Source organism: Pedobacter sp. 22163, assembly GCF_052045595.1.
In the GTDB taxonomy this organism is placed as follows: domain Bacteria; phylum Bacteroidota; class Bacteroidia; order Sphingobacteriales; family Sphingobacteriaceae; genus Pedobacter.
In genome coordinates this window covers 173,014-230,684 of the sequence record NZ_JBQEPM010000001.1, presented here as the reverse complement: position 1 = coordinate 230,684, position 57,671 = coordinate 173,014, and the positions used below count along the sequence as shown (strand labels likewise).

Sequence of the window (57,671 nt, the reverse complement as noted above, 5' to 3'; positions counted from 1 at the left end):
CGAAACACTTTATTCAAAATTAGGTATCAGCAGGCTTGTATTAGAAGATATTACCAGTTCTTACCAGCGCCCCAAGCTGGATGAATATGATAATGATAAGTACATTTTTGCAGTGAGCAGGCATCTGTTTTTAAATGAAGAGAATGTTTTAAATAATGATCAGGTTTCTTTTATCCTGTCTGAACGAACATTGATTACCTTTCAGGAAACTTATGCCGATTGTTTTGAGCCCGTAAGAAAACGTTTGGAAATAGGGAAGGGAAACATTCGTATAGGTGGCATTAGCTACCTGATGTATGCCATTATGGATGTGATAGTGGATAATTATTTTTCCTTATTAAATTTTTGGGGCGAAGAGCTGGACGCTATTGAAGACCGTTTATATGATCATCCTGACAGGAGAATCATGTACGATACACAGGCGATTAAAAGGTCGCTAATCATGATCCGAAAAGTAGCCTGGCCGGAGCGGGATAAACTGAATGATATTATCCGTACCGATAGTCCATTAATATCAGATCTCACCAAAACCTACATGAAGGATGCCTATGATCATTGTATCCAGATCATTGATTTTATCGAGTCATTAAAAGAGATCGCTTCAGCCAATATTGATATGAATTTATCCATTATCAGCAACCGGATGAACGAAATCATGAAGGTTTTGACCATCATTTCATCCATATTTATTCCATTAACCTTTATTGCAGGTATTTACGGGATGAACTTTAGTAGGGAAGACCCAGCAACCGGAAAGATATTAAAAGATAATATGCCCGAATTATACGCCGAACATGGTTATTTGTACACTTGGATTGTAATGGCTGTGATTGCGATTTTGCAGGTAATTTACTTTTGGCGTAAAGGTTGGTTTAAATAGTATTTTGTATCTATACCAAATATTGGTATATTTAAGCTAAATAAATAAAGTTATGGGACGAAATACATCAATACTGCTAGGCGATCATTTCGATAATTTTATCAGCGAAAAAATCGCCTCCGGGAAATTTAGTTCTGCCAGTGAGGTAATTAGAACAAGTTTAAGGCTGTTAGAGGAAGAAGAGAAGCAAATCGAATTGCTGCGTGAAGCGCTAAAAATAGGAGAGGAAAGTGGGTTCGTAAAAAAATTCGACCCTGCAAAGCATTTACAGGAGTTGCACCGCAAGCATTTATAATGGTTACCTACCGTATTAGTGAACTTGCGCAGATAGATCTGGAAGATATTTGGTTATATACATTTAAGAATTGGTCTAAAGATCAAGCAGATAGATATTACGGTTTATTACTTAGTGAATGTGAATATATATCAAACCATTTTGAACATGGAAAGATAATGGATCATGTATTAAAGGGGTATAGGTGTTCGGCGGTTAAATCGCATCTAATATTCTATAAGCTGGGAGCGGATGGCTTAGTGGAAATAATCAGAATATTACATCAAATGACTAACATTAAAAGTCACTTATTGTAAAAATCAATTTTTAATATTTGTAGCTTTAGGGCGTTTTTGGTTAGGTTATAGATGCAGTCATTCGAAATAGATAAAAGCGACGTACTCAAGGTTAAAAATGCAATTTTAGCTGGTGATGAAACTTTAAAAGTAGTTTTAGAGGAGTATCATGCCTCAGAAATCGCGATTTTGTTTGAGCGTTTAGATAAATCTGAACAGCGGCACATTATCAACCTGCTTCCCGCAGAAATAGCTTCTGAGATTATTTCTGAGATGGATGAAGAATCCCATCCGGAAGATTTACTTTTTGAGCTCCATCCCGATAAACGTACTGAGATTGTTGAAGAACTGGATTACGATGATGCGACCGACATCATTTCCCAACTGGAGGATCATGAGCAGAAAGAGATTTTAGAAGACCTTACCGAAGATCACGCTTCAGAAATCCGCAACCTTTTAACTTACGACGAAAAAACTGCGGGTGGTTTGATGAATACGGAGCTGATCTGTGTAAACATCAACCTTACTAAAAAAGACGCAATCGACGAGATCATCCGGCAGAGTGAAGAAATGGAGGAGTTTTACACCATTTATGTAGTGGATGATGAGGAGATTTTTAAAGGTATTGTTTCGTTAAAAGACATTATTAAAGCAAAACACAACGCCAAAATAACCGAATTGGTTAAAGTAGATGCAGTTTATGTACATCCCGATACAGATCAGGAAGAGGTGGCGAACCTAATTTCACAATATAACTTAACCAGTATTCCAGTTATTGATGATCACCAGAAACTACTAGGTAGGGTAACATTCGATGATGTAATCGATGTAATGGAGGCCGAAAGTACCGAAGATATCTTGAAAATTTCGGGGGTATCAGAAGATGAAGAATTGAGCGGTAACTGGGTAGAAGCGGTAAAATCGCGTTTGCCATGGTTAATTATCAACCTCGGAACTGCTTTTTTAGCTTCATCTGTTGTGCGTTATTTTGATCCAACCATTAAGTTAATTCCTTCCTTAGCGGCCTACATGACCATTATTGCTGGGATGGGTGGAAATGCAGCTACCCAGGCACTTGCCGTAACCGTAAGGCGTATTTCACTTTACGACTTGACTGATAAACAGGCTTATCGTACCGTTTTAAAAGAATTTACCGTAGGTTTAATAAATGGTGCATCCAATGGATTAATCGTATTTATTTTTGCTTACTTTTTTGATGGAAACCCAATGCTTGGGTTGGTTATCTTCCTGGCTATGACGGGCAACCTGGTAATTGCAGGTATCACAGGCGCTGGTATTCCATTAATTTTAAAACGGGTAGGCATCGATCCTGCCATTGCATCATCTATAATTATTACTACTTTTACCGACGTTTTTGGTTTCCTATTAATTTTAGGATTGGCCAGCAAACTTTTACTATAATCAGGATTTACTTGATTTTAGGATTTCAAGATTTAAAGCTTGCAAAACTAAATTGAGCGCCTGTTAATTTAACTTAGACTACAAACTTTAAATCTATAAAATCTGATCCCGATGCAAAAAACAAGACACGATTGGACAAAAGAAGAAATATACGAAATTTATAACAGACCATTTTTAGATCTGGTTTACGAAGCTGCAAGCATCCACAGAGAAAATAAAGATTACAATGAAGTTCAGGTAAGTTCATTAATCTCGATCAAAACCGGAGGTTGTGCCGAAGACTGTTCATATTGCCCACAGGCAGCCCGCTACCATACCGAATTAGAAGTTCAGCCATTGATGCAGGTTAGCCAGGTAGTTAGCGCCGCAGTTAAGGCAAAAGAGGGTGGTGCATCACGTTTATGTATGGGAGCAGCATGGCGCGAAGTACGCGATAACCGCGATTTTGACCGTGTGATTGAAATGGTGAAGGCTGTAAATGATATGGATATGGAAGTTTGCTGTACTTTAGGCATGCTTACCGAAAACCAGGCACAACGTTTGGCTGATGCTGGTTTATATGCATATAACCACAACATCGATACTTCTGAAGATGATTACAAACGTATTATTTCGACCAGAACTTATGATGATCGCTTAAATACTATAAAAAATGTGCGTAAAGCTAAATTAACGGTATGTAGCGGTGGTATTATCGGTTTAGGTGAAACAGTGGAAGACCGTGTTTCAATGTTGCAGACTTTATCAAACATGGAAAAACATCCTGAATCAGTTCCCGTTAATGCTTTAGTACCCGTAAAAGGTACTCCTTTAGAAAATCAGCCACGTGTTCCAATCTGGGATATGGTAAGAATGATTGCTACAGCACGAATCGTAATGCCAAATTCTGTGGTGCGTTTATCAGCTGGTAGAAACGAAATGAGCACGTTAGAACAGGCTTTTTGCTTCATGGCAGGTGCAAGTTCTATTTTCGCAGGCGATAAATTATTAACTACGCCAAATCCTGCATTTGTTGATGATATGGCCATGTTTGAATTGTTGGGACTAAAAACCCGCGACGCCTTTAAAAATGGCAGACCAGCAAATACAAAGATTGAACAGGAAGCTGTTTAATCAAAAAATATAAACTGATATCTTTGTGTCAGTTATTTCCAACAGACACAAAGATAGATTCAACTCATAAGTACTGTAAATGAAAAAGTCCCGACTAAAATCGGGACTTTTTGTTTTAGGGTAACTTCGGTGTTGGATGTGTGTGGTGTCAGATATTTCTATCTGACACTAAGTTGAATTCTATTTTAATAGTTAGATGGTAACATCTGACTTCACTTACACAGCCGTTACCCTTACCTCAATATTTCCTCTGGTTGCTTTAGAATACGGACATGCCCTATGCGCTTTATCAGCCAAGGCCTGTGCTTCCTCATGCGAAATCCCTGGAATGTGTACATCTAAGTCTGCGGAAAGAACAAATGCATTACCATCTTTATTAAAAGAAACCAATACTTTCACATTTGCTTCACTAATATCAACACCTTCTCGCTCCGCTACACCACCTAAGGCTCCCAAATAACATGGCCCCCAGGCAGCAGCAAACAATTCTTCTGGGTTTGTGGCACCTCCTTGTCCGCCAAGTTCTTTTGGTTTTCTTAAATCAAAATCTAAAATTCCGTCACTCGATTTAATGTGCCCGTCTCGTCCTCCAGTAGCTGTAACTTCAGCCGTATATAGCTTTTCCATAATGTTTTCTTAATATGGATACTTAACAATTTTTAGTGGCCTTTGTTTTACTACGAGGTATTTGATAGTTTAAATCTTAAACTAATACAACATGATTACTTGCGTAACAAAATTCGACCTAAATCTTGATTTTCACTGATAGCTTATAAATATCGTAAGCTACCTTCTGGATAAGGTCGAATTGCTCGGGAACCAAATCTTCTCCTTTTTTAATGGCTAAACCGTTATCATTTAGCCTGATTAACGGTACATTCTCAATTGTGCTGGCGCCTTTTTCCAGATTTTCAATAGACGTATCCAATAAATAATTGGTATTGTTGGCAATAGGCTTCAAGGAATCGAAACTTTCGAAGATAAATTGATGTTCCTTATTGTAGAGCGAAAGTGTTGCAACATAAGAAGACAATAAATGGCTGAGCGCTGTAAACTGATGTACTTCTTTAATAAACAACTGTTTGCTTTTTGGTTCAGAAAACATTCTTTGAAACAGGGAAGCCAAGTTTGCCGTACTTACATAAACTTCTTTCCGGGCCAGTTTATATTCCGTTCTATTGTAATTTTTCTCAAAATACAATTTAATCACCTGTCCATAATAAGCCTTATTAGCCCTTAAAATATCGAGCATGGCCTCTTTGAGTTTTTCATGCTCCCAAGTTGGGAATAAGGAATAACTGGCCAATAGCGCAATACCAGAGCCTATAAAAGTATCATAAATCCTTTCGCGTGCCAGCGCTATCGATCCCATACCCAGAAAATCAAATAGGATTAAGATATATGGCGTCATAAAGAGCACGCTCACTACGTAATTTTTCCTTTGGAAACTATAACAGCCAATCATGCAGATTAATAGGATCACAAATAAAGTATTGCGATCGTGGATATAAGTAATCACTCCCATTCCAATGAACGCCCCAATCGTGGTGCCGATTAAACGTTGATAATTACGTTCTTTGGTTAAACTAAATCCCGGTTTCGAAATTACCAGAATGGTGAGGAGAATCCAGTAGCTATGTGAGAAATTGAGAATCTGCGCTACGATAAAACCCAAAAGCATCACCACAGTAACCCGTAACGAATGCCTGAAAGTAGAAGAAGTATAGGTCAAATTCTCTGTAAACAGTTTAAAATCGAATTTTTGCCTGGTGATAAATTTCTCTGTATCTACCTCAGCTTGTCTAATATCTTTGCTGTTTCTGATTTTAAAATAACTGAAAATAGTTTTAACCCTTGATAGTATATTTTCGATGTTCACCTCAATATTTTTCAGGGCAATTATGCCTAAGGTATTGTATTCCTGATTTTGATTGTTCTTTTCCAGGTCGTTGATTTTGATCTTTAACCTTTCAATCTCAATCAATAAACGTTTTGAAACAACAGGTATTCCACCACTTTTTAAGGCAAAAGCAATATCATCGAGGGAGTAAGAGATCCGCTTAATGGCCATTTCATAATCTGATAATATACCTGCTTTATCAAACTGATCGTGCAAATGCTGGTAATTATAATAGGTAGACATTACCTGCTCGAACAGATCGACCATATCTACAAATACCAATAACAAAAATCTGCCTTCAGGAGTGGAATCCCTTACAATTTCGCGGGTTCTAAAAAGTAATTCTCTTACCGCATCCTGTTTTTCATGAACAGAAACCTGAAGCTGCAACAGATCTGAATAGGTTTTATCGTAATTGTTATTTTGATGATAGAACTTGGCTTTTTCGCGTAGAAACTCTGCAACTTCCAGGATAGAATCGCTTAACGATTGCTGCACCAAACGGAAGGGGCGTAAGCGGTACACAAAATAACTTAAGCCAGTATACCAAAGGCTACCTATCAGGATCATAACCGCATGTAGCAATACTTCTTGCCATGGGCGTACATCATCAATACTTAATACCATAATCAGCAAAACCGCGGTACCAACCGATGCAGCTCTAATACCATAGATGTAAAACATCGAAAATACAAAACTGGATACAGCCAATAAAAAGCCGATAAAATAATGGTTCTTGTTGGTTAACCCCGTTATGATAGAGAAGGTAAAGATGAGCGCAGTAGTAATCAGCATTGCATTTCTTCGGTGCACCATTGGCCCCGGACTATCTACCACACTTACACATAAAGCGCCTAATGATAAAGTCATGCCATATTTTAACATGCCAAATTGGGCAAGAATTAAAGAGGGGAGCAGTACACCTATGGTGATGCGGAGACCGTCGGCAAAATACGTACTCAATAAAAAGTCTTGTATATTTCTAATGGGTTGCCTAATCTGCATGATACAAAAATAACATAATAGCGAAGTTTTTTGTTGCGATTAAAATTAAGTTTTTTGCTTTTTTTAAACTTTTAAGCAGAAAATAGATAATGGATTGATTAACAAAATATTACGAATTGTTTATAAGTGTGATTTTTAGAAATGTTAATAAACTAAGCGAAGCTTACAAAAAGCGCTCAAAAACGATATTTTTAGAATATTAAGTTGTTGATAACCAGCAAATTTAAGTGGATAACTTTGTTTGTAAAAACACTCATTTTTCTCTTGACAAATATGTGTTTTCCTACTAAATTAGATCATATCAAATACGAAGTACTTTGAATTCTGATAAAACAATCCAAAAGAGATAAAGAACCGAAAGGGGAATTGTTTCGGAGTGTTTACAGGGAAAACGATTAATTTCTGAAAGGGTTAAACCGAGTAAGGATATATATAACCATCGTAAGATTGGATCATAAGAAAATCGCACAGGCCCAAACAGAGATTATTGAAAACTAGGAAGTTTACGGACGGAAGAGTTGGAAATAAATTTTCACGAATCGCAAAAGTTGCAAAACCTAACGATAACGGAAAAATCAAAGTAACAAGAATTAGATGCTTTAAAATGCGACTACGGTTGTTTTTAAAGTTAAAACGGGGAACTGAATCGAAAGAAGAAGGACCCCGTTTTTATTTTGCCTAAAATTTTGATCTTTCGATCAAAAAAAAGAATAACGAATCTTTCCGCATATTATCCCTAAAATATTAAATTTACCAAATGGCCAAAAAAGGTAAGTCAATCTCCAATCCGTCAAAAAAGATATTCGTTTTAGATACCTCGGTTATTTTATACGATCATGATGCGATAAATAACTTTCATGAGCACGATGTAGCCATTCCCATTCAGGTTTTAGAAGAGCTAGATAATTTTAAAAGCGGTAACGATACGCGGAATTTTGAGGCCAGAAGTTTTATCCGCCTTATTGATGAGACTTCAAAACAAAAACTCATCAGCGATTGGATTTCGTTAAAAAGTCCTGATTCAGGGAAATTTAAGGTAGTTTTAAATGAAAAGCCTTTAACCATAAATGCAGAAGAAGTGTATGGAAAAGGAAAAACAGACCATAAAATTTTAAACGCAGCATTAAGTTTAAAAGAAGAATACCCCGATAAAAAAGTAGTACTGGTATCAAAAGACATCTGCTTGAGGTTAAAAGCAAAAGCTTTGGATTTAAATGCAGAAGATTACGAAACTGGTAAAATTAAAAACGTAGATGAGCTTTACGCCGGAAAGACCGAACTAATAGATTTTCCGATTGAGATTATCGAGGAAGTAAAAAAACAGCCGTTTATTGATGCGGGTGAAGTAGAACTGCCGCCTAAAAATGCCAATCACTTTTATATTTTAAAGAATAAGAGAAAAACAGCAAATGTATTCTATAACAATAGTTTAAAAACAATTTCAGCAGTTTCTACCGATCCTATATTTAAAATCAAACCTAAAAATATTGAACAGGCATTTGCCATTCATGCGCTTTTGGATCCTGAAATTAAGCTGGTGAGCATACAAGGGAATGCTGGAACAGGTAAAACACTATTGGCTTTGGCAAGCGCGCTAGAACAGCGTAAAAACTTTAGACAGATTTATGTTACACGACCGATTGTTTCCCTGAGCAATAAAGACATCGGTTTCTTGCCGGGCGATGCAAAATCGAAAACTGATCCTTTTATGGCGCCCATTTGGGATAATCTGCGGTTTATTAAAGAGCAGTTTATCGGCGATGATAAAATGTCGGAAAAGATCGATGAACTGATTGTAACCGAAAAAATAGCGATTGCGCCATTGGCTTTTATCCGGGGAAGAACCCTCACCAAAATTTTCTTTATTATTGATGAGGCACAAAATCTAACACCCCATGAGGTAAAAACGATAATTTCGAGGGCAGGCGAACATACCAAAATTGTTTTTACCGGCGATATTTATCAAATTGATACCCCTTATCTCGATTCGGAAAGTAATGGGCTTTCATACTTGATTGAAAATGCCAAGAACCATCCGCTTTACGCGCACATTACCTTACATAAAGGCGAGAGGAGCGAGTTGGCTAATTTAGCAAATGAGTTGCTTTAGGCGTTCTAATGATATTTCTTCAAGCTCCTCAAACAGATAAACAATCCGATTAAAGTTAACACCGCGCTCAATATAAAGGGTGCACCTGGAAAATAAACCGGAGCCTTGCCTTCGATAAAATAAGCAAATATATGTGTCATTACCCAAGGGGCAAATATGGCAGCTAAACTTTGCAGACCCGTTAAAACGCCCTGCATTTCGCCTTGTGCATTCGAAGGTACTTGATTTGAAATCAAGCCCTGCATGGCCGGTCCGCAGATTCCGGCTAAACCATAAGGAAGCATAAAAGCAAACATCATCCAGCCCTTGCTTGCAAAAGCAAAAGCTATGAAGCCTATGATGTATAAAATGAGACCAAAGTAAACCGCTTTCTTTTCTCCGATTTTGGGAAGGATCACCCTTATTAAACCACCTTGAACAAGGCCCACAACCAAACCCACAAAACCTAACGAATAGCCTACCCATGCAGCATCCCATTTAAATTTCTCCATGGTATAAAATGTCCAGTTGGATTGAACTGCGTGACTGGCAAAATACAATAAGAATAAAGTAGCCATTAAGCCCAATAGCGCGGGGTATTTGCCAATGCTTAACAAGGACCCGATTGGATTTGCCCTTTTCCAGTCAAAAGCCCTGCGTTTTTCAACTGGTAAAGATTCTGGCAGTATAAAATAACCGTAAAGCCAGTTAATTAAAGATAAACCTGCAGCAATCATAAAAGGAACCCGGGTACCAAAATGGCTGAAAACTCCACCTAAAACCGGACCTAAGATAAATCCAACACCAAATGCCGCACCAACCAGGCCGAAGTTTTGCGCTCTTTTTTCTGGAGGCGAAACATCAGCGATATATGCCTGTGCGGTTGTAAAACTTGCACCTGTTATTCCTGCAATAATTCTTCCCACAAATAACCAAACGATAGAAGGGGCGAAAGCTAAAAAGATGTAATCGATGCCTAAACCAAACAAAGAGCTTAATAATACCGGTCTTCGTCCGTAGCGATCGCTCATTGCTCCGATAATTGGCGAAAATATAAATTGTACTGATGCATATGCAAGGGTGAGCCAGCCGCCATATTCTGCAGCTAAACCAAAGCCGCCACCAGTGAAATCCTGAATAAGTTTTGGTAAAACCGGAATGATCAGCCCAAAACCTGTAAAATCGATCAGGAGGGTAACCATAATAAAACTCATTGCAGATTTCTTTCCGTTTGCCATTATATGTAATTTGAAACGCAAAAGTATCAGAATTAGTTAAGATTGTAAATTTTAGTTCTCTACGAACGTGATAGGTTTCAAAAACCTACCAGGTTTAAAATCATTATAAAAAATAAAAGCCCTTAAACTGGGCTCCAATGAATTAAAAATACAGCGATGCTTCAAAACCTATAACTAAGGTCAAAACTTTTCCACAATGCCTTAATTCGGCTAAATTTTGTTAAATTCGCAAGGTTATAGTAATACCCTTTTTAATATCGTTTTAAGTAGCGAGAATAATAATTTATGGCAGAAGATTTAGAAAATCAGCAGAACGACAAAATCATTCAAATTAATATAGAGGAGCAGATGAAATCGGCCTACATTGATTACTCAATGTCGGTAATCGTATCGAGGGCTTTGCCTGATGTACGTGATGGATTGAAACCGGTACACCGCCGTGTTTTATATGGCATGCTCGATCTTGGTGTAACCAGTAATAAACCACATAAAAAATCTGCCCGTATTGTAGGGGAGGTTTTAGGTAAGTATCACCCACATGGTGATGCATCTGTATATTTCACCATGGTTCGTATGGCTCAGGATTGGAGCTTACGTTATCCAATGGTTGATGGACAAGGAAACTTTGGTCACATTGATGGTGACTCTCCGGCAGCAATGCGTTATACTGAGGCACGTTTTTCTAAAATAGCTGAAGAAATGCTTGCCGATATCAATAAAGATACTGTAGATTTTCAGTTAAACTTTGATGATACCTTACAAGAACCAACTGTTTTACCTGCAAAAATCCCTAACTTATTGGTTAACGGATCTTCTGGTATTGCGGTAGGTATGGCCACCAATATGGCACCTCACAACTTAACCGAGGTAATTGATGGTGTGGTAAGCTATATCGACAATAGAGATATTACGATCGAGGAATTGATGAAGTTTGTAAAAGCTCCGGATTTCCCTACCGGTGGTATTATTTATGGTTATACGGGTGTAAAAGAAGCTTTCGAAACAGGTCGTGGTCGTATTGTAATGCGTGCAAAAGCCGAGATAGAGAGTATTAAAGACCGCGAGGTAATTATTGTAACCGAAATTCCTTACCAGGTTAACAAAGCACAGATGATTGAGCGTACTGCTGAATTGGTTGGCGAGAAAAAACTTGAAGGTATTTCCAACATTAAAGACGAATCTAACAAAGATGGTATCCGCATCGTTTACGAAATTAAACGTGATGCAAATGCTTCTATCGTTTTAAACAACTTATATAAGTATACCGCACTACAAACTTCTTTCAGTGTAAATAACATTGCATTGGTAAAAGGCCGTCCACAAATGTTAAATCTTAAGGATTTGATTGTGCATTTTGTGGATCACCGCCATGATGTGATTGTTCGCCGTACCCGTTACGAATTGGCAGAAGCCGAAAAACGCGCACACATTTTAGAAGGTTATTTAATTGCTTTAGATCATTTAGATGAAGTAATTAAATTAATCCGTGCTTCCGAAACCCCTGAAGATGCCCGTTTAGGCTTGATGGAAAAATTCGGACTGAGCGATATTCAGGCACGTGCAATTTTGGATATGACGCTTCGTCGTTTAACAGGACTAGAGCGTGATAAGATCAAAGAAGAGTATGCAGAGTTAATGAAAACCATCGAGCATTTAAAATCTATCTTAGCAGATGAAGGTTTGCGTATGCAGATCATCAAAGATGAGTTAGCAGAAATCCGTCAGAAATTTGGTGATGAACGTAGAACAACTATAGTTCACTCTGCCGAAGATATGAGCATGGAAGATTTCATCGATGATGAAGAAGTGGTAATCACCATCTCTCACGAAGGTTATGTAAAACGTACTCCGGCAACCGAATTTAGAGCGCAGGGTAGAGGCGGAAAAGGATCTAAAGGCAGTACCTCAAGAAATGAAGATTTTATTGAGCACATGCTAGTGGCTACCAACCATAACTATATGCTGTTCTTTACCGAAGCTGGAAGATGTTTTTGGTTGAGGGTTTATGAAATTCCTGAAGGCTCAAGAACCAGTAAAGGAAGAGCGATCCAGAATATTATCAATATCCCGAAAGAGGAAAAAATTAAAGCCTACATTAAGGTTAAAAACCTGAAAGATCAGGAATATTTAGAGAACAATTTCATCATTATGTGTACTAAAAAAGGTACCATTAAGAAAACTTCTCTTGAAGCCTATTCACGTCCACGTGTAAATGGTATCAATGCCATCAACATTAACGATGGTGATGTATTACTTGAAGCTTGTTTAACTAACGGACAAAGCGAAATTGTGATGGCATTGCGTTCTGGTAGAGCAATCCGTTTCAACGAAAGTACAGTTCGTCCGATGGGTAGAACAGCTACCGGCGTACGTGGTGTTAGGCTTGCGCACGATCAAGATGAAGTTGTTGGCATGATTGCTGTAAACAATCCTGAAGTTACGGTGTTAGTAGTGTCAGAAAAAGGATACGGTAAACGTACAGATATTGAGGATTACCGTGTAACTAACCGTGGTGGTAAAGGGGTAAAAACAATTAATGTTACTGAAAAAACGGGACAATTAGTTTCTATAAAAGACGTTACAGATAGCGAAGATTTGATGATCATTAACCGTTCAGGTATTGTAATCAGAATTCCGGTATCAGCATTAAGGGTAATGGGCCGTGCCACACAAGGGGTTCGTTTGATCTCATTAAAAGGTGATGACGAAATTGCATCTGTTACTAAAATTGATCACGAAGAAGATGAAGAAGAAACAGTAGATTTAGCAGATGTTGTAGTTACAGATGGTGAAGAAGTAGAAGCAGATACTACTCCCGAGGCAGATGATACTGAAGAAGAAGGCGAATCGGATAACGAAACGGAAGAAGAAAATTAACTAAAAATAAGATTAGAATAAAAATTATGAAAAGAGTATTTCTAAGTATAGTTCTAGCAGGTGCGGTAAGCTCTGCATTTGCTCAGAAAAGTGAAATAACCGCGGCAAAAAACGACTGGGGTTTATTCCAGCTAACTTCTTCAAGTGCATCAACGCCGTTGGCGAAAAAGCTTGAAGCGCTAGCTAAAGGCTTGGCCCATACCGATAAAGCAATTGCTGATGAAAAATCTAAAGTAATGCCTGAAGCATGGTCGTACCGAGCTTTATTTGCTTCTTCTGCAGCTATTCTGGATTCAACGAGTACTGCAAATGCCGATGCAAACTTAAAAATTGCTCAGGATGCGGTTGTTGAAGCCAAGAAATTGGATACAAAAGGGAGCGAAAAAGATAATATTAATTTAGCTGAAACCAATATCAGCAATGCGGTTAGAAATGGTGGTGTAATCGCTTATAATAAAAAAGATTACAAAACTGCTTACTCAAAATTCGTGGCAGCAACAGTAATCAATCCAAACGATACCGCCATGTATCTAAACGCGGGTATTGCGGCCAGACTTAGTGAGGATTATCCAAACATGATTAGCCAATTCAAAAAAGTAATTTCTTTAAATTCTCCACAGTCTAAAGATTTATATTCTGAGATTATCACAACCACATTGGCTAAACAAAAAGATACTACAGCTGCTTTAGCCATTATTAAAGAAGCTTCTGCTAAATTCCCTGAAAATACCGACTGGATTAAAACTGAAACCCAGATTTATATTGATAGGGGTGATGCTGCCAAATCTGAGCAAATGTTAGTTGCTTTAGCTACAAAAGAACCAAACAACCCTAACTATCAGGTTTTGTTGGGCAACATTTATTTCAGTCAGGCTTTAAAATTACAGGCCGATAGAAATAAAATCGATCCTAAAAAAGTGAAAGAATTTAACGAAGTAACAGGTAAAATGAATGCGCTGTTAGATAAATCTCTTCCTTTTTACAAAAAAGCACTTGAGGTTGATGCCAAAAATCAAGGCGCATTAGAAACCTTGAAAACGATCTATGCGTTTAGAAATGATACTAAAAATTATGATGATATCAAGAAACGTTTAGACGCATTGCCTAAACAATAATTTATTGATCGATCCAAAAAAAGAGCTCCGAAATTTCGGAGCTCTTTTTTTTATGTTTATTTTTATCGTTTATTACGGTTTTACCACATTCTTTATATTATGCAGAATTGCCTTAAAATATCATTAACCGCTTTAATTTTCGTTTCTTTTAATGCTGTAGCGCAAAAAAGTCAAATTCTTATCGCCAGAAATGCTGTTGGTAAACTACAAGCTTCAATTGCCAATAAGGAAGATGAAAAGAAACAGTTATCGATTATTACAGAAGGCTTAAAATCAATAGAATCAGCTGAGAAAGATAATAAAACTAAAAACTGGAGTGAAACCTGGTCTATTAAATCTTATCTTACTTCTTTCGCTTCATTAATTGATACAGATCCCAATAATGCGAATAAATTTTATGATTCAGCTGTTGAAGCTGTAGCCAAAGCCAAATCTTTAGATCGTTATGATGATAATGGTGGCCTTATTAAAGCCTCTAATCATAATATCCTCATCAAAAAACAGGAAAAAGGTAATGAAGCTTTTTTTAATAACGATTTTAAAGAAGCATTTGCTGATTTGAAAGAAGTATGTGATAATTTTCCTGCAGATACCACATTGGCATTAAATACAGCAATTTGCGCATTAAATATTCAGTCTTACGATGAATCTTTAACCTATTTTAAACGTGCAAAAGAGAACGGAATTAGAAATCCATCGGTTTTTCAGAAAATGGCGCAGATGTATGTAGTGAAGTCAGAAAATGAAACCGCTATTAAAACTTTAGAGGATGGACTTGTGCTTAATCCGTTCAATCGCTTTTTAACAAACGATTATATCAATCTGTTACTTGATACCGAGAATTATAGTAAAGCTCAGGGATTAATCGAAAACAATTTAAAAGTTGAGAAAGGAAATAAGCTGCTTTATTTTCTTTATGGTTATCTGCAGCAGGTTGGAGGAAATAACGCTACCGCAATTTTGGCCTATGATAAAGCTTTGTCTACAGATCAAAATTATTTTGATGCATTGTACCAATTGAGTTTGGCTTACATCAATACAGCCAACGAAACCCTGAGCAAAAATGATGCTGATAAAACTGAAAAATATAAAGGCCTGATCAATCGTGCGCAGTTCGCTTTGCAGCGCGCAAATGAAATTAACCCAAACGATAAAAAAACTGTACAGTTGCTGATCGATATCTACACTAAAAAGGGAGTAACGAACAAAGTACAAGAGCTTAACCGTAAACTTCAAGAGCTATAATTTATTGGGTAATTCGTGAGAATAGTATTGTAATATAAGGATCAACTTAACATAATATTAATTATAAGACAAATATAGAAAAATGATTATCTATGTTTGCTTGCCTTCACTATTTGTTTGGAACGCCATATTTTATATCATATTCAAGTGTAGTTCTTAAGTGCTCAAGTAGTTTAATATCTACTGGCTCAATGGAATTCAGAATACTGTGTTCGCGCATAAATGCTGTTAAAATATCATTAATGTCTTTTACCACAGTTGCATCTTTATATTGAATCTCAACATCGTAGCTTACAAATGAGGTTATTGGTTGACCAGAGTTAGATATGGCACCTTGAAGTTGACAGGTTTTAAATAATGTATATAGATTTGCATCTTGAGTAATAAAATACATCATAATTAAAAATTTGCTCATTCAATTTGGCAGTCTCAATAAATGGAGTATCGAATGTATATGTGATTTTATTTACAAAATCTTGATATTTGGACACATTTAGTTTATTCAGACTTTCTTTACATAACTCCATTGAGCCAAATTTTGGAGAAACTTCAATATTATATTGCTGGCAAAAAAGTATCAATATTTCTACATTTGTTTTTGATTGTGGCTGTGCCTGCTTGTTTTCAAAATAACTAACTATGTCTAAACATAGATTGGCATCCAAATAGAAAAGGATTGAAGAGTTTTGATTTTCAGTCCATTGTCGTTGAATTGTATCTGAAAGTACGGATTCACCATTATGAGTGAGTATGTAAAATGAATGTAGTACAATCATAAGAATCGATTATTTGATGCAATATAATAAAACAATAATACTTAAGAATTTGTCCTAATAACCATGTACGATCAATATAGCTTCGAAGATGCTACCACTTACCAGATTGAATTAGCCAAACAGTTAAAGTTTCAGTCACTTAACAAAATAGAAACCATTGCTGGTGCAGATATTTCATTTAATAAAAACAGTACAACCATGTACGCTGGAATTGTGATCTTAACTTATCCAGGAATGGTTTTAAAATCATTTGCATTGGAAACTTATGAAACCAGTTTTCCTTATAAAGCAGGCTTTTTAGGTTTTAAAGAAGTTCCGGCATTATTGAAAGTTTGGAAATTGATCCCCAATAAACCTGATGTTGTAGTGCTTGATGGAAACGGAATCTTGCATCCACGCCGTATGGGCGTTGCTTCGCATTTTGGAATTCTCGCGAACCAAGCCACAATTGGCTGCGCAAAAAGTCTTTTACACGGAAAAAATCATCAGCCTCAAAATGTCAAATTTAGTACTGCAGAAATTAAAAATAATGCGGGCGAAATGCTTGGTTTTGCATTGATAACAAAGAGCAATTGCGCACCAGTTTATATTTCTGCCGGACATTTAATTTCGCAAGAAGAAAGTTTAAATATAATTAAAAAATGCCTCGGAAATTATCGTATCCCTGAACCAACACGCCTGGCTCACAACCTGGTAAACGATTTCAGACTTGGAAAAATAAAAGCTGGCTTTCATGAGGTCGCGCCATCTTTAACCTTGTTTTAAGAAGAAAATAGTCATCGAAAATAAACCCGAAATTAATTTAAACTGCAATTCTCTAAATTACCGTCCCAATTTTCTTTTTCATTGGTTAAAATTTCCAGAGAATCTATTTTACTGTTTGTTACATCCAAGCAATAAGTCAATTCATTTTTCAGGTTAGGATCTCTTAATTTTGCTTCAGCACTGAGTAAACCGTTTTCAAATTCTTCTTCTTGTTGAAATTCCTTTACATACCCAAAGTTGATGTATAAAGCTGTATCTGTTGATCTGGTACTTTCGACTCTTATGAAGTCTAAATGCTTGGACAAGTAATTGAATTTTTCTAAATGAGACTTTATTATCGTTTTTATTAGCAGACGCTCAAATTCTTTTAATTCGGTCATTTAGATCCAGTTAATTCCTTTTTTTAGTAGCTGTTGAGTGTTGTATTCGTCAGAATTAATTTCTGGCTGAACATTATAGCCCCAGTTAGCCTGAGGTGGTAAGCTCATTAAAATAGATTCTATCCGGCCGTTGGTTTCTAAGCCAAATTTTGTTCCAGAGTCGTAAACCAAATTAAATTCTACATAACGACTACGGCGCTGATATTGCCATTGTTTCTGGGCTTCTGTAAAGTCTTTATCGCGGTTCCTATCAATTAGTTCGGTGTAAATCGGTAAGAATGTTTCGCCAACATTAATAGAAAAATCTAAAATTTGCTCCCATGTTAAATTGGTGTTTTCAGGTTTCAACCGATCGTAAAAAATACCGCCAATACCACGAGTTTCTTCACGGTGTTTAATAAAGAAATAATCATCGGCGTGTGTTTTAAATTTTGGATAAAATTCAGCGCTGAAGTCGTCGCAAGCCTGTTTTAATTTATGGTGAAAAAAACGGGCATCGTTTTCGAATACATAATGTGGTGTTAAATCGATGCCACCTCCAAACCAGCGTGTTTCTTCATTGAGCTCGAAATAACGGATATTCATGTGGATAATTGGAACCAAGGGATGATTTGGGTGAATCACAATGGAAACTCCGGTAGCAAAAAAATCATCTTCACTTACATTAAAGGCTTTTTTTACGGCTTCGGGCAATTTACCATGTACTGCAGAGAAATTTACACCACCTTTTTCGATAATTGCACCATTTTGCATAATCCGGGTGCGTCCGCCTCCCCCACCGTTTCTTTCCCAAAGTTCCTCTTCAAATTTACCTTTGCCATCGGCAATTTCCAATCCCCTGCAAATTTCATCCTGAATTTGCTTATACCGTTCTGCTACTTCTTCTTTAAACATGATGGCTCTTTCTATTTCCATACAAATTTAAAGCTATTAAAGCAGCTATATTGATTTATGTTTAGATAGTACATTTTATTGACATTGTATTTAGTCAGAAGCCGAGAGATTATTACTCTTCTAAATAATCTAAATCTTTGTTGAAACTTTCTTTTAATTGGCTCAAACCAAACATCGCAATCAGGGTTAAGATTCCCATCACTAAATATCCGGCAGTAATTAATCCGTATTTATGGGTTAAAAATTCGAATAAGAATGTAATAGGGATTAATGCACCTCTTACAAAATTAGGTGCAGTTGTAGTTACAGTTGCCCTTATGTTTGTGCCGAATTGTTCTGATGCAATGGTAACAAATGTGGCCCAATAACCTACAGAGAAGCCCATAAACAAGCAGATCCAGATAAAATTGCTACTTGTTAAGCCGAAACTGGTTAAATAAACAACCACACTCGCAACAGAAAGCAAATGGAAGATAAAGACTGTTTTTTTTCTCGACTTTAATACCTGAGAGAGTAGACCTGTAACCACATCGCCTATTGCAATTCCAAAATAGGTAAACATAATGCCGGTGCCAGCTTTTAGTGGTTCTGTTGCACCTAAAGCTTTGCCAAATTCTGGCGCTAAGGTAACCAGGATTCCCACTACAAACCATAATGGAATACCGATTAAGATACAATAGAGATATTTCGAAAAACGTTTCCGGTTGTTAAACAGCATAAAGATATTTCCTTTCGATACTTCTGTCTGGTTAGCGGCGTGTTTAAACATGCCCGATTCGAAAGTGCCGACACGTAATAAAAGTAGCACCAGACCCATTCCGCCACCTACAAAGTACGAAGTTTGCCAGGTAAATTCGGCCGCTACAGTTGCCGCAACAGCTGCACCTAATAAACCTACAGCACCAACAATCATGGTTCCATAACCGCGTTTTTCTTTATCCATGGTTTCAGCAACCAAAGTAATCCCCGCACCAAGTTCTCCAGCCAAACCTATACCGGCAATAAACCTGATGATGGCGTAACTGTTAACAGATGTAACAAAGCCATTGGCAATATTGGCCAGTGAATATAAAAGGATTGAACCAAAAAGAACTTTGATCCTTCCAAGTTTATCGCCCAGCACGCCCCATAAAATTCCCCCTAGAAGTAATCCAAACATTTGAGAATTGATGATCAGGAAGCCGTCAGATTGCATGTCTGCTTGGGAAACGCCAATTTCAGTTAAACTTTGAACACGAACAACAGAGAATAGAACAAGATCGTAAATGTCTACGAAGTAACCCAGAGCAGCTACAATAACTAAGAAAATTACATTACGGTTGTTTGCTTTTGCTTGAAGATCCATTTAATTATTTGGTTTAAATGCTGAAAGTACGCAATAACACAAATATTTAAAATAGATTTTTAAAATAAAAGCCACTCTAAAACAAGAGTGGCTTTTACATTCCTACATTGGAGGATTTTTTTTCGTGGTATCAGGTGGCATTTTGGTGGTGTCAGGCATTTTTTTTGATGTTGTGTCTGGCATCGTCTTAGTTGTATCCATTACTTTTGTAGAATCCGTCGCAGTACTGTCTGAAGAACCAGCCATATTTTTAGACGAATTGCATGCTGATGTGGCTATCATAAGAGAACCCGCAAAAGCAAGACTTAAGATTATTTTTTTCATAGTTTTTATTGTTATCTATCAACCTAACAACCTTGTAATCATTTGGTTTTAATTTTTTTTATTTCATATCGTTTATTTTTTATCGATCGTTCTGATTATTAGTGTATTGCGAAATGAAATAAACGCATTATTTATGATGGATCTTTAACTTATTCAGCAATTGTGGTGATATATTTTCAGCATATTCACTGTAACCATCTACCAATACTCCCTTTAATTTCCTGCATTTGATGAAATGGCTTAAACAACCGAGCACGACTATGCAAATCTGTTAAAGCGTCGGTAATGGTATCATAAACATGCATAATTCTAAATTACCGAAATATTACTAAAACAAGATCTTCAAAACTTTAAAAGGTGATAAAACTTTCTGATATTAGTGAATATGATTATTTCTCAAAACACCCTGAAATGGGTAATGCGTTTTTACCCACCCCTATTTTTTCAACGCATTTGGGTTCAGAAATTTGAAAATGAATTTAGAAGTTGTACGGTTAAGCTGAGCAAGAGCTTTTTGAATAAAAATTATAACGGTTCTATTTTTGGTGGTACAATTTATGCAGCTACAGATCCGTTTTATGCCTTGTTGTTCGATCAGTTGATGCAGCGCCGGGGCTTTAAAGTTCGTGTTTGGTTAAAGAGTGCCTCTATACAATATTTAAAACCTGGTCGTTCTACATTATACTTTACCATAACCGTAACTGATGAGATGTTGAACGAAGCAGAACACGCACTAAAAACCATTGGAAAGTTTGTAAAAGCCTACCCGATGGAAATTACCAATAAGGATGGTGAGCTGTGTGCTACTGTAATGAATGAAGTATATATCCGAAACCTGCATCAGGGTGAAACCGCTAGAGTTGCTTACTAATTTTTTAGATTATGCCGAGTATTAAGAGTTTAATTTTGCAGGGCGAAGGCGTTATGCTCGATTTTAAGAAAACCATTACCAGTACCGAGAAAATTGCCAAGAGCCTGGTTGCTTTTGCCAATAACAAAGGTGGTAAACTATTGATTGGTGTAGCTGATGATGGATCTATCAAGGGGGTAAAATCTGAAGAAGAAGAGAAATATATGATCCTAACTTCTGCGCATCAGTTCTGCAAACCTGCAATTGAGCCTCACTTCGAAGAAATTTATGTTGATGATAAATTGGTATTGGTAGTTGACATTCCTGAAAGCGACACTAAGCCACATTATGCACTCGATGATCAAAAAAAATGGTGGGCTTATATCCGTATAGACGATAAAAGTGTTCTCGCCAGTCGCATTATTCTTGAAGTACTCAAACAAGAGTATAAAAATAATGGTGTGTTGATCTCTTACTCTGAAAACGAGAAAAAACTGCTCGAATACCTGGAAGAGAATGAAAAGATTACGCTGAAAGAGTTTAGTAAACTGTTGCGCAGTTCTTACCGTAAGGCACAAAAAGTCCTGGTTAATTTAATTCTGACCAACGTCATCAAATCGCATACTTCAGAAAAAGAAGAATATTTTACGGTGGTGAGATAAGGTGCTTTTTCTCGATGGTTGTCATCCTGAACTTGTTCCAGAATCTATTTTTAATTATATAAAAACTAACAAGAAAGATGCTGACCACGTAGTAGCTACAAGGCGATTGAAAACACTAAATCTACTTGTAAAATAAATTCAGCATGACGATCGCCTTTTTAAAACCGAACATTAACTTTTCTACACACCTACTTTTTAAGGTTTAAAAACGCGACCTTTGCAACCCTATGTTTTCTAAAATTTACACCAAATATAAGCCCTATTACAAAGAAAATCTTCATCTGGCACTGCCAATTGTAGGTTCTCAGGTTGGTCATACTTTGGTACACATGGCCGATAGTATTATTGTAGGCCATTTTACAGATACCATTCAATTGGCTGCTGTTTCGTTAGTGAACAGTATATTTATGCTTATCCTGGTAATTGGGCTGGGTATTTCCTATGGTTTAACGCCACTTATTGCACAGGAAAACGGTCGTCAGAATTATGATGAATGCGGAAAGCTCTTATCAAATAGTTTAATTATTAATATCTGTGTCGGTATATTTTTATATGTACTGGTCCAATTGGGTATCTTTTTTTTGATCGACCACCTCGAGCAAACACCCGAAGTAGTACGTTATGCAAAACCTTATTTAGATCTTTTATCTGTTTCAATTATACCTTTATTGATTTTTCAGACTTTTAAGCAGTTTGCTGAAGGTTTAGGATTTACCAAACAGGCCATGTTTGTTTCTATATGGGGAAATGCCATCAACATCATTTTAGGAATCATTTTCGTGAAAGGAATGTTCGGTATTAAATCGATGGGTGTTAGTGGTGTGGGGTTAAGTACTTTAATTGACAGAATTTTAATGGCTACCGTAATGTGTTTTTATGTATTGCGTTCTCAGCATTTCAAAAAATACCTGATCAGTTTTAAAGCCACGTTTTTTGATAAAATAAGAGCGATTAAGATTGCTAAAATTGGGATGCCAGTTGCCATGCAATATTCATTCGAAATCAGTGCTTTTAGCGGCGCTGCTGTTCTTATCGGTACAATTGGAGCGGTAGAGCAGGCTGCGCATCAGATCGCGATTAGTTTGGCCGCCATGACCTATATGATTGCCAGTGGTGTAGCTTCTGCAGCCACCATTAAGACAGGAAATAACTTCGGTAAGAAAAATTTCGACGATTTACGTAAATCTGCCATAGCCAGTTACCATGTTATTTTGTTATTTATGTCTGTTACCGCAGTGATTTTCGTTTTGGCTAATAATATGATGCCCTTCATTTATACGGAAGATGCCGCTGTTATTCCCATTGCTGCCCAATTATTGATTATTGCTGGCTTTTTTCAGCTATTTGATGGCACACAGGTGGTTGGCTTAGGTGTTTTACGTGGTGTTGGTGATGTTAATATACCCACATTTATTACCTTTTTAGCCTATTGGGTAGTTGGTATTCCAATTGGTTATGTATTAGGTTTTCATTTCAACTTAGGTGTTAATGGCATTTGGTATGGATTAACCCTGGGTTTATTAACGGCTTCTATCCTATTGTTTATGCGTTTTCAGAATAAAACTAGGTCGCTGAAGGTAGGTCTTTAATTTGATTAATGACAAAGGGATTTTAAGAAATGATAATGTTCGAAGGATCGTCATTCCTAACTTGATTGGGAATCGTAATGCCATAAGCTTTAAGATTCCCGCCTGCGCGGGAAAGACGATCGTTCTTTGTAATCCGTAAGTTGCAGTCTGTCAAAGAGCCTTTACTAATCTTTTCTTTGCAACATTCAGAATGACGTATTCTTTATTTACCCCCAACATTAACCACAACACCAATGGTGAAGATAGAATTACCCGCAGACATGTATTTTCGGTTTTTTAAGCCAATATTACTGCTAGTGGTATATTGTAGCTGAAAAGTTTTGCTGAGCGCCATACGCGTAAAGAAAACCGGTTCAAAGAAGATGTTGTCTTCTTTTGGTTGAACAACGCCGTTTAAAAAGAACCTATCCATTTTAATATGGCTAATCCTTAATGCTGTACCATAGTTAATCGGGAAATCTGTTCCAAATAACCGCAGGTTGTTTTTCTTTTTCGAACTGTAATTAACCTGTAAAAATGTTTTCCTGTAATCTACTTCCTGCAATTCGCTGCTGATGAGGATGTCGTTTTTATAATCGCGGAAGGTAATATCACTCCAGCCCTTCCCTACGCCTGCATAAATTTCAATAATCCGGTTGTTATCCGGACCAAAAGTATCAAAGTATCCTCCTCCAATTTCAATAAGTTTATGCCCGAAATCTTTGCTTTTTCTTTCACTATTCATTCTCGAACCACTAAAAAGCACACCAATATGATCAGAAACGGCATAAGCACCATTAACACTGGCATTGCCTTTTAATGAGATGTGCGCGCCGCCACTAAATTCGCCCTGTTTACTTAACATGGGGGTATTTGGTACGTTTGGCATATAAACGGAAGAACAACTGGCTGCGAAAAGCGCTAAAACTGGAAGTGTAAAACGTAAGTATTTAATCATAGATGCTATATAAACAGATTTTGATGGCAAAAATTGTGCTAAGGTTCCATTTTCATAAAATCCATCACTCTTTTAAACTCATTATGTAAACCGGCTTTTAAATGGATTTTTTCTTTTGTAATGGGATGAGTAAATGCTAACTCAGAAGCATGGAGCAACATGGTGGTCATATCCCATTGCGCTTTAAAGAATTTGTTTTGTTTGTTGCAGCCATGTGTTCTATCGCCAATAATTGGATGTAGGATATGGCTAAAGTGTCTTCTCAGCTGATGCATTCTTCCTGTTTTAGGTGTGGCTTCTACCAATGAATACCGTGAGGTTGGATGTTTACCGAAAGCTACGGCTACCTCTGCCCTTTGCAGTGTTCTAAACGAAGTGAAAGCATCCTGCATCGTTCCGTTCTCTTTGGCTAATGGATAATCAATGTCCATTGTATCAGGTGTAAAACCACGCAAGATAGCCAGGTATTTTTTATCGGTTTCTGCATTCATAAATTGTTGATGCATAGCGATTTCAGATACTTTGTCGAAAGAAAATAATAAGATTCCGCTTGTCTTCCTGTCTAGCCTATGTACCGGACTAACATGTTTGCCTACCTGATCTCTGAGTAACTGAAGTGCGAACTCCGTGGCATCTCTTGCAATGGAAGATTGATGAACCAATAATCCATGGGGTTTGTTAATTGCAATTAGATTTTCGTCCTGATAAATAATCTCCAACATATGGCCGCGAAGATAAGGATATTATGGTTTTGTGGATGCGCTTATCCAAATAAATCAAAGGCCATGCGGTAGGTGTTGCAGTGTGCCTCTACAATATCTCTGATATCGATGGAGTAACCGCCACCCATACTCACCTGTACTGCGAGATTTTTATCTTTACAGGCCTGTAGCACTATTCTGTCGCGTTCTTTACATGCAACTTTGCTTAATGCCAGTTTGCCAAGCTTATCGGTAGCAAGCACATCAACCCCCGATAAATAAAATACAAAATCAGGTTTGGCCCTTTCGAATGCCTTTTTTAAATTGACATTTAAAGCTGACAGATATTCCTCATCCTGCACACCATCAGCTAAAGGAACATCCAGGCTTGAAATTTCTTTTCTGAAAGGGAAATTTTTATCGCCATGCATCGAAAAAGTGAATACCCTCTGCTCATTTCGAAAGATTTCTGCTGTACCATTTCCCTGATGTACATCTAAATCGATAATTAAGATCCGATTAGCTAATTTTTTATTTAACAGATAATTAGCAGCAACAGCCTGATCGTTTAATAAACAAAATCCTTCGCCCCAATTGCTGCCTGCATGATGGGTGCCACCTGCAACATTAAAGGCAATTCCGTTACTCATTGCGGAATGGGCCGCATCGATTGTGCCTTGGGTAATTCGCAGTTCGCGCGCTAATAGCTGCGCGTTTAAGGGGAAACCTATCCTTCTTTGGTCTTTCGCTGAAAGTGTTAAATCTCTAAGCTGTTCCCAATATGTTTTTTCGTGAGTCAGGAGTATAATATCTTCCGAAACGGGTTCTGGACTAAATAAATTCTGTTGTGCTATAGTCCCTTCATGCAAAAGTTGTTCGGGTATCAACTCATATTTCAGCATCGGAAAACGGTGCCCTTCGGGTAAAGGGTGTGCATAGAGTGGATGCCAGGCAATCTTAATCATTAGCCTAAAATTTCCTCCACGTGTTTTTCGATGTTCGTGCAGATCTGATCCACAGGAAGGTCGTTCGCATCTTCTCCAAATGGGTTTTCTATTTCTTCAGCTATCAACTCCAAACTCGCTAATACATAGAGAATAAAGGGAACAATTGGCACCACAAAATAACCTAAACTGAATACCCACCCAAAAGGTAAAGTAATTACGTAAATAAAGATAAACTTCTTGATAAAAGCACTGTAAGAATATGGGATCGGTGTGTTTTTAATGCGTTCGCAAGCACCACAGATATCGGTAAATTGATTAAAATCGCTAGAAAGTACGATAAATTGTTCCTGCGAAATAGCGCCTTTTTCGAGTAGTTCGTATAACCTGTTAATTAAGCTTCCTGCAATCTGGTTTGGTATGTGTTTACCTTCTTCAACCTCTATTAAAAGACTATTTTTGCCAAAATACATTCTTTCGCGCAAATGTTCTTTTAAGGCAAAAGCATATTTGGGAATGCCGTATTCGAAAAAACGGACATCTTCTTCTGTTAATTTAAGTGCTTTTATTTTCAAGGCAAGGTTGCGGCTCACGTTGGTTAAAGATCCCAACAACTTCCTTCCTTCCCACCACCTGTCGTACGCTGTATTTGTTCTGAAAACCAATAACATGGATAATACAAAGCCCAATAAACTGTGCATCATACCGATATTGGTCACATAGCTGCTTTTAGAAAGTTGAAAAAAATTGAGTTCTGCAAATGCCACCAAACCCGAAAAAATAGCTACCGCAAGCATTAACGGCCATAGTTTTCTAAAGGTATCACTTTTGTGGATATGAAAAATGAAGGTACTCCAATCTTTAGGGTTGTAATTGATCATCTTCTTGCTTTTTATTTAATAAGCCTTTGTTCTTTTTTATCGTAAAACGGCTTTACTTACTTTTAAAAGTGCTTGTCCAGCCAAATAAACATCTTCGAAAGTGTTATAAAGTGGGACTGCACTTAAGCGGATCACATCAGGTTCGCGCCAATCGCCAAGTACGTAGTTAGCCATTAATCCATCAAAAATCTGTTTACCATTATGTTGCGCGATAATGGACAATTGCGCTCCCCTGTCTTTAACCGGCTTAGGTGTGATGATTTTATATTGCTCCACACCCAGCGCTTTATTTACTTCATTAATAATAAATTCAAGATATGCAGTTAAAGTAATACTTTTATTTCTTAATGGTTCAATGAAGCCAGCATGTTCGAAAATCTGAAGCGAAGCATGGTATAAAGCCATTGGCATTACCTGTGTACAGCTTACCTGCCAGCCGTCTGCCCCAGCTTCTGGAATAAAGCCTTTTTCCATTTTAAAACGTTTACTTTCTTGATAACCCCACCATCCTGCAAAGCGGTTCAATTCGGTATTGCTGAAGTGTTTTTCGTGAACAAAAATTCCGCTTATTCCCCCCGGACCTGAATTTTGATATTTGTATGAGCACCAGCAGGCAAAATCAACATCCCAATCGTGAAGCTTTACAGGAACGTTACCTGCGGCATGCGCCAGATCCCAGCCTACAATTGCCCCGACTTCATGCCCTGCCTTTGTAATGGTTTCCATATCGTACCATTGTCCCGTGTAATAATTTATCCCACCAAATAAAACCAAAGCGATTTCATCTGCATTTTCTTTGATTTTAGCTGTGATATCTTCGGTACGGAGTATTTCCTCGCCTTCTTTAGGAAAAACCTCTATAATCGCTTCTTTTGGGTCGAAACCGTGAAACCTTACCTGGCTTTCTATTGCGTACTGATCGGATGGGAATGCACCGCCTTCCATAATGATTTTAAAGCGTTTACCTTTGGGCTGATAGAAGCTAACCATTAACAAATGAAGGTTTACGGTTAAGGTATTCATCGGACATACCTCAGACGGTAATGCGCCAACAATCGGAGCCATTAACTTTTTAAGTGCCTTATGGTAGAACATCCAGGGTTCGTTTCCGTCGAACCAGCCCTCTACTGCATAGTTGGCCCAGTTGTTAAGCTGGCCTTTTAAAACTTCACTGGCAACTTTAGGTTGTAGTCCTAACGAATTGCCGCACAGGTAAATAAAATCTTTTCCGTTCTGGCTAGGGAATAAGAACTGAGACCTGAAATCACGTAGTTGGTCGGTTTCGTCTTGTGTTTGTGCAAATAATAAGTTGTTTTCAAAATTCATTGCCCCAATATTACAAAAAAAGCAGGTATTGTTTCCAAACCTGCTTTTCAATTTGTGTAATGAAATTAAAATTTTATGGAATCGTGTTTACCTAAATCTGGTGTGCTGCCGGTTACCGCGGCTTTTAACATACTGAATAACACCACTATTTTGGATGCTGAGGCATCCCAGTATTCTGCTTCTTCTGGTGTTACTTTTATTAAAATTAACCTGGGGTCTTCAATCCCATCTGGAAACCAGGCTTTGATAAATGGAGAGAAATAAGCTTCTTTACGTACTTTATCATCCACCAGTTCAGCGCTACCCTTTACAGTTAGGTAGGTGTTCTTAGATGGATCGCTATAAGCAAGCAATACATTGTTTTCTTTTGAAATTTCTTTCGATTTTAGTGAATACTCGTTGGTGTAAAACCATAAGCTGCCATCTTCTTCAATTTTTGCAGTAGCCATCGGTCTGCTTCCGAATTCATCTCCAGTAGAAAATGTCGTAAACATACAGGTGCGTACGCTTTCAGCCATTTCTTTTAATATTGCTATGTTTTTCTCGTTTTTCATAATTTTCGATATATGAAAGAAAAACAGGTCGTACGTTAAAAGGTTTTTTTAAATTAAACCTTATTTGGTTTGCTGACGTATTTGTTACCTTTTAAAAAGAACCGCCACGGTAATAAAGCATGTTCTTTTGCGTATGCAATACCTACGCGGGGCGCAGCGGCTATTTCTTCATCCTGATAACGGATAGCATGGTCTTCGATCCAGATTTCATCTCCGGTTAGATTTTTGGCATTAAAAGTTTTATCTATTCCAAGTGCTTTTGCAGCAGAGCCTGGGCCGGCAGAAATAGCACCCTTCGTATGCGGCATATTTCTACGTTGCTCAATAATGTCGATGCCAACCAAAGGTTCTATGCCTCTAATTAAAACAGCATGTGGGTCGTTTTCTTTCGAGCTTACGATATTGAAGAGGTTGTGCATACCATAACAAAGGTATACATAGGCAATGCCTCCATTACTATACATCGTTTCTGTTCGGTTGGTTCTGCGGCCGCCGTAAGCATGCGAAGCTTTATCTTTTATGCCAAAATAAGCTTCGGTTTCGACGATGATGCCTGCGGTGATTTCATTATCAATTCTGGTATAGAGTATTTTGCCTAGCAGATCTTTAGCTAGACTAACCACGTCTTCATTTAAATAATATTCTTCTGTTAGTTTCAATTTCTTATCTTAACTATCTGTTTAGTAAAATTGATATAACTTGCTCTAAATAAATTTTATCTGTTTCATCAAATTTATTTAATACTTCGCTATCTACATCTAGGACACCTATTACTTCACCATTAACAATCAACGGTAAAACAATTTCTGATCTAGAAGCAGATGCGCAGGCAATGTGACCAGGGAATTCTTCAACGTCAGGAACGATAATGGTTTCTGCCTGTTGCCATGAGGCGCCACATACTCCTTTCCCTTTTTTAATCCGCGTACAGGCTACCGGTCCTTGAAATGGGCCTAATACCAATTCATCTTGTTTCACCAGGTAAAAGCCTACCCAAAACCAATTAAACTGCTCTTTAAGTGCTGCAGCAACATTTGCGAGGTTTGCAATAAAATCGGTTTCGCCGTAAAGTAAAGCGTCTATCTGGGGGATGATCGATTGATATTGCTCTTCCTTTGAGGTATTTCTGGTGATGGTTAAGTCTTCTGCCATTTTTTATTTCTATGATCAAAGTTAGTTATGATTTGTGAGATGTAAGATAATAGTGAATTTTAATGACGAAAATTTGAATGATAACCTATTCAATCATTAGTTTTGGCTTCATTAATCGTAAGTTTATGATCGTAGCCTTAACCATTACCAAATTCCGTGGCCTTACCGTTCCTTTCGCTTTTATGGGGATGGCTGTTTTACGGTTGCCATTGTGGTTGAATAAGAGGTGCGGGTTCTGGAAGTTAATGGGAAGTGGAAAAGATGCTCAGGTAGATTTAGCTCCTGACTATAAGCATTGGGCTGTGCTTACTACCTGGGATAACCGGAGTGATTGTGATGATTTTTATCGTCGTTCTTTTGTGCTTAAATGGTTTGGTTTCTTTGGGATTGAAAGTTTTACTATCTTATTAAACCCTTTATCTAGTCATGGCTTATGGTCATCTGTTGAGCCATTTAAGGTTGATAAAATCAATAATACCCATTCTGGTAAGATTGCTGTAATTACAAGGGCAGCGATTAAGTTTAATAAGTTGAAAGAGTTTAGACAGAATATTAAAAGAGCAGCTGATGCCATGCGAACTGCCCCAGGATTTATCTTGTCGGCAGGTATTGGCGAAAATCCATTTTTCGATCAGGCTACCTTTTCGATCTGGGCCGATGCGGATAGTATGAAAAACTATGCTTATAGATCTTTTGATCATTCAGATGTGATTAAGCTTACCAGGGAGCGTGAATGGTACAGGGAAGAGTTGTTTGCCCGTTTCTCGATTGTAGATAGCTGGGGCGCGCTTAATGGTGTATCTGTTGAATTGTAAATAAAAATTTAAAATAAATGAGAATAGTAGCAGAACTTCCACATCCGGAATGTAAGATCACCATTTTTTCGATGAATCAAAAATACATTGTAAAATTTGAGCAGGGTACCTTTGAGCAAAGTTATAAACTTGCTGAACTTGATCTGAGTGGAGGTGGTGTTAATGATGTGTTTGAAATTATTGATGAAGAATTTATTCAAACCGTTGTGGCCCGATTTAAGCTAATGCGTTCTGATTTTACAACGGCCTATAACAGGCATCAATACTAGTTGTTTTTTGGTGTAACTAATTGATTTTTAGTGCATTATTTGTTTGTTTAAAATAATATTTTGAATATTTGATTGTTTTTAGAAAGAAAAGCACCTCCAGTGAATAGTGTTTGTTTAAATTAATCTATATAACTAATTGGTATATTGATTTTTATGTATAATAGCAAAATATAATTTTATATGCTTATTTTGCCAAATAAATGGGAGGTTTGGACTTTCTTCATCCTATAATGAACAAATATCTATTGTTTTGTAACCCTGAAGTAAATTCATGGTGACAAACCTCTTCCAGGTTACTTAACTTAAAATAGATTTCTCGGCTGCGCTCGAAATGACGGATCTTGGGATTGATCCCTTCGTAGATGAATCTTTAATAAAAAATGCGCATCAATGAAAATATGAATTCATCTGTGCGCACCTATGGTTAAGGGTGGAAAGATCCTGAAACAAGTTCAGAATGACGCGTCGCAGAATGTTCCGTATGCTCGGCGTTTCTGTGGCTAAAACTTATTAAGAAATTATGGTATCGTGCACCACTACTCTATACCAGTTTTTAGAGAATTTTTCTACAGCATCTAAATGTACTTTATCTTCCTGGTAAGCATTATGGTCTGCAATGTTGGCAAAGGTAATGGTTAACGAATAGGTAAAAGAGTTATCAGTAACAGGGCGTACAGGTGTACCAGCTGCTAAACCATAAGTTAACGTTTTAATGTATTTTATAGGTTTTAAACTTTCGAAGAAGTTAGCGAAATCTGTGATCTCGGTTTTAGTCAGTTGAGGTTTTAACCAGAACATTACGAAGTGTTGGATCTGTCCTTTATCTGCGGTTTGGATTTCTATCATGGTTCTTTTTTTTGTTAAATATATCGATCATTTTATATTAAGCACAAAAAATACAATCGAATTTTATACTGTATATACAATTTTTCTTGAATGTATTTAATGATTAGAAAGATGCTGAAATAAATTCAGCATGACGACCAGGGACAACAGGTAAAACAAAAAAAAGTCCCGATGTAAATCGGGACTTCATATATCTTTAAAAAAAATTTTAGTTTTTAGGTTGCACACGGCCAGATTTTCTGTCTTCACCTCTACCGATTAAATAACCGCCACCAGCTCCAACCAATCCACCGATGATAGCACCTCTACCTTTTTTCTTGTCAATTAAAGCCCCACCAACAGCTCCTGCTGCGCCACCGATAACTGCACCTTTAGCGGCATCGCTCCAGCCTTTTTTCTTAGCTGTTGGTTGTGTGCCACCGTAAGCACTGCTAGAACCTCCACCTGAGCTTGCATAAGATCTAGATGAGCTTGCTCTTCTTGCTGCAGCTAATTCTGCCTGGTGTTTAGCTTCTTTTTCCTGTTCTACTTTGGCCACTTCGGCTTTTTTAAAGCTATCTAATCTTAAACTATCCTTAACTGCTTTAATTGCCAATTGTTTTTCGGCCTGTTGTTGTTTTAATGCTGCTTCTTCTTTTGCCTTATTATTACAAGCAAATAAAACTGATGAACTTAATGCGATTACTACCAATATCTTTTTCATAACTCTTAATTTTTAATATGACGCTTGTTTAGCTACCTAACCTCGCTAAACAGGTTTCAATGTGTTGTGTAATTTAGTTAATTACCCATACTAAAGAAAAAATGATGCCAAAATGTTTTGAAAAGAAAAATTATTCCAATAAATCTATATACCAGAAGCCAGAAAGTGCCGTTGTTGAACAAGGTGAATTCTCATTATCTGTTGTTTTACTTGGAGTATTATAAGTTCTGAATACCTTCTCTCCAGTGGTGAAAGTGACTTTGTCCTTGAAAATTGGTCCTTCAAAAGCAAAGGTATGAAACTCTCCGTTTTCGCCACAGGGATCGATATCTGCCGGAAGTTGCTTGATTAAATCAAGGCTGATTACTTTTCCACAAAAATTTTCGAGATTTTGCTGTGTGCAAACAATGATGGTTTTATAGTTCAGGTTTAGGAATTCTTCAATTAAATGTTTTGTATCTTTTTTCCAAAGTGGGAAAATAGCCTTAAGCCCAATTTCTGCTAATTTGTTTTCGCGATATATGCGCAAATCCTCTAAAAAGATATCACCGAAAATAGAATGGGTAATACCCTCCTCCTTAAATTTAGAAAGATGATGCTTCATAGTACTATCGTAGGTTTCCATATCTGGCATTTCGCCCAAACGGATCTGATACAATGGAATACCGATGCTTTCGGCCTGTTTAATCAGTAAAGCTTCTCTAACGCCATGCATCGAAATACGGTTGTATTTTTCAGTAACAGTAGTAATCAGGTAACGGATTTCGATAGTAGGATCTTGTAGTGCATAATGTAAGGCTAATGTACTGTCTTTACCACCGCTCCAATTAAAAATGCAAAGCTTTTTATCTGGCATTGGCTAATATTTCTTTTAATTCTGTAATGCCTTCTACAGCGTTTTTCTCAATGTTGATCACGTTTTTATAACGTTTTACATCGGGTGTTTTGGGATCGATAATGTATTTGTCGACAAAAGAAGGCACAAAATCGATTAAGCCTGCTGCCGGATAAACGGCCAATGAAGTTCCGATTAGTACAAACAAGTCTGCCTGTTTGCAGAGTTTAGCGGCTACTTCTATCATGGGTACAGCTTCGCCAAACCAAACTACATGCGGCCGAAGTTGAGCGCCCAGTTCGCAAAGCTCGCCCATTTTAATTTCCGAACCAACGATAGGATAGGTTAAATCAGCTTTTCTATCCGATTGAGATTTGGTGATTACGCCATGAAGATGGGTAACTTTGGTAGAACCTGCTCTTTCGTGCAGATCATCAATGTTTTGAGTAATAATTTCAACATCGAAGTCTTTTTCAAGCTCGGCAAGTATCTGGTGAGCCAGATTGGGTTTTGCGGCTAAAACCTGCCTTCTTCTTTCATTATAAAATTCTTGTACCAATTCGGGATTTTTCTCCCAGGCCTCGGGGGTAGCTACATCGTAAACATTATAGCCCTCCCATAATCCATCAGAATCCCTAAATGTTTTTAACCCACTTTCGGCACTGATCCCTGCTCCCGTTAAAACAACTAATTTCATATATGATTACACAGATTTAAGTGATTACAATGATTGGGCGTTACACAGATTTAAATGATTTCACGGATTGACTGTGGTTGATGAATTTTTTAGCTATGTTTTCGTCTGCCTTAAAAATCTCCGGGTGGAACATACAGGCTAAAGCTTCTATACCTTCAACCAGCGTACCTACGCTCGGTTGAGTGAACATATCAAAATCTGCAATATAAACCTGATTGTTTTTTACGGCCTCAAGATCGGTCCAGCCAGGTTTTGACGTTAACAGTTCCATTTCTTCCACGCTTCGTTTCATATCAAAACCACATGGTGCAACAACCAAAACCTCTGGATTGTATTTCAGGATTTTATCCCACTGGGTTACAATAGAGTCGCCACCAGGATTAGACAACATATCAACGCCGCCGGCTGCTGCAATCTGGAAAGGAATCCAATGTCCGCAATTGTAGATCGGTTCGATCCACTCCATCAGCATAATCCTTTTTAACGGTGCATGGTTTGCCCTAAGCTGATCTAAAATATGATCTGTTTTCTTTTGCAGGCCAGCCAGATAGTTTAACGCGACCTCTTCCTTTCCTAAAGCCCTGGCAATGGTAATGGCGCATTCGAAAACATCCTGTAAGTTATTTGGCGATAAGGGTACCAGTATTGGCTGTTTACTAAGCTTCATTACGGCTGTTTCGGTACAAACAGTATCGATGTTGCACACCTCACAAATATCCTGAGTAAAAACTACATCGGGTGCGATGCTTTCCAGCAGTGCATCATCTACCCAATACAAACTTTTGCCTTGTGCTTTTGATGCCGAAAAGATCCGGTCTATTTCGATACTCGAATAGTTTTTGCCTTCTAGTATGCAACGTACAACTTTTGGTTGATCTGCGGCCTCTTTAGGGCATTCGAATGTTACGCCATGCAGGTATTCTTGCAGGCCCATATCGTAAATCATTTTAGTGGCGGCAGGTAAAAAGGAAACAACTTTCATATCTATGTTTTATGCGTTATCCTGTCCCGATTTTACATAGGGATCAGAATCTGATAGTTTTTATTAGGCAAAATAAATCCGATAGTTATCGGATCAGTATGACGAGGAGTCTAAGTTAAAAAAAATCCTCTTTTGAATCTAATCAAAAGAGGATTTCTATGTTGTTTTCACTTATTTGACGTTATACCAAACAATGGATCTTGCTACAATTCTTGTACTTGCAGTTTTAATACCGGGTATTTTGCTTTTAAAATTTCAAAAGCGCCAAAAAGCAAAGCACCATAAATCATTGTTCCTTCTAAGAATCTGATCTCGAACGGAATGGCTTTAATTAAACAATCTATAAAACCATTTAAGTTTTGTGTATATAGTGGGTTTTTATACCATGAACCAATATCACTTACAATCCAATGGATGAATACAATTACAATTGTAGATAAAAATAAGCTGGCAATATTTACCTTTTTTAATAAAAAACGACCTGCTAAAACCATTAATGCGATCGCAAGGTATGTCCAAAGTTCCTGAACTAAAAACATATCTACATACTGCTTATAGATCGTTGTATAAAGTACTAAATCGCTTAAAAACAAACTCAATAACGGAAAAGCAAACGCTTTAAGATGATCTTTAAAATATGCTCCTCCAAATAAGGCTACCGCTCCTATTGACGAAAAATTGGCAAACTTTAATTCATCTGAGTTGAATGTTACCAGCAAACGTAAAGCGGTTATTGCCAATATCATTAACAACAAAATTAAAGTACGTGGATTAAATTTTAAATGAGACATGTTATTTCTGGTTAATATTTAAGCAAAGTTAAATTTTTATTAGCGGATATTAAAACTTACGCCTGTATTAAAATTGAAGCCAGGTGTATTGTAGCCAATAATTTCAGTGTATTTTTTGTTCAGGATATTTTTGGCATCAAAAAATAATTTCACACGTTTTTTAGCCAAAGCATATTCTACGTATGCATTTAACAAGTAGTATGATGGCATCTCTTCATTTAAATAAGATATAAAATTGGTATCGAAACGTTTGCCAAAATAACGGAAGTTGACACTTGCATATAAATTGCTCGTAGCCTGCGCACCTGCATTAATGCCGAAGGTGTGTTTTGGTCTGCGGATTAAAAAATTGGTTGTTCCTGTATTTCCTTCTACAAAAGCATAGTAACCATTGATATTGAAAACACTAAATTTTGCAGCTGGCTCAACCTCAAAACCCTTATATTTTTGGTTACCCTGATTAATGTAACCTGTGCTATAAACAATGGCGTCAGTTAAATCGCGTTTGAAACCTGTAACACGTAAAGTAAAGGCTTCATCATCAATGTTTAAGTTTACACCAGCTTCATAATTTTGAGATTTTTCAGGTTTCAAATCCAGATTGGCGCCGTACTGACCGAACAACATATTCAATGTAGGGACTTTGAAAGCTGTAGATACTGTTCCAAATAATTTTACTTCTTTAATGATGTTAATGCTTGGGGTAATCGAATAAGTATAGTTCTCGCCATATTGATCGTGTTTGTTGTAACGTCCGCCTACTTCGAGGTTAAAAATGCTTAAATCATGTAAAAACAATGATCCGTAAGCGGCGAAGATATTGGTTGTTGGGTTTTTGGTGTCGGTAATCAACTTCATTTTTCTATCGTCGATACCTACCAATAAATCTAATTTATTTCCAAGTTTCTGGTTGTAGAATAGATCAACCACATTAAGCTTTCCGAAGTTTAAAAAATTACTTGGAAAACCTGCATAACTAGACTTTACGTCGTTCGAGTTGCTTTGGTGGCTATAATTTAGCGTTATTTTACCGGTATTGAATTTATATTCAGAGTTAAAGCCTGCACTAAACTGTTTTAAAATAGAATTATTGGCAGGTAAACCATCGGTAAATCCATCTTGATCTATTTTATAATCGCCATAGAAATAACGTAAAAACGGATTAACTGAGAAATTTTTGTCGAGTTTGATCCCGAAATTTGCGTTTAAACCATCAGTTTTAAAACCATCTTTATCAAATATAGCTGCACTTCCTGGTGGTACAGCGGCTTCAGAAATTCCGTCGGTTTTCAAATGGGTATAATTGATGTTGTATGAAAAACCTTCTACGCCACCATTTAAGCCGATAGTTCCTTTGTAAGTTTCGAAGCTTCCGGCACTGGCTACACCGTAAATGGTATTTCCTTTAGGTCCACCCTTTTTAGTGATGATATTGATTACTCCCGCAACGGCATCAGATCCATAAATGGTAGACTGCCCACCTTTTAGGATTTCGATATGATCAATCTGATCGATTGAGAATAGACGTAAATCGAAAGTTCCGCTAATACTTGCGGGATCGTTCTGTACGATACCATCAATAAGAACCAGGGTGTAGCCACCAAGTGCGCCCCTTGTAAATATACTTTTGTCCTTGCCCTGATTACTATATCCCCCACTGATAACGATACCAGCTTGCTCGTTCAATAAATCAGGCAATGACTTGCCGTTGCTGCGTTCTAATACTTCGCGGCTGATAATGGTTACCACTTTACCTGTTTGTGATTGTTTCTGATCGTTTTTTGTTGCAGAAATTACAACATCTTTAAGCTGCAAACTGTCTTGAGTTTGAGCATTAGCCACCTGGCTAATCATTAACTGCGCTAGCCCTAAACTGGCTACAGTTAGCATTCTTTTTTTGTTCATTTGATTGTGGTTTTGCCCACAGCCAACAGATAGAAAAGGAAATGAAAATACGAAAAACGTTAAGTATCTCAATCCTAGCTTCAATCCCCGAAAGCTATGAAATTAAATGCTAAAGGCAGGTCTTCTGACTTACTCCCGTTTTTCTGTCTTCCCGTACCGGATAAGCGGAACAGTGACTTATGGATTGAAAAACGTTATTAGAGCTTACAGCTGCGGGACAGTTACAGATTTACACTGTATTCCCTTTTAATCCCAATTTTACATCAGGAACCAAAAGCAGCGCAAATGTAGTAAAAAGAGCGGAGAGAAAGGAGACCGATTAGAAACAGTTTAGCGTCTTAATGGCATATGGTTAAAACGGAGTTGCTTCGGGTTTGATTCGGACTTAAGACAGGGTTGTGACAATAGTACCCGAACAAAATCCGAGGTAAATGTGTAGCTAATACTTCCTAATACCTAATCAATTTTACAACAGGTTTAGCTTTAAGGCTAGCGAAACCATAAAAAAAGGCCTGCACCACTGGCAGACCTTTAAATTCGAGAGGTAATTACTGAATGATATTTTAATGAAATATGGTTAAATCAGGGAAATAGATTTTACTAAAATCAGTTGTTACCCCATCACCACCGTATTTGATTTTTTTAACCAAAGCACCAGTTGATGCATTATAGATGAGTAGATAATTTACAGTAGAAGCTGCGCCATAACCCTGGATTCCGTTAACTACGATATAATCTTTATTCCGATCGTAACGGATAGCACCGTATACCATAAAAGGATCTTCGGTAATATTGATAAATGGTTGCAATAACGATGTTTTATCACCATCAACGTATTTATAAATTGATTTTCCAGCGTGATAAAAAACTGCATTTTCTTTGGTTGACGCGGTAATACGCGTTGGTGCATCAAGACCGAAAGATCCTAAAGCTACTGTTAAGGCAATACCTGCAGTATCTAAGTTATTGTCGATTGCGATTAAACGGCTACCTGTTGAAGCCCAAACTTTGCCATTTGGTGTTTGTGCGAATCCACGGTTAATGTTCGAGAAACTTTTAACCAATGAATAATTGCTCGACGAGATGATTTTTGCTCCATTACTCTGCAACAAATAAACGTTATCTCCTTTTTTCAATATATCGCCTGTATTTACAGCACCAACAGTTGTTAGTTTATTTTGAACGGTAAGTGTATTCAAGTCTATCTGATATACGCCGTCATTTGCACTCACCAAGCCTCTGCTCCCATCAACCTGGATAATACTTCTCCAGTTGCTGGCTTCTTGTACATATCTGGCCTCTTCTTTTAAAGTTTGCTCGTTTATTTTTACAATGGGCCCGTTTATTTTGCTCATCAAATAAATGCTACCGTTAATTATCGACGCAAATTGTAAGGTGCTGGTTTTGGCTGTATTCGATAATATTTTTCCTGGGTTTTCCTTCTCGTATGCCCTGATCGAAAGGGTATCATCGCCATAACGGTAAAAGCTTACTGCACCTGCGCTCTGTCCGTAAGATCCCTCGCCGATTACGAAGAAACCATTTTCATATTTTCCTGCTACCGGATCCATCTGTATGTCTTCTACATTGTCTTTTTTACAAGAATAAAGACCTGTTATTAAAAGAACTGCAGTTACAAATAATGGCTTAAAGTTGAATTGTTTCATAGGGTGTTATTTATTTTTTAAAAGTTTAAGATCTACCGCTCCACTGAATTCTGTAGAAATCTCACCGATGTAGCGCGAACGGTCGTTATCATTATCTGGACTAAAGGGATTACCGTTACTGTTTTGGCCTGTGTAAACCTTTACAAAGTCGATACTGCTTAAGGTTACTTTTTTACCTGTAGCATCAACAGCCCAATCGATATCGAAGGTGTTGTATCCTCTGCCAAATTGTTCCTGTAGGCTTGCATATTCGCTCGATCCATTGTCGGCGTAACCAAAGCCCAATGGTTTATTGGTAATGATTTCTCCTGGGGTGAGTGTATTTTTGACCAAGGTTCCGGTAAAGGAAATTTCATTCATAGTAGCCCATGAAGGGAAATAATCTTGCGTGTGAAATTGATTTTTCAATACAAGCCCCTCTTTTCCCTGATTGTCCGTCCAGCGGACATCATCCGTTAATTTCAATGGTTTGTAATAGGTGATTTTGTAATTCTTGATGGTAGCCTGATCGTTATATTCACTTCCGGCTAGTTCGTACCACACATCATCAGGCAAACCGTTTTTATTCAGATCTTGCATTACACATACAATGCCTGGCTCTGAAAATTCCATGCCAACACCGATAAGCGGATTGCCGTAAATCCCAAGGTCTGCTCCAGTTGCATTGGTTATACTGTGATCGAAGCCGAATATAATATAACCGCCAAAACCTCCCAGTGAAACTAAGCCATTACCTGCGTTGCCAATTAGGATATCAGTTTTAACAAGGTCGTTGGTAAACTGCCCTGGAGCTTGCTTAAATTCATATATTTTATTGAGGTATGGCGATTGGTTAACCGTAGGTTTATCTCCTTCCCCATCTTTATCAACTGCATTTTCCTTCTTACAGGAAAGAAGTACAGCAGATAAAAGTGCTAAGATTACTATTGATTTTATTTTCATCAGCTTATTTATTTAATGCCCAGATCTACTGCGCCTTTAACTTCGGTTGAAACTTCTCCAAGGAGTGTATTTCCTTTTTCTCTTTGCCCGGTATAAACTTTTACGAAATCGATGGTTTGCAATACGATTTTCTTCCCGGTTTGATCAACGGCCCAATCAAGATCAAAACTGTTGTATCTTTTAGTGGCATAATCATCTGCTATCGACCAACTATCGGTATAACCCCATGCAAATGCACTGTTAATGAAAATGCTGCCGTTTTTACCCCAGGTGGATGGAAGCAAGGTGCCTTTTAATGTTAATTTTTCCTGGTTAGGGGCAAATTCAGGGTAGAAATTGTGTTTGTGAAAATTGTTTACATCGTAGGTTCCGCTGCCGCCTTGATTGTCTGTCCAGCTTACATTGGCAAAACCTTTCGGGTTGATGTAGGTAATTTCGTAGTTTTTAACCGTAAGCGGGTTGTTGTATTCGCTGCCGGCGAGCTCATACCATTCATCATCTGGTTTACCGTTTCCATTCGCATCCTGACTCACCATTACGATCCCTGGCTCAGCAAAAGGAGTTGTACCACCGATCGGATTACCATAAATGGCGAGGTCGGCACCTGTATTGTTTACTACCGAGTGATCGAATCCAAAAATCACATAACCCCCAAAACCGCCAAGGGTAACCATACTGGTTTTACTTACATCGCCAATAATTTTTTGTGCACCTGCTAGGCTTCCTAAACCTTCGTTGATAAACTGGCCAGGTGCAGGTAAATATTCAAAAACAGTAGTGATAAATTTTGTACTGTTTGGGGTGATTTCTACCACAGGAACCGGAACACTTACCGTGTATTTATGCGAAAATGATCCTGCGCTGTTACTTGCAGTATATTCAATTACATAAGTGCCAGCTTTTAATGGAGTAAAGTCGTAGTTATAGGCACTGCTTACTACTGTGCCATCAAGTTTCCATTGGTGAGTAAAGCCTTTTCCATCATTTGTTCCAGCTGCAAAGGCAGTTTTGGTATTCACTTGTCCGGTCATCGTTTCTCCTTTAATAAAGAGGTTAACATCAGGAACGGCTTCATTATCTTTTTTACAGCTATGTGCCAGTGTAGCAACACCAAGCATTAATATGAGGTAACTTTTTTTCATTTATGTGTTTTGTAATAGTGTTTATTCTATGTGCAATTGTTAATGTGCTTTTTATTCGTATTTATAATTGTAATTGAATACAGCATGTTGTGGCAATGCGCCAGTCTCAAAACTGAATTTTACTTTTCCATCTGTTCCAACACAGTATGCTGATCCTGTGGTGCTGCCATAACTGTTAGCATCTACAACGATCACTTCTTTATTGAATGGATTTATAGTTAATCCGTACGGTATATTTATGTTCTGACCACTTGTAATTAAATTTGCACCAATGGCACCAGTTATGGTATTAAACGATTTAATTTCAGGGCTGGAGTAAATGTCTTTAGCTATATAAGCAGTTGAACCATTAATGGTAACTATGCCCAGATCATAACCATACGAACCTGTTTTGGTATCGCTGACACTATTAATTCTATCGAGGGATGGATCGTTATTGATGATATAATCGTTCCAGCACACCACAAATAAATCACCGTTATCTGCAGTTTGTATTCTTACCGGGTTATTGTTTACTGTAATGTCTTTAGTTTTAGTAAAGGTTGCGAGATCAATTACCGATACTTTGTTTTTAGCTCCATTTTGATAAAAAGGGTGTGATGAATTGCACACATATAGTTTTCCATTAGCTATTGCCAATTGTTCAAGTCCTTCTGAAAGCATTATTTCACCATCAATTGCCATTGTTGCGGTATCGATACGGCTCACTTTACCATCATAACGCGATACATAAGCTTTGTTTTTATAAAAGGCAACAAACCTTGGTATATAACCATCAGTTGCTGAATTGAATGAAATCCTTTTTAGCGATTTGCAGGTTTTGATATCAATAATATCCAGAAAAGATTGTTTGGTGCTTTGTATGCCTGCTACAACACAGTACATCTTACTGCCATATTGCTGTAAATCGTTTGCGGTTTCGCCGAGCGATGTGCCATTTACCTGTTTGTAATAATCGGCTATTGTTGCTTTTGTCGCAACATCATAGTAAGAAATGGCACTATTGCCGTTACCCATTAATCCTTCGCAGAGCATATAAATGCCTTTGGTATCTGTAATGATCTGTTTTTTTTCCACTATCTCTGTTCTATCCTTTTTACAGGCTGAAATAGAAACAGCCGTTGCGGCGAGGATAATTAAAATGTGTTTTTTGTAAAATTTGCTCATGGTTTATATTTAATTTGAAAATGCAATGTGTGCAGGGATATCGCCGGTAGTAACCGACCATTTTAATCGCCCTTCGGGGCTGTAGCAATGTAATTTGCCTGGGCTAACATAATCTTTGGCATCGGTTACGTAAACGTCCTTACTAATGGGGTTAACCGCAATTCCGTAAGGAATTTTAATGTCTTTTTCAGTGCCATCATTGATGAATTTGCGATCCATCACGGTTTCATCTTTCGTATTGATCATGTTGTACGTAATCTTGTTCTTGCCTTCGATGTAATTCCATTCGGTGCTGTAGATGTAGGCGTAATCATCATCTATCACGAGGTTGCTGGCCGCAATATTGAATACCTTTTTAATCTGATCGGTTTGGGTATCGATTACAAAAAGCTTAGCGGGAATCGTATAATAATCTCCTCTTGAAGTGACATACAGATCGCCATAACGGTCGGCCTTTATACGGCTGAGATTAATAGCAACTTCAATCCTTTTAATTTCAGTAAAACTGAGAAGATCGATTACCGAAACGGTGTGTTCGTAATCTGGTGGAGTATATCCTCCAGAATTGGCTACATAAAGTTTGGTGCCCATAATGGCCATTTCTTCAGGCTGTCTGCCTACTTCGATGGTACGGCTTACCCTTAGTGCCGCGGTGTCAATTTCGGCAACAATCCCGTTAGGTGCCTTTGGATCGCCAACTTTACCAAAATAGGCACTTACATAGGCTTTTCCGTTATTGAAGGTAATGTATCGGCAATTGGTGATGTTAATCTGGCCGATTTTTTTACCGGTTTTAATGTTCAGTACCTCAACCTTGTTCGATATGTTAATCACCACATAAAGTTTGCTGCCGTATCGGCCAATGTCATTCCCAACATCGCCTAAACCTTTGGTTACCTCGGGATTAACCTGGTTGTACAGGTTACGGGTGTAAATGCCGTTTACCAGATCCATATAATCTAACGAGGCTTTGTTCATGTTCATGTTACCCTCATTCACCAGGTAAAAACCTTTAATGCTCGATGTTGGCTCTGGCTCTACCTTCGTAATTTCGGAGGGCAAAGGCTGCTGATCTTTTCTGCAGGCGCTGATAATCACCATGAAAAAAGCCAATATATATATCGGAAACTTTAAATGCCTCATAATTTATAGGTTAAGGTTAATCTGTAGTTCCTGCCCGGCATTGGGAAGTTTGGAATAATATCATAGTATTGGTTAAGCAGGTTATTTACCTCGCCATTGATGTTTACACTTCCTTTTTTTAATTTAAACTCATAACCAATTGCTGCGTCGTGGGTGTACCATGGCTCCATGTAATTGTAAATGTTGTTCGCTTTTTGGTTGTAACGGAATCCTGTATAAATAAATCCGTAGTTGGCGTGCCATTGATGATAATCTAAGCGGGCTAAAAAAGAACCACTGTTTTCAGGGATATAAGGAATTTGATCTTTATAAGTCTCTTCGAGTTTTGAAGTTACATCCACAGCTTGCTGGTAAGTATAATTGATGCCTATGTTGAGCATGAAATCATTAAGTGGTTCGAATGCTGTTTTTGCATTAAGCTCTAAACCACGTATATCAACCAGACCAATGTTGTACATTATCCAACGGTATAGGTTGGCGCCAGGTTGTGCTACGATTTTATCTTTTACGCGGTTGTAATAAACATCCGATTGGATATCGACAAATTTTATCTTCTGGTTTTTGAAGCTTTTGAAATAGGTTACACCAAAATCATACTGTTTAGTGTACTCGGGATTTAACAGGGTATTGCCGATGGAAGTATAGTATAGATCGTTAAAGGTGGGCATCCTGAATATATCCTTATAAAATGCACGGATTCTGATATCCCGATCCTTTAACACTTTCCATGAGAGCATAACGGTTGGACTAAAAACCTGCTTGTTACCCGATGAGGAATAAAGTTTTACCCGATCGACTACGGTTGTGCTGAGCAGGTTTGCGTGGATATTAAGCTGATCAAAGGTTATGGATGAGCTTAAAACATTTAAAAAAGTATTTCTATTTGGATAAGGAAACCTGTAAATATTGGCATCCAAAGTCTGGAAGGTATAGTCAGATGCATAAGCGGCCTCCCAAACCGAATTGATTTTGTATTCGGCAGCAATCGATAAGTAAGCCTCCTGCTCTTTAAACCGGTTATCTAAAAAACCTGCTGTAGTTACATAATCGGGATCGAGGTAACGTTGATATATATAAGCATATTTACCGTTTACCATAATGGTGAATTTGTTAGAAAAACTTTTCTCTGCGCTCCCCTGAACAAAGAAATCGCGATCCCATATTCTTTGCTTAAAATCGAACCTGTTGGCTACAATTGCACCTGGTAATCCCCTATCTGATAAAAATGAATAGGCCTGCGCGTGCCATTTCCCATTTCTAAACTTACCAAACAATGCGGCTTGCAAACGGAAACGCTCCACATCACCATTATTTCTTATTGCAGTGGTATCGAAAACACCATTGGTGTACCTGAATTTATATCTACCATCGGCATGTATATATTCGGTATTGATACTTGCCTTTAGCTTTTCATTAATCTTATATTGATAAACGAGAGCAGGATTGATCAGACCGAAGGATCCGCTTTTTAAAGCCAGTTCTATTTTTTGATTTTGTTTTTTTTCGAAATCGGGATCTTTGGTTTTGAGATAAATACTGCTTGCAGCCGAATAACCTCTCGCTGGAATCAATAATTCGGGCTTTTGGCCACTATACAAAGAAATTTCCTCGAGATTGTTCAGCGAGAATTTTCCTAAATCTACCTGACCGTTTTGTGCATTACTGATCTGGATTCCATCCAGAAAAACTGCGGTGTGATTGGTACCTAAACTGCGTACATTCACCGTTTTCATCCCACCTATTCCGCCGTAATCTTTCAACTGCACACCTGAAAGATAGCGTATGGCATCGGCAACAGATAAGCTATTGATTCTTTTAAGGTCTTCGGCAGATAGGATTTGTACCGGAGTAGGCGATTTACTTTGTTCAGTTAAGCGGTATTCTCTAATCTGAACTTCTTTCAGTTGCGTTGCTTTTTTGGTGCTGTCAGTTTGTGCCCTTGTATTTAAAGGCAATAGAAATCCTGTCCATAAAATGGAAGAATATAGAAAAAACTGCATTGTGCCCGCATAGGCAGAATGTTTACTTGTCATTTTGATTGTGAGTTTAACCCACAGCCAACAGATGGAAAAGAAATGAAATACGAATACGTAAGTACATCACCCCTTAGCTTCAATCCCCGAAAGCTATGAAATATAATGCTAAGGCAGGTCTTCTGACTTACTCCCGGGTTTCCGGCCTTCCCATCCCGACGAGTCGGAACAGTGGCAGATTGATTGGAAATCCGTTAAGGAGCTTACAGCTGCGGGACAGTTACAGATTTACACTGTATTCCCTTTTAATTCCGGATGTAAAGCCGGAAACCAAAAGCGCTGCAAAAGTAGCAAAATTAAACAACATGTAAAATGGATGATGGAAAATGGTGGTTTTAATAGAAAAAGCTAAATTAGGAATCAAATTTTTACCCATGAGAAGAATATTAATTGTTACATTTTCATTAATAAGCCTAACTGTTATGGCGCAAAAAACCGATACTGTTTTTCTGAAGAAACTGATGGAATCGAGGCCTGAGCTTTTTTCTGCTGTACTTCATCATCCTGATCAAAACCAAACCCAGATTCTCTATACCCAGGTTAACCGTGATGCGAAGAATAAACCTACATTTAAAACCTTTAGTTACAATCTCGATCCGCATCATTATTTTTATCCTGCGAGTACGGTTAAATTTGCTGCTGTAATTTTTGCTTTAGAGAAAGTAAACCGGTTGAAAAATACAGGTTTAACAATTAAAAGTGCTATGATTACAGATAGTGCCTATAAAGGACAAACGAAGGTTTTGACAGATACAAGTGCTAAAAATGGGCTTCCATCAATAGAACACTATGTTAAAAAGATTTTACTTACGAGTGATAATGATGCCTTTAACCGTTTATTCGAGTTTATCGGCCGGGCAGAAATTAATGAAAAGCTGAAAGCGAACGGACTACACGATAGCCGCATTTTAAACCGCCTGGCTATTGGCGATGCAGGAGAATCAGCTAAACATACCAATCCAATCAAATTTTACAATGGTGAACAATTGGTGTACGATCAACTGCCACAATACGATGCAAAAGAGTATGAATTAAAATTAAGCAACCTGATAATGGGCACCGGGTACATGGATAGTACCGAAAAGCTGGTAAACAAACCTTTCAGTTTAGCGGGGAAAAACGCTTTCGCCATTAACGATCAACAGAAATTAATGCAGAAATTGATTTTCCCTGATGTTTTTCCGGTTAAAGAACGGTTTAACCTGACTAAAGAAGATTATAAACTCATCTATACTTATATGAGTAAATATCCAACAGAAAGTAATTTTCCGAAATACGATCCGAAAGAATTTTGGACTACCTATGCGAAAATGTTATACTATGGACGGGAACAGGTAACTCCTGATCCAAATATCCGCATCTTTAATAAATATGGTGATAGTTACGGCTATATTATCGACAATTCCTATTTTGTTGATTTTAAAAACGGAGTAGAATATTTCTTAACCGCAGTGGTACAGAGCAATGAGGATGGCATCTTCAACGACAATAAATACGAGTACGAAACGGTTTGTTTCCCTTTTATGAAAAATCTGGGAAGAACCATTTACGAATTGGAACTAAAAAGGGTTAAAAAACAGAAGCCAGATTTAAGTAAGTTTAAAATGAATTACGCTTATTAAAACCTTTCTTATCTTTTAAGGTTTATTGCGTATTAATTGTATAAAAAACTATACATTAATTAAAAAATAATATATTCGCATTTCAAATAAAAGAATACATTTCTAATGGCTAAATTATTAATAATTGACGATGAGCGTGCGATAAGGAGTACCCTACGCGAAATTCTGGAGTACGAAAATTACGATGTTGAAGATATCGATAACGGTATTGATGGCCTCGAAATGATCAAAAAAGGAAATTTCGACCTGGTGCTTTGCGATATCAAGATGAATAAGATGGATGGTATGGAAGTGCTTGAACAGGCGCAGATCATTAAACCCGATTTGCCATTCATTATGATATCTGGTCATGGAACAGTTGAAACTGCCATTGAAGCCAGTAAAAAAGGAGCTTTCGATTTTATTTCTAAACCACCTGATTTAAACCGGTTATTAATTACGGTCCGCAATGGTTTAGACCGTGGAAATTTAGTTACCGAAACCAAGGTTTTAAAACGTAAAGCGAGTAAAACCCGTGAGATTTTAGGCGAATCGGAAAGCATTTCTAAAATTAAAGAAACCATAGAACGTGTGGCTCCTACCGAAGCCCGTGTATTAATTACTGGTGCAAATGGTAGTGGTAAAGAGTTGGTAGCCCGTTGGTTGCACGAAAAATCGAATCGTGCCGATAGTCCTTTAATTGAGGTGAACTGTGCGGCTATTCCTTCAGAACTGATTGAGAGTGAGTTGTTTGGGCATGAGAAAGGTTCGTTTACCTCTGCTGTTAAACAACGCATCGGTAAATTTGAACTGGCTAATGGAGGTACTTTATTTTTAGATGAGATTGGCGATATGAGCCTTTCTGCCCAGGCAAAAGTTTTACGTGCCTTGCAAGAGCATAAAATTTCGCGTGTAGGTGGTGAAAAGGAAATTGAAGTAAATGTTCGTGTTTTAGCGGCAACCAATAAAGATTTACTGAAAGAAATCGAAGATGGTAACTTCCGTATGGATTTGTACCACCGGTTAAATGTAATCAATATCCATGTTCCGCATTTAACGGAGCGAACTGATGATATTCCTGTTATTGCCCAAAACTTTTTAGAGAATATCTGTAGCGATTATGGGATGCCGGTTAAGAAAATAAATGATGGCGGTATGGCTGCTTTACAAGCTTTGCCTTGGACAGGTAATGTGCGTGAGCTACATAATATGATTGAGCGTTTGATTATTTTGAGCGATAAGGTAATTACCGAAAATGATGTACGTGCGTTCGCAAATCCAGGAGGTGGTACAAACATTGGTGCCGCAACCAGTGCTCAAATTGCTGGTGCTGCCGGTTCGAGTCTGGCTTTTTCTTTCGATTCTTTTAATAATTTTCAGGATTATAAAGATCATGCAGAGCGCGAATTTATCAAATTCAAGCTGGAAAAGAACAACTGGAATGTATCAAAAACGGCGGATGAGATTGATATCCAAAGAAGTCATTTGTACAGCAAAATTGAGAAATTCGGCTTAAAGAGAGCTGAATAACCTCCAGCTCCTAAAGGGGAGATCGACTATATTTTTTGTTATAATTTAAAGTTGAAATGAGCAGATTATCTTAATCATTTCAACTTTTTTTATTAAAAATAATTATGTTGAAGTAAATGATGTACGGATGGGGATTTGAAGTCCCCTCAAGGGGATTTGGGGGTTAACCCATATAATCATTCTGCCTCATTAGCAACGCTCTGTATTTATTAAAGATTGCGGTTTTAGAAACGAAACCTAAATATTGGTTCTGCGCAGTTAATACAGGTAAAATCCATACATTATCTTGCTCCATTTTCTCTAGTACGGTCTTCAAATCATCATTTTCGGTAATGGCGTTCGGCGCTGGTTGTACCAAATATGAGGCTTGCAAATTTTCCTTATCAGGGTGGTTGATCATCTCATTAAATAGTTCTTCTATGTAAATGATCCCCTTAAAATCGCCCAATTCGTCTGTTACAGCACAAATGTTTTTATGCGATTGCATAATCTCGTTCATCTTAGCGGAAATCAGATCGTTCATGTTTAATTGAGGATAAGTTTTCTCGATCAAATACTTTAATTTCATCTGGTTTAAAACCGTTGTATCCTTATCCTCATGTGATAATAACTCACCCTTATCGGCAAGTGCTTTAGTATAAATAGAATGTTTTTGCGAGCTGCGGTTAATGGCATAAGAAATTGCAGTGGTAATCATTAACGGTACCATTAAGATATATCCCCCGGTAATTTCGGCAATCAGGAAGATCCCGGTTAAGGGAGCGTGCATAATCGAGCCTAAAGCAGCTGCCATGCCGGCCACAATAAAATTAGATACGTTTAATTGCGCCAAACCAGATAGATTTACCACATAGGCAAAGATAAACCCGATTAAACCGCCCATAATTAAACTGGGTGCAAACGTACCACCATTTCCACCAGCACCCAAGGTAACCAAAGTCGCTATCGATTTCATGAAAATGGTTACTACTGTAAACAACACCACTAAAGCCGGAATGGTATTGTAATCGGCGAAAATACTATTATTGATCACTGTTTGGTAATCGCCTTTTAATAAGCCTTTTATCGTAATATATCCTTCACCATATAAAGTTGGAAATAGAAATACCAAAGCTCCTAACATCAAACCACCTACAATCACTTTGGTATAAGGATGTTTTATTTTATAGAATAATCCTTTTACAGCATAATTGGCTTTTGTAAAATAAATGGAGAATAAGCCGATAAAACAAGCCAGTATCACATAATAAAACAATGCGTTCACTTTCCATCCTTCTGTAACCAAAAAGAAAAGCTGTTGTGTGTAGAATAATCTTGCTACTACTGCTGCTGTTGCAGCTGATAATAAAAGGGGGATAAACGCAGGAATGGTAAACTCTGGTAATAAAATTTCGATAGCGAAAACAATCCCAGCCACTGGGCTGTTAAATGCTCCTGCGATACCTGCTGCTGCGCCACAGGCCACCAGCATGGTAATTTCGCGATAGGATAAGCCCAATAAACGGCCAAGGTTTGAGCCTATTGCGGATCCACTGGTAACAATTGGTGCTTCCAAACCTGTTGAACCACCAAAGCCTACCGTAACGGCTGCGGTAATAATTTGCGAATAAATATTGTGTGCTTCTACTTTACTTGATTTTTTTGAAATGGCATAAAGCAAAGGGGTTAAACCTGTTTCGAATTTTGTTTTGCGGATAAAGTATTTGATGTACAAAACCGTTAAGAAAATACCGATCATCGGAAATATAAAATAGAGGTAGTATTTATATTTCCAGTGCCAGTCTGATTGAAGAAATTCTTCGATATGATGGGTTAAACTTTTTAAAACAGCAGCTGCGAGTCCTGCTAAAATCCCTACAATTACTGCAAGGATAATTAAGAAATTACGGTTTGATATTTTAGATTTTCGGTACTGGTTAATCTTATCAAGGTAATTTACAAATCTGATGTACATTCTATTGTTTTTTAATAGAGGGCTAATAGCCAAAAGTAACAAAAACAACTAAACAAGCCAATTTAAAGGGCTGTTTTATGCATCAAATTTATCCAATAACTTAATTAAGGTTGCGAAATCTTTTGGATACGGGGCATCAATCACGATATCTTTGTCGTCTAATCCTTTAAAAACCAAATATCTGGCATGTAATGCGAAACGTTTCATAATGGGCTGCTCCTCTTCACCTTTGGTTAATTTATAACCTCTCTTTATTGACGAAAGAAAAACAGGTTTCCCTTTGTACATATCATCGCCAACAATGGCTGCCCTTTGTGTTGCTAAGTGAATACGGATCTGGTGCATACGGCCAGTTATTGGCTTGCACTCAACCAGTGTATAATGTTTGTAGTATTTTAAGGAATCGAAAATGGTTTCTGCTCTTTTACCTTCTGCCCTATCAATGGTTACATTTTTATTACCATCGTTCAAGATTGGAAGATCAACAGTTAACTGATCAAAAATAACGTGCCCATCTACCACCGCATGATAGATTTTATTTACTTTCCTTCTTTCGAACTGCATAGAAGCATGGCGGTAACCTTCAGGGTTTTTTGCGATAATTAGAGCACCAGAAGTTTCTTTATCCAAACGGTGACAAACCTGTGCATCATCGCTATACTGTTTGGCCAAGCGTAATACATTGGTTTCTCCAGATCCACCACGTTCATCGAGCGAGGCTAAAAATGGAGGTTTATTGATAACAATAAAATCGTTGTCTTCGAAAAGAATAAGGTCTTTAAAATTTGGAAACTTCAAACTGTGCTTTAATTAATGAAGCGCAAAAATACGATTTTATTTTTATTGCTTGAGGAATTAACCACAGATAAAAGGATGAACACAGATAAAGAGATAGAGAAAACGATAATTACTTATAAGGGCTTCATCCTGAACTTGTTTCAGGATCTAATTTACGATGCAAAAAAAAACACAGATTAATCATCAGAAAAAATCTGTGTTAATCTGTGTCTATCTGTGGTAAAGCTATTTAAGAAAGCTCAAACTTATAACCTACCCCTTTTACTGTTGATACATAAGTTTCGCCTAATTTTTCTCTTAGTTTACGGATGTGAACATCAATAGTTCTATTGGTTACTACTACCGAATCTTCCCAGATATTTTTAAGGATCGATTCGCGGGTATAAACTTTTCCTGGTTTTGATGCCAATAAGTATAGAAGCTCAAATTCTTTTTTCGCCAATACCACTTTGTTACCGCCTTGAAAAACCAAATAAGCCTCACGGTCGATTACTAAATCACCAATTTCCAATTTGTTTTCAGATACTTCTTCTGTTCCTGTATTTCGTCTTAAAATCGCATTAATGCGGCTAACTAAAGCACGTGGTTTAATCGGTTTTGCGATATAATCATCAGCACCTACATTAAAACCTGCAATTTCAGAATACTCTTCACTTCTGGCAGTTAAGAAAACCATAAATGTATTCTTGAATTCAGGTATTGCACGCATTAAACGGCAAGCCTCAATCCCATCCATTTTAGGCATCATAATATCCAGGATAATCAAATCTGGATGTACCTTTTTCGCAACAGTAATTCCTTCTTGGCCATTGGTAGCTGTGAAAACTTGATAACCCTCTTTTTTAAGGTTATATTCAATAAGCTCCAGAATATCTGGTTCATCATCAACAATTAATATTTTCTGACCTGCGTTGTTCATAGTTAAATATTTGTTACGAAAGTAGTGTCTATGATGCAATATTTAGTTAAGCCTAAGTTAAGAAATTGTTAATTACTTAAATTAGTTTAACATGGAATTAGTTTTAAAGTAACGTTTTGGCTAAAAACGTCTCTAACTCATCACCACGCAGGTTTTTAGCAATTATTTTTCCAGTAGGATCAACTAAGTAAGAAGTTGGGATAGCCTGTACCTGGTATTTTTTTACCGTTGCACCGTTAAAATCTTTTAATTCGGAAACGTGTGCCCAGGTTAATCCGTCTGCTTTTACTGCACCAAGCCATGCTGCCTTATCAGTATCTAGCGAAATGCCAATGATATTAAAGTTCTTATTTTTATATTTATTGTACACCTTAACTACGTTGGGATTTTCCTGGCGGCAAGGCTGGCACCATGAGGCCCAGAAATCGATCAGTACATATTTTCCTTTATAGTCTGATAAACTTACAGGTTTGTCGTCGGCTGTATTAATGGTGAATGCCGGAGCAACCTGCCCTACCTGAACCGCTTTTAAAAGCGCCATCTGTTTTACAAAAGTATCAACAGTAGCATTGCCTTTAATTTCTTCTTTCACTTCATCCGCAAATTGTACCAGTTCTGCTTCAAATTCCTGCGGACTCAAAGTATTCATGGCATAGAAACTGGCAAGCGTACCTTTATTGTCTTTAGCAAATTTTATGATCTGCGTGTTTAATTGATTGATATACGATTCGTACTGAGGTTTCATCGATTCTAGCACAGCTGCTCTGTTTTGAGGTTGTGTTGCTACTTTTGATTCGAAATCGGCTTGCAATTTTTCAACCTGCTTCGCAAAATTATTTCTAATGGCATTCAGTTCTGATAATTTTTCTACCTCATTTGCCCCCGAAATTTTATATGCCATTGTTTTATCAGCTAAATCAGCTTCTAATTTAATGTCGTCGCCATTTTTTGCAATTAACATAAACTCATGGTTACCTACCGATACCCTAAAGAAATCAACCGATGGGGTTTTGCGGATGAATTTAAATTCACCTTTTTCTGATAGATTGGTAGAATCGATTGCAACCATATTGCTATTTTGCATCCCGTATAAAAATACTTTCTTCTCCGTACCTGGGTTTTGGAAAGTTCCATCAATCGTAAAGCTATCTTTGGGTTTACATGCAGTGAAGGCAATCGCGATCAGCATAATCAGGCTCAATTGTTTTAATCTCATTATTTCAGTTTTTCAAGTATTAATTCGTTTAATTTTTTAGCATCGGCTTTTCCTTTGGCTAATTTCATTACATCACCAACAAATAAACCTAAAACGCCCTTTTTGCCTTTCTTGTACGCTTCTACCTGTTGTGGGTATTTATTTAACACTTCATCAATAAAACTACTTAATTCGTCTCCGTTTTCAGAGATTAATAAGTTTAATGATTGTGCCAAATCGGTAACTTTTGCATTTTCTTCCAGCTCAACAGCCGGTAATAATTGTTGAATGGCAATTTGTTGTGTAATTTTTTTATCGTCAACCAGATTAATTGCTTCTGCCAGTTGTGCCGGATTAACTTTGAAATCAGAGATCGTAATCCCTTTTTCATTTAAAACAGCTCTAATCGGACCTATTAACCAATTAATTAAGCTTTTTTTGTTGTGAACAGCCGACTGTGCCTGGTTAAAGTAGTTTAACAGGTCTAAATCTTCGGCAAAAAGAGCCGCATCAGCTTTACTGATCCCAAAGTCAGCAACCATCTGCTGAGAAATTTCATTTGGTAAAGCAGGCATTAAAGATTTAATCTCCGTTAACCAATCATCAGAAATATAAATGGGTTGCAGATCGGGATCTGAAAAATAACGATAATCATTCGCCTCCTCTTTAGTACGCATCGGTGATGTAGTGCCTTTATCAGCATCAAAATTCAATGTGCTCTGAATAATTCTTCCCCCATTGCTAATCACTTCTACCTGACGGCCAAATTCGAAATCCATCGCTCTACGTACGTTACGCATCGAGTTTAGGTTTTTTACTTCGCAACGTGTTCCAAATTCGGTAGTGCCCTGTGGGCGTATAGAAATATTGGCATCGCAGCGCAAACTACCTTCTTCCATATTGCCATCGCTTACATTTAAATGCCTCACCAGTTTCCTGATTTCACTTAATAAAACAGATGCTTCTTCTGAACTGCGGATATCGGGCTCGGTTACAATCTCAATTAAAGGTACACCTGCACGGTTCAAATCAACCAGCGAATAGTTATCATCCTGATCATGGATACTTTTTCCGGCATCTTCTTCCAGGTGAATGCGATTGATTCCGATTTTCTTCGTAGAGCCATCAGCCAGTTGCAGCTCCAGAAAACCATTTACACAGATGGGTTGATTATCCTGCGTAATCTGATAACCTTTTGGCAGGTCGGCATAGAAATAGTTTTTCCTATCAAAATGGTTGGTCTGGTTAATGGTACAGTTTAAAGCCAGGCCAATACGGATGGCTTTTGCTACTACTTCTTTATTTAACTTTGGTAAGGCTCCAGGCAGTGCCAGCGAAACCGTAGATATATTTTGATTGGGTAAAGCCCCGAAAGATGCACTGTCAGCAGAAAATATTTTAGTGTTGGTATTTAACTGAACGTGGATTTCTAGTCCTGAAACGAGTTCGAAAGCAGTTTGGGGGCTTGTTTTTTGTAAAGGCATTTAAAGCTTCGTGTTATTATAAGTGTTATTAACCACAGATTTTTAGGCCTAATGCTGACTTAATCTGTGGTTAAATATTAATGTGTCAAATATAGTTATTATTTAGTCTTTCGTTAAAAAAGGCTTGATGGAGAAATTTTCAGAAACTCCTGCCAAGGCAATCCTCCTGCTCCAACTAAAAGTATTTTATTGGGCTTGTACATTTTGTTAAAAGCATCCATTCCCGAAGTACCAGTAACATGGCCTGTACTTTTAACTTCTATACCAATTATTTTACCTCGTTTCTCTAAAATAAAATCTACTTCATCGTTTCTATGCCGCCAATAAAATACTTTATAACCTTCTACAAATGAAGAATTTAATAAATGTGCACCTATTGATGATTCTACCATTCTCCCCCATTCTGCTGGCTGTTTTTTTATCTCTTCAAAGAATTCATTTCTTTGCGCGCTTACCAAAGCATTATTATGCACCTGGAATTTTGGACTGGATGAACGTTTACGGATCACATCAGCCGCAAATTTTTCAATACCACCCAGTAAACCGGCAGTATCTAATAAATGTAAATAATGCGACAATGTTGTGGTATTGCCTGCATCGGAGAGTTGACCTAATATTTTGGTGAAAGACAGGATCTGACTGGAATATAAACAGCCCAATTCAAACAAGCGTTTCATTAATGCAGGTTTGTCTACACGGGTTAGCATTAAAATGTCTTTCGAAATACTGGTTTCTATCAGGGCATTTGAGACATAATTTTTCCATCGCTCTTCGTCGTTGATTAGACCTGCAGCGCCCGGATAGCCACCAAACCATACATATTGTTCAGCAGTAAAACCAAAAGCACTTTCCATTTCGGCAAAACTCCAATGCCCTAAATAGGTTAATTCGAATCTCCCAGCTAATGATTCTGTTAATCCCTGTTGAATCAGCAGTCTGGAAGATCCCAATAAAATTACTTTTAAGTTTACTCCATTTCGCATGTCTTCATCCCATAGGCGCTTCACAATTTCACTCCAGTTGTCAATTTTCTGAATTTCATCGATCACAAGCAGATATTCATTAACACCGGGTTCTTTTAATAGTTCTCTTGTATTGAACCATATCAGCTCTATCCAGGTTCTATCTGAAGCAGCAACAGCATCTGCAGATTCAAATATACAAGGTGTATCTATTTCCTTGATCAATTGACTGATCAATGTTGTTTTGCCTATTTGCCTAGGGCCTACAAGCACTTGAATAAACCTTTTTGGTTCATTCATAACTTTAACAAGTTTCTGTAAATAAGACCTTTGGAACATATTTGACAATTTACTCAATACAATGAGTAAAATTACTCAATACACTTAGTAATTCAAAACGATTAATAAGTTCTAATTAATAATTCTAACACGAAATGTTATTATCTCTTTGTCTGCATATAAAAATTAACAAATAAATAACTGTTAATAAACGAGTTATGGTTTTTTTTACATTTTACTCAATGAACTGAGTAAAATTACTCAATTGCATATGCAATCGTTAAAGAATGTTAAATGGGGTGACTCTGGTTAAACCAGAACGTATTGAGTTTGTCTATCGGTAAACACACAAAAGAAACCTTTAATTAAAAACATTATGAAAAAGTTATTTTTATTTGCTGCAGTTCTGATGGTTTCATTATTCAGCATAAACAATGCAAAAGCACAGGTTAGCTTAAATATCAATATTGGTTCTCAACCAGTTTGGGGTCCAGCGGGATATAATCATGTAGAATATTATTATTTTCCTGATATAGATGCCTATTATAATGTGCCTTCTGCACAATACATTTACTCGAATGGCGGACGTTGGGTTTGGGTAAGCAGTTTGCCTGCCCAATACAGGAACTTTGATTTATACCGCGCCTATAAAGTGGTAATCAATGAGCCAAAACCGTATTTAAGAAACAAAATCTATGTAACCAGGTACAGTAAATATAAAAATTACGGTGGCCGCCAAAGTATTATAAGAGATAGCCGTGATACCAAATATTATGTAGTAAAAGGACACCCAAACTATAATGGGAACAAAACTGTAGTGATTAATAATAACCGCCCAGTACGTAGGGAGAAAACTGTTGTAAAGGTAAATCAAAATTCAAGGTATGCCCGAAACAACGAACACAAAACTAATAGCAAAGGTGGGAATGACCGTCCTGAAAGAAATAACGGTCAGGGCCGTGGTAACGAGCGCCATTAATATTAATATTTAGTTGTAAATAAAGGAGCTTCGAAAGAGGCTCCTTTATTGTTTACTTACTTCTGGCACGTAGTTTGGCTATAAATAATAAACACTAAATGAATTGATTATGAGAAGATTATTTTTAATGGCTGCATTGATGATGGTTTCATTGTTCAGCATCCCCGCTAAAGCACAGTTAAATGTTAATGTTAACATTGGTTCGCAACCGCTTTGGGGACCAACAGGTTATGACCATGTAGATTATTACTATCTCCCTGACGTAGAAAGTTATTATTATGTTCCACAGAAGCAGTTTGTTTACTTAAATGGAAACGACTGGGTTTTTGCAAATTCTTTACCTTCTAGACATGGTAATTACAATTTATTCAATGGTTATAAAGTTGTGATTAATTCGCCTAAGCCTTACTTGAATTTCAAAAACGATAAGGTAAAGTATGCAAAATATAAGGGTAATAAAGGGCAATTTGTAATTAGGGATAGCCGTGATAGCAAATAT

The 57,671-nt window shown here is 37.4% G+C and carries 55 protein-coding genes and 2 riboswitches (2 of these 57 only partly in view); of the genes, 20 read left to right on the top strand and 35 right to left on the bottom strand.

Annotated elements, in window-relative coordinates; all coding sequences use genetic code 11:
- The 5 genes from corA to bioB all read left to right on the top strand — a co-directional run.
- Positions 1 to 880 carry the 3' portion of a magnesium/cobalt transporter CorA gene (gene corA, locus ACTJKN_RS00995; protein ID WP_440821869.1) on the top strand. Its footprint begins 242 nt before the window's first position, so 880 of the gene's 1,122 nt are visible here — the last part of the coding sequence; its start codon lies beyond the left edge, outside the window; it ends in the stop codon at positions 878 to 880.
- Positions 881 to 932: 52 nt separating this feature from the next.
- Entirely contained in the window at positions 933 to 1,175 is a 243-nt protein-coding gene (locus ACTJKN_RS00990; protein ID WP_230141144.1) for a type II toxin-antitoxin system ParD family antitoxin, read from the top strand.
- On the top strand, positions 1,175 to 1,471 hold the full coding sequence (locus ACTJKN_RS00985; RefSeq protein ID WP_440821867.1) for a type II toxin-antitoxin system RelE/ParE family toxin: 297 nt from the start codon (positions 1,175 to 1,177) through the stop codon (positions 1,469 to 1,471). Before ACTJKN_RS00990 ends, ACTJKN_RS00985 begins: the two co-directional genes overlap by 1 nt.
- A gap of 51 nt (positions 1,472 to 1,522) precedes the next feature.
- Complete coding sequence (mgtE, locus tag ACTJKN_RS00980; protein WP_131032503.1) at positions 1,523 to 2,872, top strand: magnesium transporter; 1,350 nt, start codon at positions 1,523 to 1,525, stop codon at positions 2,870 to 2,872.
- A gap of 111 nt (positions 2,873 to 2,983) precedes the next feature.
- Positions 2,984 to 3,985 (top strand): biotin synthase BioB, encoded by a 1,002-nt coding sequence (bioB, locus tag ACTJKN_RS00975; RefSeq protein WP_440821866.1) that lies wholly within the window; start codon positions 2,984 to 2,986, stop codon positions 3,983 to 3,985.
- A 216-nt stretch (positions 3,986 to 4,201) separates the two neighbouring features.
- Here the strand turns inward: bioB and ACTJKN_RS00970 are convergent, their stop codons facing one another.
- Both ACTJKN_RS00970 and ACTJKN_RS00965 read right to left on the bottom strand, forming a co-directional pair.
- Positions 4,202 to 4,612 carry an organic hydroperoxide resistance protein gene (locus ACTJKN_RS00970; protein WP_108198657.1) on the bottom strand — a complete coding sequence of 137 codons (411 nt, stop codon included), beginning with the start codon at positions 4,610 to 4,612 and terminating at the stop codon, positions 4,202 to 4,204.
- 118 nt (positions 4,613 to 4,730) lie between these two features.
- Positions 4,731 to 6,890: an FUSC family membrane protein gene (locus tag ACTJKN_RS00965; RefSeq protein ID WP_440821864.1), complete on the bottom strand. Its 2,160-nt coding sequence runs from the start codon at positions 6,888 to 6,890 to the stop codon at positions 4,731 to 4,733.
- Between the two features lie 757 nt (positions 6,891 to 7,647).
- Between ACTJKN_RS00965 and ACTJKN_RS00960 the strand changes: the two genes are divergently transcribed.
- Positions 7,648 to 9,000 (top strand): PhoH family protein, encoded by a 1,353-nt coding sequence (locus tag ACTJKN_RS00960; RefSeq protein WP_131530283.1) that lies wholly within the window; start codon positions 7,648 to 7,650, stop codon positions 8,998 to 9,000.
- Positions 9,001 to 9,005: 5 nt separating this feature from the next.
- On the opposite strand, the gene ACTJKN_RS00955 is transcribed toward ACTJKN_RS00960, so the two are convergent.
- Complete coding sequence (locus ACTJKN_RS00955; protein WP_215132331.1) at positions 9,006 to 10,217, bottom strand: TCR/Tet family MFS transporter; 1,212 nt, start codon at positions 10,215 to 10,217, stop codon at positions 9,006 to 9,008.
- Between the two features lie 285 nt (positions 10,218 to 10,502).
- Here ACTJKN_RS00955 and gyrA point away from each other — a divergent pair, with 285 nt between their 5' ends.
- The 3 genes from gyrA to ACTJKN_RS00940 all read left to right on the top strand — a co-directional run bounded on the left by gyrA (position 10,503) and on the right by ACTJKN_RS00940 (position 15,454).
- The gene (gene gyrA / locus ACTJKN_RS00950) at positions 10,503 to 13,094 is read left to right on the top strand and encodes a DNA gyrase subunit A (protein WP_440821861.1); all 2,592 of its coding nucleotides are present in this window, start codon (positions 10,503 to 10,505) and stop codon (positions 13,092 to 13,094) included.
- 26 nt (positions 13,095 to 13,120) lie between these two features.
- Positions 13,121 to 14,209: a tetratricopeptide repeat protein gene (locus ACTJKN_RS00945; RefSeq protein WP_440821859.1), complete on the top strand. Its 1,089-nt coding sequence runs from the start codon at positions 13,121 to 13,123 to the stop codon at positions 14,207 to 14,209.
- A gap of 99 nt (positions 14,210 to 14,308) precedes the next feature.
- A complete protein-coding gene (locus ACTJKN_RS00940; protein WP_440821857.1) occupies positions 14,309 to 15,454 on the top strand; it encodes a tetratricopeptide repeat protein in 1,146 nt (381 codons plus the stop codon).
- 109 nt (positions 15,455 to 15,563) lie between these two features.
- On the opposite strand, the gene ACTJKN_RS00935 is transcribed toward ACTJKN_RS00940, so the two are convergent.
- Entirely contained in the window at positions 15,564 to 15,869 is a 306-nt protein-coding gene (locus ACTJKN_RS00935) for a hypothetical protein (RefSeq protein WP_440821856.1), read from the bottom strand.
- Between the two features lie 424 nt (positions 15,870 to 16,293).
- On the opposite strand from ACTJKN_RS00935, the gene ACTJKN_RS00930 reads away from it, so the two are divergent.
- On the top strand, positions 16,294 to 16,995 hold the full coding sequence (locus ACTJKN_RS00930) for an endonuclease V (RefSeq protein ID WP_440821854.1): 702 nt from the start codon (positions 16,294 to 16,296) through the stop codon (positions 16,993 to 16,995).
- A 32-nt stretch (positions 16,996 to 17,027) separates the two neighbouring features.
- Here the strand turns inward: ACTJKN_RS00930 and ACTJKN_RS00925 are convergent, their stop codons facing one another.
- The 4 genes from ACTJKN_RS00925 to ACTJKN_RS00910 all read right to left on the bottom strand — a co-directional run bounded on the left by ACTJKN_RS00925 (position 17,028) and on the right by ACTJKN_RS00910 (position 19,938).
- Complete coding sequence (locus tag ACTJKN_RS00925) at positions 17,028 to 17,375, bottom strand: hypothetical protein (RefSeq protein WP_440821852.1); 348 nt, start codon at positions 17,373 to 17,375, stop codon at positions 17,028 to 17,030.
- The gene (gene hemF, locus ACTJKN_RS00920; protein WP_440821850.1) at positions 17,376 to 18,290 is read right to left on the bottom strand and encodes an oxygen-dependent coproporphyrinogen oxidase; all 915 of its coding nucleotides are present in this window, start codon (positions 18,288 to 18,290) and stop codon (positions 17,376 to 17,378) included.
- Positions 18,291 to 18,381: 91 nt separating this feature from the next.
- Positions 18,382 to 19,614, bottom strand: a complete 1,233-nt coding sequence (locus ACTJKN_RS00915) for an MFS transporter (protein ID WP_440821848.1) — start codon at positions 19,612 to 19,614, stop codon at positions 18,382 to 18,384.
- Between the two features lie 102 nt (positions 19,615 to 19,716).
- Positions 19,717 to 19,938, bottom strand: a complete 222-nt coding sequence (locus ACTJKN_RS00910) for a coproporphyrinogen III oxidase (protein ID WP_440821846.1) — start codon at positions 19,936 to 19,938, stop codon at positions 19,717 to 19,719.
- 385 nt (positions 19,939 to 20,323) lie between these two features.
- On the opposite strand from ACTJKN_RS00910, the gene ACTJKN_RS00905 reads away from it, so the two are divergent.
- From ACTJKN_RS00905 to ACTJKN_RS00895, 3 genes are all read left to right on the top strand, one after another.
- Positions 20,324 to 20,809: a DUF4442 domain-containing protein gene (locus ACTJKN_RS00905; protein WP_440822991.1), complete on the top strand. Its 486-nt coding sequence runs from the start codon at positions 20,324 to 20,326 to the stop codon at positions 20,807 to 20,809.
- Positions 20,810 to 20,820: 11 nt separating this feature from the next.
- Positions 20,821 to 21,450 carry an AlbA family DNA-binding domain-containing protein gene (locus ACTJKN_RS00900; RefSeq protein WP_440821844.1) on the top strand — a complete coding sequence of 210 codons (630 nt, stop codon included), beginning with the start codon at positions 20,821 to 20,823 and terminating at the stop codon, positions 21,448 to 21,450.
- Between the two features lie 227 nt (positions 21,451 to 21,677).
- The gene (locus ACTJKN_RS00895) at positions 21,678 to 23,039 is read left to right on the top strand and encodes an MATE family efflux transporter (protein ID WP_440821842.1); all 1,362 of its coding nucleotides are present in this window, start codon (positions 21,678 to 21,680) and stop codon (positions 23,037 to 23,039) included.
- Positions 23,040 to 23,241: 202 nt separating this feature from the next.
- On the opposite strand, the gene ACTJKN_RS00890 is transcribed toward ACTJKN_RS00895, so the two are convergent.
- The 8 genes from ACTJKN_RS00890 to ACTJKN_RS00855 all read right to left on the bottom strand — a co-directional run bounded on the left by ACTJKN_RS00890 (position 23,242) and on the right by ACTJKN_RS00855 (position 29,534).
- Positions 23,242 to 23,976, bottom strand: a complete 735-nt coding sequence (locus ACTJKN_RS00890; RefSeq protein ID WP_307529021.1) for a hypothetical protein — start codon at positions 23,974 to 23,976, stop codon at positions 23,242 to 23,244.
- 38 nt (positions 23,977 to 24,014) lie between these two features.
- Positions 24,015 to 24,698 carry a pseudouridine synthase gene (locus tag ACTJKN_RS00885; protein WP_440821840.1) on the bottom strand — a complete coding sequence of 228 codons (684 nt, stop codon included), beginning with the start codon at positions 24,696 to 24,698 and terminating at the stop codon, positions 24,015 to 24,017.
- A 41-nt stretch (positions 24,699 to 24,739) separates the two neighbouring features.
- On the bottom strand, positions 24,740 to 25,642 hold the full coding sequence (locus tag ACTJKN_RS00880; protein ID WP_440821838.1) for a histone deacetylase family protein: 903 nt from the start codon (positions 25,640 to 25,642) through the stop codon (positions 24,740 to 24,742).
- Positions 25,642 to 26,502, bottom strand: a complete 861-nt coding sequence (locus ACTJKN_RS00875) for a bestrophin family protein (RefSeq protein ID WP_440821836.1) — start codon at positions 26,500 to 26,502, stop codon at positions 25,642 to 25,644. Before ACTJKN_RS00875 ends, ACTJKN_RS00880 begins: the two co-directional genes overlap by 1 nt.
- A 36-nt stretch (positions 26,503 to 26,538) precedes the next feature.
- Positions 26,539 to 27,828: a kynureninase gene (gene kynU / locus ACTJKN_RS00870; protein WP_440821835.1), complete on the bottom strand. Its 1,290-nt coding sequence runs from the start codon at positions 27,826 to 27,828 to the stop codon at positions 26,539 to 26,541.
- 65 nt (positions 27,829 to 27,893) lie between these two features.
- The gene (locus ACTJKN_RS00865; RefSeq protein ID WP_440821833.1) at positions 27,894 to 28,382 is read right to left on the bottom strand and encodes a pyridoxamine 5'-phosphate oxidase family protein; all 489 of its coding nucleotides are present in this window, start codon (positions 28,380 to 28,382) and stop codon (positions 27,894 to 27,896) included.
- Positions 28,383 to 28,435: 53 nt separating this feature from the next.
- The gene (locus ACTJKN_RS00860) at positions 28,436 to 29,041 is read right to left on the bottom strand and encodes a DNA-3-methyladenine glycosylase (protein ID WP_440821831.1); all 606 of its coding nucleotides are present in this window, start codon (positions 29,039 to 29,041) and stop codon (positions 28,436 to 28,438) included.
- A 13-nt stretch (positions 29,042 to 29,054) separates the two neighbouring features.
- Positions 29,055 to 29,534, bottom strand: coding sequence for a GAF domain-containing protein (locus tag ACTJKN_RS00855; protein ID WP_440821829.1), 480 nt, complete (start codon positions 29,532 to 29,534; stop codon positions 29,055 to 29,057).
- A gap of 125 nt (positions 29,535 to 29,659) precedes the next feature.
- On the opposite strand from ACTJKN_RS00855, the gene ACTJKN_RS00850 reads away from it, so the two are divergent.
- Positions 29,660 to 30,349: a DUF3291 domain-containing protein gene (locus ACTJKN_RS00850; protein ID WP_440821827.1), complete on the top strand. Its 690-nt coding sequence runs from the start codon at positions 29,660 to 29,662 to the stop codon at positions 30,347 to 30,349.
- 17 nt (positions 30,350 to 30,366) lie between these two features.
- Positions 30,367 to 30,618: a hypothetical protein gene (locus ACTJKN_RS00845; RefSeq protein WP_440821825.1), complete on the top strand. Its 252-nt coding sequence runs from the start codon at positions 30,367 to 30,369 to the stop codon at positions 30,616 to 30,618.
- A 510-nt stretch (positions 30,619 to 31,128) separates the two neighbouring features.
- On the opposite strand, the gene ACTJKN_RS00840 is transcribed toward ACTJKN_RS00845, so the two are convergent.
- The 13 genes from ACTJKN_RS00840 to ACTJKN_RS00780 all read right to left on the bottom strand — a co-directional run bounded on the left by ACTJKN_RS00840 (position 31,129) and on the right by ACTJKN_RS00780 (position 45,471).
- A complete protein-coding gene (locus tag ACTJKN_RS00840; RefSeq protein WP_440821823.1) occupies positions 31,129 to 31,464 on the bottom strand; it encodes a Dabb family protein in 336 nt (111 codons plus the stop codon).
- A gap of 208 nt (positions 31,465 to 31,672) precedes the next feature.
- Positions 31,673 to 32,167, bottom strand: coding sequence for a YMGG-like glycine zipper-containing protein (locus tag ACTJKN_RS00835; protein ID WP_440821821.1), 495 nt, complete (start codon positions 32,165 to 32,167; stop codon positions 31,673 to 31,675).
- 130 nt (positions 32,168 to 32,297) lie between these two features.
- Positions 32,298 to 33,023: a diphthine--ammonia ligase gene (locus ACTJKN_RS00830; protein WP_440821819.1), complete on the bottom strand. Its 726-nt coding sequence runs from the start codon at positions 33,021 to 33,023 to the stop codon at positions 32,298 to 32,300.
- Entirely contained in the window at positions 33,013 to 33,699 is a 687-nt protein-coding gene (locus ACTJKN_RS00825; protein WP_440821817.1) for an SIR2 family NAD-dependent protein deacylase, read from the bottom strand. The genes ACTJKN_RS00830 and ACTJKN_RS00825 overlap by 11 nt, the downstream gene beginning before the upstream one ends.
- 40 nt (positions 33,700 to 33,739) lie before the next feature.
- Positions 33,740 to 34,681: an ABC transporter substrate-binding protein gene (locus ACTJKN_RS00820; RefSeq protein ID WP_440821815.1), complete on the bottom strand. Its 942-nt coding sequence runs from the start codon at positions 34,679 to 34,681 to the stop codon at positions 33,740 to 33,742.
- A gap of 203 nt (positions 34,682 to 34,884) precedes the next feature.
- Positions 34,885 to 35,472, bottom strand: a complete 588-nt coding sequence (locus ACTJKN_RS00815; protein WP_440821813.1) for a DUF6580 family putative transport protein — start codon at positions 35,470 to 35,472, stop codon at positions 34,885 to 34,887.
- A 39-nt stretch (positions 35,473 to 35,511) separates the two neighbouring features.
- A complete protein-coding gene (locus ACTJKN_RS00810) occupies positions 35,512 to 37,377 on the bottom strand; it encodes a TonB-dependent receptor plug domain-containing protein (RefSeq protein WP_440821811.1) in 1,866 nt (621 codons plus the stop codon).
- A 97-nt stretch (positions 37,378 to 37,474) separates the two neighbouring features.
- Positions 37,475 to 37,667, bottom strand: a riboswitch (cobalamin riboswitch).
- A 273-nt stretch (positions 37,668 to 37,940) separates the two neighbouring features.
- On the bottom strand, positions 37,941 to 39,044 hold the full coding sequence (locus tag ACTJKN_RS00805) for a DUF5074 domain-containing protein (RefSeq protein WP_440821809.1): 1,104 nt from the start codon (positions 39,042 to 39,044) through the stop codon (positions 37,941 to 37,943).
- Between the two features lie 6 nt (positions 39,045 to 39,050).
- Positions 39,051 to 39,986, bottom strand: a complete 936-nt coding sequence (locus ACTJKN_RS00800) for a PKD domain-containing protein (protein WP_440821807.1) — start codon at positions 39,984 to 39,986, stop codon at positions 39,051 to 39,053.
- An 8-nt stretch (positions 39,987 to 39,994) separates the two neighbouring features.
- On the bottom strand, positions 39,995 to 41,128 hold the full coding sequence (locus ACTJKN_RS00795; RefSeq protein WP_440821805.1) for a PKD domain-containing protein: 1,134 nt from the start codon (positions 41,126 to 41,128) through the stop codon (positions 39,995 to 39,997).
- Positions 41,129 to 41,179: 51 nt separating this feature from the next.
- Positions 41,180 to 42,295 (bottom strand): YncE family protein, encoded by a 1,116-nt coding sequence (locus ACTJKN_RS00790; protein WP_440821803.1) that lies wholly within the window; start codon positions 42,293 to 42,295, stop codon positions 41,180 to 41,182.
- Between the two features lie 9 nt (positions 42,296 to 42,304).
- A complete protein-coding gene (locus ACTJKN_RS00785; protein WP_440821801.1) occupies positions 42,305 to 43,438 on the bottom strand; it encodes a YncE family protein in 1,134 nt (377 codons plus the stop codon).
- Complete coding sequence (locus tag ACTJKN_RS00780) at positions 43,435 to 45,471, bottom strand: TonB-dependent receptor plug domain-containing protein (RefSeq protein WP_440821800.1); 2,037 nt, start codon at positions 45,469 to 45,471, stop codon at positions 43,435 to 43,437. The genes ACTJKN_RS00785 and ACTJKN_RS00780 overlap by 4 nt, the downstream gene beginning before the upstream one ends.
- A gap of 95 nt (positions 45,472 to 45,566) precedes the next feature.
- A riboswitch (cobalamin riboswitch) is annotated at positions 45,567 to 45,762 on the bottom strand.
- Between the two features lie 83 nt (positions 45,763 to 45,845).
- Here ACTJKN_RS00780 and ACTJKN_RS00775 point away from each other — a divergent pair.
- Both ACTJKN_RS00775 and ACTJKN_RS00770 read left to right on the top strand, forming a co-directional pair.
- Complete coding sequence (locus ACTJKN_RS00775; protein WP_440821798.1) at positions 45,846 to 47,093, top strand: serine hydrolase; 1,248 nt, start codon at positions 45,846 to 45,848, stop codon at positions 47,091 to 47,093.
- A 105-nt stretch (positions 47,094 to 47,198) separates the two neighbouring features.
- Positions 47,199 to 48,602 (top strand): sigma-54-dependent transcriptional regulator, encoded by a 1,404-nt coding sequence (locus ACTJKN_RS00770; RefSeq protein WP_440821796.1) that lies wholly within the window; start codon positions 47,199 to 47,201, stop codon positions 48,600 to 48,602.
- A gap of 163 nt (positions 48,603 to 48,765) precedes the next feature.
- On the opposite strand, the gene ACTJKN_RS00765 is transcribed toward ACTJKN_RS00770, so the two are convergent.
- On the bottom strand, positions 48,766 to 50,556 hold the full coding sequence (locus ACTJKN_RS00765; RefSeq protein ID WP_440821794.1) for a chloride channel protein: 1,791 nt from the start codon (positions 50,554 to 50,556) through the stop codon (positions 48,766 to 48,768).
- Between the two features lie 75 nt (positions 50,557 to 50,631).
- Positions 50,632 to 51,354 (bottom strand): RluA family pseudouridine synthase, encoded by a 723-nt coding sequence (locus ACTJKN_RS00760; protein WP_440821792.1) that lies wholly within the window; start codon positions 51,352 to 51,354, stop codon positions 50,632 to 50,634.
- 15 nt (positions 51,355 to 51,369) lie between these two features.
- Here ACTJKN_RS00760 and ACTJKN_RS00755 point away from each other — a divergent pair, with 15 nt between their 5' ends.
- On the top strand, positions 51,370 to 51,534 hold the full coding sequence (locus ACTJKN_RS00755; RefSeq protein ID WP_440821790.1) for a hypothetical protein: 165 nt from the start codon (positions 51,370 to 51,372) through the stop codon (positions 51,532 to 51,534).
- Between the two features lie 49 nt (positions 51,535 to 51,583).
- Here ACTJKN_RS00755 and ACTJKN_RS00750 read toward each other — a convergent pair whose 3' ends face one another.
- From ACTJKN_RS00750 to ACTJKN_RS00735, 4 genes are all read right to left on the bottom strand, one after another.
- Complete coding sequence (locus ACTJKN_RS00750; protein WP_029274338.1) at positions 51,584 to 52,273, bottom strand: response regulator transcription factor; 690 nt, start codon at positions 52,271 to 52,273, stop codon at positions 51,584 to 51,586.
- 103 nt (positions 52,274 to 52,376) lie between these two features.
- Entirely contained in the window at positions 52,377 to 53,489 is a 1,113-nt protein-coding gene (locus tag ACTJKN_RS00745) for a redoxin domain-containing protein (RefSeq protein ID WP_440821788.1), read from the bottom strand.
- Positions 53,489 to 54,952, bottom strand: coding sequence for an Asp-tRNA(Asn)/Glu-tRNA(Gln) amidotransferase subunit GatB (gene gatB, locus ACTJKN_RS00740; RefSeq protein WP_440821786.1), 1,464 nt, complete (start codon positions 54,950 to 54,952; stop codon positions 53,489 to 53,491). Before gatB ends, ACTJKN_RS00745 begins: the two co-directional genes overlap by 1 nt.
- Before the next feature lie 113 nt (positions 54,953 to 55,065).
- A complete protein-coding gene (locus ACTJKN_RS00735; RefSeq protein WP_440821785.1) occupies positions 55,066 to 56,214 on the bottom strand; it encodes an ATP-binding protein in 1,149 nt (382 codons plus the stop codon).
- A 355-nt stretch (positions 56,215 to 56,569) separates the two neighbouring features.
- On the opposite strand from ACTJKN_RS00735, the gene ACTJKN_RS00730 reads away from it, so the two are divergent.
- Together ACTJKN_RS00730 and ACTJKN_RS00725 are read left to right on the top strand one after the other, a co-directional pair.
- A complete protein-coding gene (locus ACTJKN_RS00730; RefSeq protein ID WP_440821783.1) occupies positions 56,570 to 57,172 on the top strand; it encodes a hypothetical protein in 603 nt (200 codons plus the stop codon).
- Between the two features lie 109 nt (positions 57,173 to 57,281).
- On the top strand, positions 57,282 to 57,671 hold the 5' portion of the coding sequence (locus ACTJKN_RS00725) for a hypothetical protein (protein ID WP_440821781.1). 132 nt of this gene lie beyond the right edge of the window; the window shows 390 of its 522 coding nt (coding positions 1–390); the start codon lies at positions 57,282 to 57,284; the stop codon falls past the right edge of the window.

Bases quoted from the DNA above. Each gene is read 5' to 3' on its own strand.
- ACTJKN_RS00840 (WP_440821823.1), bottom strand. From the start codon at position 31,464: ATGATAGAAATCCAAACCGCAGATAAAGGACAGATCCAACACTTCGTA.
- kynU (WP_440821835.1), bottom strand. From the start codon at position 27,828: ATGAATTTTGAAAACAACTTATTATTTGCACAAACACAAGACGAAACC.
- ACTJKN_RS00845 (WP_440821825.1), top strand. From the start codon at position 30,367: ATGAGAATAGTAGCAGAACTTCCACATCCGGAATGTAAGATCACCATT.
- ACTJKN_RS00800 (WP_440821807.1), bottom strand. From the start codon at position 39,986: ATGAAAATAAAATCAATAGTAATCTTAGCACTTTTATCTGCTGTACTT.
- ACTJKN_RS00825 (WP_440821817.1), bottom strand. From the start codon at position 33,699: ATGAAATTAGTTGTTTTAACGGGAGCAGGGATCAGTGCCGAAAGTGGG.
- mgtE (WP_131032503.1), top strand. From the start codon at position 1,523: ATGCAGTCATTCGAAATAGATAAAAGCGACGTACTCAAGGTTAAAAAT.
- ACTJKN_RS00905 (WP_440822991.1), top strand. From the start codon at position 20,324: ATGATTATTTCTCAAAACACCCTGAAATGGGTAATGCGTTTTTACCCA.
- ACTJKN_RS00735 (WP_440821785.1), bottom strand. From the start codon at position 56,214: ATGAATGAACCAAAAAGGTTTATTCAAGTGCTTGTAGGCCCTAGGCAA.
- ACTJKN_RS00810 (WP_440821811.1), bottom strand. From the start codon at position 37,377: ATGAACAAAAAAAGAATGCTAACTGTAGCCAGTTTAGGGCTAGCGCAG.
- ACTJKN_RS00940 (WP_440821857.1), top strand. From the start codon at position 14,309: ATGCAGAATTGCCTTAAAATATCATTAACCGCTTTAATTTTCGTTTCT.
- ACTJKN_RS00765 (WP_440821794.1), bottom strand. From the start codon at position 50,556: ATGTACATCAGATTTGTAAATTACCTTGATAAGATTAACCAGTACCGA.
- ACTJKN_RS00945 (WP_440821859.1), top strand. From the start codon at position 13,121: ATGAAAAGAGTATTTCTAAGTATAGTTCTAGCAGGTGCGGTAAGCTCT.
- ACTJKN_RS00805 (WP_440821809.1), bottom strand. From the start codon at position 39,044: ATGAAACAATTCAACTTTAAGCCATTATTTGTAACTGCAGTTCTTTTA.
- ACTJKN_RS00770 (WP_440821796.1), top strand. From the start codon at position 47,199: ATGGCTAAATTATTAATAATTGACGATGAGCGTGCGATAAGGAGTACC.
- ACTJKN_RS00865 (WP_440821833.1), bottom strand. From the start codon at position 28,382: ATGAAAAACGAGAAAAACATAGCAATATTAAAAGAAATGGCTGAAAGC.
- ACTJKN_RS00830 (WP_440821819.1), bottom strand. From the start codon at position 33,023: ATGCCAGATAAAAAGCTTTGCATTTTTAATTGGAGCGGTGGTAAAGAC.
- ACTJKN_RS00900 (WP_440821844.1), top strand. From the start codon at position 20,821: ATGCCGAGTATTAAGAGTTTAATTTTGCAGGGCGAAGGCGTTATGCTC.
- ACTJKN_RS00935 (WP_440821856.1), bottom strand. From the start codon at position 15,869: ATGAGCAAATTTTTAATTATGATGTATTTTATTACTCAAGATGCAAAT.
- ACTJKN_RS00745 (WP_440821788.1), bottom strand. From the start codon at position 53,489: ATGAGATTAAAACAATTGAGCCTGATTATGCTGATCGCGATTGCCTTC.
- ACTJKN_RS00815 (WP_440821813.1), bottom strand. From the start codon at position 35,472: ATGTCTCATTTAAAATTTAATCCACGTACTTTAATTTTGTTGTTAATG.
- ACTJKN_RS00955 (WP_215132331.1), bottom strand. From the start codon at position 10,217: ATGGCAAACGGAAAGAAATCTGCAATGAGTTTTATTATGGTTACCCTC.
- ACTJKN_RS00965 (WP_440821864.1), bottom strand. From the start codon at position 6,890: ATGCAGATTAGGCAACCCATTAGAAATATACAAGACTTTTTATTGAGT.
- ACTJKN_RS00750 (WP_029274338.1), bottom strand. From the start codon at position 52,273: ATGAACAACGCAGGTCAGAAAATATTAATTGTTGATGATGAACCAGAT.
- ACTJKN_RS00780 (WP_440821800.1), bottom strand. From the start codon at position 45,471: ATGACAAGTAAACATTCTGCCTATGCGGGCACAATGCAGTTTTTTCTA.
- ACTJKN_RS00925 (WP_440821852.1), bottom strand. From the start codon at position 17,375: ATGACCGAATTAAAAGAATTTGAGCGTCTGCTAATAAAAACGATAATA.
- gatB (WP_440821786.1), bottom strand. From the start codon at position 54,952: ATGCCTTTACAAAAAACAAGCCCCCAAACTGCTTTCGAACTCGTTTCA.
- bioB (WP_440821866.1), top strand. From the start codon at position 2,984: ATGCAAAAAACAAGACACGATTGGACAAAAGAAGAAATATACGAAATT.
- ACTJKN_RS00795 (WP_440821805.1), bottom strand. From the start codon at position 41,128: ATGAAAAAAAGTTACCTCATATTAATGCTTGGTGTTGCTACACTGGCA.
- ACTJKN_RS00790 (WP_440821803.1), bottom strand. From the start codon at position 42,295: ATGAGCAAATTTTACAAAAAACACATTTTAATTATCCTCGCCGCAACG.
- ACTJKN_RS00910 (WP_440821846.1), bottom strand. From the start codon at position 19,938: ATGAAAAAAATAATCTTAAGTCTTGCTTTTGCGGGTTCTCTTATGATA.
- ACTJKN_RS00990 (WP_230141144.1), top strand. From the start codon at position 933: ATGGGACGAAATACATCAATACTGCTAGGCGATCATTTCGATAATTTT.
- ACTJKN_RS00895 (WP_440821842.1), top strand. From the start codon at position 21,678: ATGTTTTCTAAAATTTACACCAAATATAAGCCCTATTACAAAGAAAAT.
- ACTJKN_RS00880 (WP_440821838.1), bottom strand. From the start codon at position 25,642: ATGATTAAGATTGCCTGGCATCCACTCTATGCACACCCTTTACCCGAA.
- ACTJKN_RS00850 (WP_440821827.1), top strand. From the start codon at position 29,660: ATGATCGTAGCCTTAACCATTACCAAATTCCGTGGCCTTACCGTTCCT.
- ACTJKN_RS00930 (WP_440821854.1), top strand. From the start codon at position 16,294: ATGTACGATCAATATAGCTTCGAAGATGCTACCACTTACCAGATTGAA.
- ACTJKN_RS00875 (WP_440821836.1), bottom strand. From the start codon at position 26,502: ATGATCAATTACAACCCTAAAGATTGGAGTACCTTCATTTTTCATATC.
- ACTJKN_RS00835 (WP_440821821.1), bottom strand. From the start codon at position 32,167: ATGAAAAAGATATTGGTAGTAATCGCATTAAGTTCATCAGTTTTATTT.
- ACTJKN_RS00775 (WP_440821798.1), top strand. From the start codon at position 45,846: ATGAGAAGAATATTAATTGTTACATTTTCATTAATAAGCCTAACTGTT.
- ACTJKN_RS00960 (WP_131530283.1), top strand. From the start codon at position 7,648: ATGGCCAAAAAAGGTAAGTCAATCTCCAATCCGTCAAAAAAGATATTC.
- hemF (WP_440821850.1), bottom strand. From the start codon at position 18,290: ATGGAAATAGAAAGAGCCATCATGTTTAAAGAAGAAGTAGCAGAACGG.
- ACTJKN_RS00730 (WP_440821783.1), top strand. From the start codon at position 56,570: ATGAAAAAGTTATTTTTATTTGCTGCAGTTCTGATGGTTTCATTATTC.
- ACTJKN_RS00915 (WP_440821848.1), bottom strand. From the start codon at position 19,614: ATGGATCTTCAAGCAAAAGCAAACAACCGTAATGTAATTTTCTTAGTT.
- ACTJKN_RS00785 (WP_440821801.1), bottom strand. From the start codon at position 43,438: ATGAGGCATTTAAAGTTTCCGATATATATATTGGCTTTTTTCATGGTG.
- ACTJKN_RS00755 (WP_440821790.1), top strand. From the start codon at position 51,370: ATGAAGCGCAAAAATACGATTTTATTTTTATTGCTTGAGGAATTAACC.
- ACTJKN_RS00985 (WP_440821867.1), top strand. From the start codon at position 1,175: ATGGTTACCTACCGTATTAGTGAACTTGCGCAGATAGATCTGGAAGAT.
- ACTJKN_RS00890 (WP_307529021.1), bottom strand. From the start codon at position 23,976: ATGATTAAATACTTACGTTTTACACTTCCAGTTTTAGCGCTTTTCGCA.
- ACTJKN_RS00855 (WP_440821829.1), bottom strand. From the start codon at position 29,534: ATGGCAGAAGACTTAACCATCACCAGAAATACCTCAAAGGAAGAGCAA.
- ACTJKN_RS00970 (WP_108198657.1), bottom strand. From the start codon at position 4,612: ATGGAAAAGCTATATACGGCTGAAGTTACAGCTACTGGAGGACGAGAC.
- ACTJKN_RS00820 (WP_440821815.1), bottom strand. From the start codon at position 34,681: ATGAAAGTTGTTTCCTTTTTACCTGCCGCCACTAAAATGATTTACGAT.
- ACTJKN_RS00885 (WP_440821840.1), bottom strand. From the start codon at position 24,698: ATGTTGGAGATTATTTATCAGGACGAAAATCTAATTGCAATTAACAAA.
- gyrA (WP_440821861.1), top strand. From the start codon at position 10,503: ATGGCAGAAGATTTAGAAAATCAGCAGAACGACAAAATCATTCAAATT.